The 56,230-nt window shown below is 69.9% G+C and carries 50 protein-coding genes (1 of these 50 cut by a window edge); 15 read left to right on the forward strand and 35 right to left on the reverse strand.

Annotation, left to right across the window (positions count from 1 at the left end; translation table 11 throughout):
• Positions 1 to 289 precede the first annotated feature (289 nt).
• The 11 genes from H5411_RS11570 to H5411_RS11620 all read right to left on the reverse strand — a co-directional run bounded on the left by H5411_RS11570 (position 290) and on the right by H5411_RS11620 (position 11,665).
• Entirely contained in the window at positions 290 to 1,081 is a 792-nt protein-coding gene (locus H5411_RS11570; protein WP_183123733.1) for an SDR family NAD(P)-dependent oxidoreductase, read from the reverse strand.
• A gap of 13 nt (positions 1,082 to 1,094) precedes the next feature.
• On the reverse strand, positions 1,095 to 2,219 hold the full coding sequence (locus H5411_RS11575; RefSeq protein WP_183123734.1) for an NDMA-dependent alcohol dehydrogenase: 1,125 nt from the start codon (positions 2,217 to 2,219) through the stop codon (positions 1,095 to 1,097).
• 193 nt (positions 2,220 to 2,412) lie between these two features.
• The gene (locus H5411_RS11580; protein WP_101440004.1) at positions 2,413 to 3,348 is read right to left on the reverse strand and encodes a LysR family transcriptional regulator; all 936 of its coding nucleotides are present in this window, start codon (positions 3,346 to 3,348) and stop codon (positions 2,413 to 2,415) included.
• A gap of 12 nt (positions 3,349 to 3,360) precedes the next feature.
• Positions 3,361 to 4,710 (reverse strand): phenylacetate--CoA ligase family protein, encoded by a 1,350-nt coding sequence (locus H5411_RS11585; protein ID WP_183123735.1) that lies wholly within the window; start codon positions 4,708 to 4,710, stop codon positions 3,361 to 3,363.
• Positions 4,711 to 4,741: 31 nt separating this feature from the next.
• Positions 4,742 to 5,890, reverse strand: a complete 1,149-nt coding sequence (locus H5411_RS11590; RefSeq protein ID WP_183123736.1) for a CaiB/BaiF CoA transferase family protein — start codon at positions 5,888 to 5,890, stop codon at positions 4,742 to 4,744.
• Positions 5,880 to 7,088, reverse strand: coding sequence for a CaiB/BaiF CoA transferase family protein (locus H5411_RS11595; protein WP_183123737.1), 1,209 nt, complete (start codon positions 7,086 to 7,088; stop codon positions 5,880 to 5,882). The genes H5411_RS11590 and H5411_RS11595 overlap by 11 nt, the downstream gene beginning before the upstream one ends.
• Position 7,089: 1 nt before the next feature.
• Positions 7,090 to 7,497, reverse strand: a complete 408-nt coding sequence (locus H5411_RS11600) for a Zn-ribbon domain-containing OB-fold protein (protein ID WP_183123738.1) — start codon at positions 7,495 to 7,497, stop codon at positions 7,090 to 7,092.
• Positions 7,497 to 8,723, reverse strand: a complete 1,227-nt coding sequence (locus H5411_RS11605) for a thiolase family protein (RefSeq protein ID WP_220816822.1) — start codon at positions 8,721 to 8,723, stop codon at positions 7,497 to 7,499. Before H5411_RS11605 ends, H5411_RS11600 begins: the two co-directional genes overlap by 1 nt.
• The gene (locus H5411_RS11610; RefSeq protein ID WP_183123739.1) at positions 8,720 to 9,226 is read right to left on the reverse strand and encodes a MaoC family dehydratase; all 507 of its coding nucleotides are present in this window, start codon (positions 9,224 to 9,226) and stop codon (positions 8,720 to 8,722) included. Before H5411_RS11610 ends, H5411_RS11605 begins: the two co-directional genes overlap by 4 nt.
• A gap of 24 nt (positions 9,227 to 9,250) precedes the next feature.
• Positions 9,251 to 10,420 (reverse strand): acyl-CoA dehydrogenase family protein, encoded by a 1,170-nt coding sequence (locus H5411_RS11615; protein ID WP_208637551.1) that lies wholly within the window; start codon positions 10,418 to 10,420, stop codon positions 9,251 to 9,253.
• Positions 10,421 to 10,507: 87 nt separating this feature from the next.
• Positions 10,508 to 11,665 carry a CaiB/BaiF CoA transferase family protein gene (locus tag H5411_RS11620; RefSeq protein ID WP_183123740.1) on the reverse strand — a complete coding sequence of 386 codons (1,158 nt, stop codon included), beginning with the start codon at positions 11,663 to 11,665 and terminating at the stop codon, positions 10,508 to 10,510.
• 396 nt (positions 11,666 to 12,061) lie between these two features.
• Between H5411_RS11620 and H5411_RS11625 the strand changes: the two genes are divergently transcribed.
• Entirely contained in the window at positions 12,062 to 12,976 is a 915-nt protein-coding gene (locus H5411_RS11625; protein ID WP_183123741.1) for an alpha/beta hydrolase, read from the forward strand.
• A gap of 83 nt (positions 12,977 to 13,059) precedes the next feature.
• Here H5411_RS11625 and H5411_RS11630 read toward each other — a convergent pair whose 3' ends face one another.
• From H5411_RS11630 to H5411_RS11665, 8 genes are read right to left on the reverse strand one after another with little or no spacing between them, the layout of a single operon-like run.
• Positions 13,060 to 15,000: a hydantoinase B/oxoprolinase family protein gene (locus H5411_RS11630; protein WP_183123742.1), complete on the reverse strand. Its 1,941-nt coding sequence runs from the start codon at positions 14,998 to 15,000 to the stop codon at positions 13,060 to 13,062.
• Positions 14,993 to 17,068, reverse strand: coding sequence for a hydantoinase/oxoprolinase family protein (locus H5411_RS11635; RefSeq protein ID WP_244194874.1), 2,076 nt, complete (start codon positions 17,066 to 17,068; stop codon positions 14,993 to 14,995). The genes H5411_RS11630 and H5411_RS11635 overlap by 8 nt, the downstream gene beginning before the upstream one ends.
• 11 nt (positions 17,069 to 17,079) lie before the next feature.
• On the reverse strand, positions 17,080 to 17,304 hold the full coding sequence (locus H5411_RS11640) for a hypothetical protein (RefSeq protein WP_101439995.1): 225 nt from the start codon (positions 17,302 to 17,304) through the stop codon (positions 17,080 to 17,082).
• Positions 17,305 to 17,342: 38 nt separating this feature from the next.
• Positions 17,343 to 19,079 (reverse strand): class I adenylate-forming enzyme family protein, encoded by a 1,737-nt coding sequence (locus H5411_RS11645; RefSeq protein WP_183123743.1) that lies wholly within the window; start codon positions 19,077 to 19,079, stop codon positions 17,343 to 17,345.
• Positions 19,076 to 19,942 (reverse strand): SDR family NAD(P)-dependent oxidoreductase, encoded by an 867-nt coding sequence (locus H5411_RS11650; protein WP_183123744.1) that lies wholly within the window; start codon positions 19,940 to 19,942, stop codon positions 19,076 to 19,078. Before H5411_RS11650 ends, H5411_RS11645 begins: the two co-directional genes overlap by 4 nt.
• A gap of 16 nt (positions 19,943 to 19,958) precedes the next feature.
• Entirely contained in the window at positions 19,959 to 21,440 is a 1,482-nt protein-coding gene (locus H5411_RS11655; RefSeq protein WP_183123745.1) for an aldehyde dehydrogenase family protein, read from the reverse strand.
• An 11-nt stretch (positions 21,441 to 21,451) separates the two neighbouring features.
• Positions 21,452 to 22,660, reverse strand: a complete 1,209-nt coding sequence (locus H5411_RS11660; protein ID WP_183123746.1) for a CaiB/BaiF CoA transferase family protein — start codon at positions 22,658 to 22,660, stop codon at positions 21,452 to 21,454.
• Positions 22,660 to 23,745: an NAD(P)H-dependent flavin oxidoreductase gene (locus tag H5411_RS11665; protein ID WP_220816823.1), complete on the reverse strand. Its 1,086-nt coding sequence runs from the start codon at positions 23,743 to 23,745 to the stop codon at positions 22,660 to 22,662. The genes H5411_RS11660 and H5411_RS11665 overlap by 1 nt, the downstream gene beginning before the upstream one ends.
• A 214-nt stretch (positions 23,746 to 23,959) precedes the next feature.
• On the opposite strand from H5411_RS11665, the gene H5411_RS11670 reads away from it, so the two are divergent.
• Positions 23,960 to 24,679 (forward strand): TetR/AcrR family transcriptional regulator, encoded by a 720-nt coding sequence (locus H5411_RS11670; protein ID WP_312878136.1) that lies wholly within the window; start codon positions 23,960 to 23,962, stop codon positions 24,677 to 24,679.
• Between the two features lie 98 nt (positions 24,680 to 24,777).
• Here the strand turns inward: H5411_RS11670 and H5411_RS11675 are convergent, their stop codons facing one another.
• Entirely contained in the window at positions 24,778 to 26,136 is a 1,359-nt protein-coding gene (locus H5411_RS11675; RefSeq protein ID WP_183123748.1) for an aldehyde dehydrogenase, read from the reverse strand.
• A complete protein-coding gene (locus tag H5411_RS11680) occupies positions 26,133 to 27,554 on the reverse strand; it encodes an MmgE/PrpD family protein (RefSeq protein ID WP_183123749.1) in 1,422 nt (473 codons plus the stop codon). The genes H5411_RS11675 and H5411_RS11680 overlap by 4 nt, the downstream gene beginning before the upstream one ends.
• A 236-nt stretch (positions 27,555 to 27,790) precedes the next feature.
• Here H5411_RS11680 and H5411_RS11685 point away from each other — a divergent pair, with 236 nt between their 5' ends.
• Positions 27,791 to 29,101 carry an MFS transporter gene (locus H5411_RS11685; RefSeq protein ID WP_183123750.1) on the forward strand — a complete coding sequence of 437 codons (1,311 nt, stop codon included), beginning with the start codon at positions 27,791 to 27,793 and terminating at the stop codon, positions 29,099 to 29,101.
• A gap of 39 nt (positions 29,102 to 29,140) precedes the next feature.
• Here H5411_RS11685 and H5411_RS11690 read toward each other — a convergent pair whose 3' ends face one another.
• The 10 genes from H5411_RS11690 to H5411_RS11735 form a co-directional block, all read right to left on the reverse strand.
• A complete protein-coding gene (locus tag H5411_RS11690) occupies positions 29,141 to 30,598 on the reverse strand; it encodes a helix-turn-helix domain-containing protein (RefSeq protein ID WP_183123751.1) in 1,458 nt (485 codons plus the stop codon).
• Positions 30,599 to 30,684: 86 nt separating this feature from the next.
• Positions 30,685 to 30,906 (reverse strand): hypothetical protein, encoded by a 222-nt coding sequence (locus tag H5411_RS11695; protein ID WP_183123752.1) that lies wholly within the window; start codon positions 30,904 to 30,906, stop codon positions 30,685 to 30,687.
• 11 nt (positions 30,907 to 30,917) lie between these two features.
• Complete coding sequence (locus H5411_RS11700; protein WP_183123753.1) at positions 30,918 to 31,721, reverse strand: SDR family NAD(P)-dependent oxidoreductase; 804 nt, start codon at positions 31,719 to 31,721, stop codon at positions 30,918 to 30,920.
• 13 nt (positions 31,722 to 31,734) lie between these two features.
• Positions 31,735 to 32,454, reverse strand: a complete 720-nt coding sequence (locus H5411_RS11705) for a hypothetical protein (RefSeq protein WP_183123754.1) — start codon at positions 32,452 to 32,454, stop codon at positions 31,735 to 31,737.
• Positions 32,455 to 32,482: 28 nt separating this feature from the next.
• Positions 32,483 to 34,054: a class I adenylate-forming enzyme family protein gene (locus H5411_RS11710; RefSeq protein ID WP_183123755.1), complete on the reverse strand. Its 1,572-nt coding sequence runs from the start codon at positions 34,052 to 34,054 to the stop codon at positions 32,483 to 32,485.
• 5 nt (positions 34,055 to 34,059) lie between these two features.
• Positions 34,060 to 34,320: a hypothetical protein gene (locus tag H5411_RS11715; protein WP_101439981.1), complete on the reverse strand. Its 261-nt coding sequence runs from the start codon at positions 34,318 to 34,320 to the stop codon at positions 34,060 to 34,062.
• An 8-nt stretch (positions 34,321 to 34,328) separates the two neighbouring features.
• On the reverse strand, positions 34,329 to 36,254 hold the full coding sequence (locus tag H5411_RS11720; RefSeq protein ID WP_183123756.1) for a hydantoinase B/oxoprolinase family protein: 1,926 nt from the start codon (positions 36,252 to 36,254) through the stop codon (positions 34,329 to 34,331).
• An 11-nt stretch (positions 36,255 to 36,265) separates the two neighbouring features.
• The gene (locus tag H5411_RS11725; protein ID WP_183123758.1) at positions 36,266 to 38,344 is read right to left on the reverse strand and encodes a hydantoinase/oxoprolinase family protein; all 2,079 of its coding nucleotides are present in this window, start codon (positions 38,342 to 38,344) and stop codon (positions 36,266 to 36,268) included.
• 92 nt (positions 38,345 to 38,436) lie between these two features.
• A complete protein-coding gene (locus H5411_RS47510) occupies positions 38,437 to 39,528 on the reverse strand; it encodes a helix-turn-helix transcriptional regulator (RefSeq protein ID WP_183123759.1) in 1,092 nt (363 codons plus the stop codon).
• Positions 39,529 to 39,655: 127 nt separating this feature from the next.
• Positions 39,656 to 40,741: an alpha/beta hydrolase gene (locus H5411_RS11735; protein ID WP_463672084.1), complete on the reverse strand. Its 1,086-nt coding sequence runs from the start codon at positions 40,739 to 40,741 to the stop codon at positions 39,656 to 39,658.
• Here H5411_RS11735 and H5411_RS11740 point away from each other — a divergent pair.
• Positions 40,714 to 41,589, forward strand: a complete 876-nt coding sequence (locus tag H5411_RS11740; RefSeq protein WP_101439977.1) for a helix-turn-helix domain-containing protein — start codon at positions 40,714 to 40,716, stop codon at positions 41,587 to 41,589. The two genes, H5411_RS11735 and H5411_RS11740, sit on opposite strands and share 28 nt — an antisense overlap.
• Positions 41,590 to 41,602: 13 nt before the next feature.
• On the opposite strand, the gene H5411_RS11745 is transcribed toward H5411_RS11740, so the two are convergent.
• Positions 41,603 to 42,280 carry a GntR family transcriptional regulator gene (locus H5411_RS11745; protein ID WP_101441325.1) on the reverse strand — a complete coding sequence of 226 codons (678 nt, stop codon included), beginning with the start codon at positions 42,278 to 42,280 and terminating at the stop codon, positions 41,603 to 41,605.
• A 229-nt stretch (positions 42,281 to 42,509) separates the two neighbouring features.
• Here H5411_RS11745 and H5411_RS11750 point away from each other — a divergent pair, with 229 nt between their 5' ends.
• From H5411_RS11750 to H5411_RS11795, 10 genes are read left to right on the forward strand one after another with little or no spacing between them, the layout of a single operon-like run.
• Positions 42,510 to 43,679 carry an acyl-CoA dehydrogenase family protein gene (locus tag H5411_RS11750; RefSeq protein WP_183123761.1) on the forward strand — a complete coding sequence of 390 codons (1,170 nt, stop codon included), beginning with the start codon at positions 42,510 to 42,512 and terminating at the stop codon, positions 43,677 to 43,679.
• Entirely contained in the window at positions 43,676 to 44,506 is an 831-nt protein-coding gene (locus H5411_RS11755; RefSeq protein WP_183123762.1) for an HpcH/HpaI aldolase/citrate lyase family protein, read from the forward strand. Before H5411_RS11750 ends, H5411_RS11755 begins: the two co-directional genes overlap by 4 nt.
• Positions 44,503 to 45,651: an acyl-CoA dehydrogenase family protein gene (locus H5411_RS11760; protein WP_183123764.1), complete on the forward strand. Its 1,149-nt coding sequence runs from the start codon at positions 44,503 to 44,505 to the stop codon at positions 45,649 to 45,651. The genes H5411_RS11755 and H5411_RS11760 overlap by 4 nt, the downstream gene beginning before the upstream one ends.
• Before the next feature lie 7 nt (positions 45,652 to 45,658).
• On the forward strand, positions 45,659 to 46,399 hold the full coding sequence (gene fabG / locus H5411_RS11765; protein ID WP_101439973.1) for a 3-oxoacyl-ACP reductase FabG: 741 nt from the start codon (positions 45,659 to 45,661) through the stop codon (positions 46,397 to 46,399).
• The gene (locus tag H5411_RS11770; protein ID WP_183123766.1) at positions 46,396 to 47,259 is read left to right on the forward strand and encodes an HTD2 family dehydratase; all 864 of its coding nucleotides are present in this window, start codon (positions 46,396 to 46,398) and stop codon (positions 47,257 to 47,259) included. Before fabG ends, H5411_RS11770 begins: the two co-directional genes overlap by 4 nt.
• Complete coding sequence (locus H5411_RS11775; protein ID WP_183123767.1) at positions 47,252 to 48,466, forward strand: acetyl-CoA C-acetyltransferase; 1,215 nt, start codon at positions 47,252 to 47,254, stop codon at positions 48,464 to 48,466. The genes H5411_RS11770 and H5411_RS11775 overlap by 8 nt, the downstream gene beginning before the upstream one ends.
• On the forward strand, positions 48,463 to 48,918 hold the full coding sequence (locus H5411_RS11780) for a MaoC family dehydratase (RefSeq protein ID WP_183123768.1): 456 nt from the start codon (positions 48,463 to 48,465) through the stop codon (positions 48,916 to 48,918). The genes H5411_RS11775 and H5411_RS11780 overlap by 4 nt, the downstream gene beginning before the upstream one ends.
• Entirely contained in the window at positions 48,915 to 50,603 is a 1,689-nt protein-coding gene (locus tag H5411_RS11785; RefSeq protein ID WP_101439969.1) for a CoA-transferase, read from the forward strand. Before H5411_RS11780 ends, H5411_RS11785 begins: the two co-directional genes overlap by 4 nt.
• A complete protein-coding gene (locus H5411_RS11790) occupies positions 50,600 to 51,412 on the forward strand; it encodes an enoyl-CoA hydratase/isomerase family protein (protein WP_101439968.1) in 813 nt (270 codons plus the stop codon). The genes H5411_RS11785 and H5411_RS11790 overlap by 4 nt, the downstream gene beginning before the upstream one ends.
• Positions 51,409 to 52,548 (forward strand): CoA transferase, encoded by a 1,140-nt coding sequence (locus H5411_RS11795; RefSeq protein ID WP_183123769.1) that lies wholly within the window; start codon positions 51,409 to 51,411, stop codon positions 52,546 to 52,548. Before H5411_RS11790 ends, H5411_RS11795 begins: the two co-directional genes overlap by 4 nt.
• A gap of 82 nt (positions 52,549 to 52,630) precedes the next feature.
• On the opposite strand, the gene H5411_RS11800 is transcribed toward H5411_RS11795, so the two are convergent.
• Genes H5411_RS11800 through H5411_RS11810 form a run of 3 tightly spaced genes read right to left on the reverse strand, consistent with a single transcriptional unit; the run spans position 52,631 to position 55,937 of the window.
• Positions 52,631 to 53,455, reverse strand: a complete 825-nt coding sequence (locus tag H5411_RS11800; protein WP_183123771.1) for an alpha/beta fold hydrolase — start codon at positions 53,453 to 53,455, stop codon at positions 52,631 to 52,633.
• Complete coding sequence (locus H5411_RS11805; RefSeq protein ID WP_183123773.1) at positions 53,455 to 54,366, reverse strand: VOC family protein; 912 nt, start codon at positions 54,364 to 54,366, stop codon at positions 53,455 to 53,457. Before H5411_RS11805 ends, H5411_RS11800 begins: the two co-directional genes overlap by 1 nt.
• Complete coding sequence (locus tag H5411_RS11810; RefSeq protein ID WP_183123774.1) at positions 54,363 to 55,937, reverse strand: FAD-dependent monooxygenase; 1,575 nt, start codon at positions 55,935 to 55,937, stop codon at positions 54,363 to 54,365. The genes H5411_RS11805 and H5411_RS11810 overlap by 4 nt, the downstream gene beginning before the upstream one ends.
• Before the next feature lie 133 nt (positions 55,938 to 56,070).
• On the opposite strand from H5411_RS11810, the gene H5411_RS11815 reads away from it, so the two are divergent.
• Positions 56,071 to 56,230, forward strand: partial view of a TetR/AcrR family transcriptional regulator gene (locus H5411_RS11815; RefSeq protein WP_208637549.1) — the beginning only. 476 nt of this gene lie beyond the right edge of the window; the window shows 160 of its 636 coding nt (coding positions 1-160); it begins with the start codon at positions 56,071 to 56,073; its stop codon lies off the right edge, out of view.

Here is a 56,230-nt window from a genome sequence, read left to right on the forward strand (position 1 = left end):
CGCGGCGCTCGTCGACGGGAAGAACGCGTGGTTGAACACCAGCGACGCGGCGGTTCCGTAGATCAAGAAGTCGTAGTACTCCAGAGACTGCGCCGCGATCGCGGCCGTCAGCACTTTCCCGCGGCGTTTCGTCGCCGCTTCGGCAGGCGCGATACGTCCTTGTACGCTCATGTCGTCCTCATCCCGGAGCCGGTTTCACCCGGCAGTGTGTTGAAGTGTGAAAATATAAAATATTTAATTGCTTGATCGCAAGGACCGGTCCAGGCCGCGGCTTGCTCGTGGCTTCTCCTCAGTGGACGGTGAGACCGCCGGTCGGGCTGGCGGTCAGCCCGGTGAGATACCGGGACTCCCCCGAGGCGAGGAAGGCGACGACATCGCCGATGTCCTCCGGCGCGGCGACCCCGAGCGGACTGCGCTCGACGATCTTCTCGTACTGCCGCCGGTGCCGGTCGCTCACCGCGTCCGCCGACTCGAACGCGGCGGTCCACGACGGAGAGTCGCGGACCACGGTCACGCACACGCAGTTCACCCGGATCCGGTCGCGCGCCAGCTCCTTCGCCAGCACCTTGCTCGCCATGATCAACCCGCCCGAAAAGGTCGCGATCGCGGTCTGGCCAGGGGTCGGGACCCGCCCGCCCGCTGAGGTCACGAAGACGACGCTGCCGCCGCCGCGTGACCGCAGATACGGCACCGCGGCCTGCACCACGTTCAGCTTCGCCGCGACCGCCGCGCCAATGAACGTCGTGACGCGCTCCAGGTCGAGATCCGGGAACGGCCCGCGAACCGCGGTAGTGCGCGCTTCGTCGTCGTTGCCGCCCGCGCTGGGCACGACGATGTCGATCCCGCCGAACCGCGCCGCCGCTTCCGCCGCGACGGCTCGCATGTCCAGTGCGGACCGCACGTCGCCCGCCACGAAACAGCCCTTGCCGCCCAGCTCTGCCAGCACCGCTTCGGCCTTGGCTTCGTCCCGGCCGTTCAGCACCACCGTCGCCCCGGCCGCGGCCAACCGCCGCGCGACACCCCGGCCGATCCCGCCAGTACCGCCCGTGACCAGCGCGACTTTCCCGTCCATCGTGCTCATCGCCGCATTCCGTTCAGCCACCAGCGTGGACGAGGACACCGCGGAGGTTGCGGCCGGCCTTCATGTCGTCGAACCCGGCGGCGACGTCTTCGAGCGCGTAGCGGGTGGTGATCAGTTCATCGAGCTTCAGCGCACCCTGGCGGTACAGCTCCAGCTGGGCGGGGATGTCCGCGGTGGGGGCGCTCGCGCCGAACAGCGAGCCCTGCAGGCGTTTCTGGTACAGGACGAGTTCGTGCAGGTTGAAGTCCCCGTCGCGGACGAAGGTGTCGCCCAGGCCGACCGCGACGCACGTGCCCGCATTGCGCACCGCGGCGAGGCCTTGGCCGAGGTGGCGTCCGGTCACGACGCCGACCGTCACGATCGCCGAATCGGCACCCTGGCCGTTGGTCATCGACCGGGCCAATTCGGTGGCCTCGTCCATGTCCGCGACCACGTGCGTCGCGCCCAGCTTCAGCGCGGATTCCCGTTTGAACGCCACTGGGTCGACCGCGATCACCGCGACCGCACCGGCGTGCGCGGCGCCCTGGACGGCGTTGATGCCGATCCCGCCGATGCCCATCACGATCACGACGTGCCCGGGCCGCACCGCGGCCGAGTTCACCGCAGCACCCCAGCCGGTGCCCACGCCGCAGCCGGTGAGGCACGCGACGTCGAGCGGGATGTCCGGGTCGATCTTGATCACCGAAGCGGTGGAGACGGTGGTGTGCTCGCAGAAGGTGGACAGCCCGGCCATCTGGCCGACCGGCCGCCCGTCGAGCGACAGCCGGAACGACGTCGGGTCTTCCGGCCGCGCGCCGGTACCCAGCGAGGCGCCGAGATCGCAGAGGTTCTGCACGCCGCGGGCGCAGAACCGGCACCTGCCGCAGACCGGCAGGAACGAGAACACAACGTGGTCGCCCTCAGCGAACCCGGGCGTCCCCGGCCCGACCGCCTCGACGATCCCCGCTCCCTCGTGCCCGCCGGCGAGCGGCAGGATCGGGGCGGTCTGGTCGCCGGTGGCGAAGTGGTCGTCGGAATGGCACAGGCCGCTCGCGGCCATCCGCACGCGAACCTCGCCCGGACGCGGGTCGTCGACCTCCAGCTCGACGACCTCGTACCGGCCGGGCACCTCGCGCAGCACCGCGCCGCGGGTCAGCACTCGACCACCGTGCCCCGATGTGCACCCATCGTTTCGGCCTCCTTCGGGAAGATCGCACCGGAAAACGCTCGCCGCGCTCAAGAAATGCGGAACCGGGAAACTTTCCCGCCGCGTTTTCGATGTTAGGCAGCTCACGCCCGGGGAATCAATTCGGAATCTCCGAAACGGCGCTTCGGGGAACGGAAAGCGGCGTTCAGCTCTCCACCGGGAGTTCGTCGACCGGCCGGTCCAGCAGCTGTTCGAGCAACGCCCGGCAGGCCGGACCGGGGCGACGGCCCGCGGCGGTCGCGAGGTGGAGCTTCCGCTCCGCCCACGGTTCGGCGAGTTCGACCACCGCCACCCGGTCCAGGAACTCCCGGGTCACCATGCATTCCGGTTGGGCCGCGACGCCGAGTCCGGCCTGGACCAGGCTCAGCGCGACCTCCCCGCTGCGCACGCTGAACGCCGGTTCGAACTCCTCGCCCAGCCGGCGCGCCGCGGCCCGGAACGCGCCCGCCATCGGTCCCACCGCGATCAGGGGCTCCGGCAGCAGCTCCGCGAACGTCACGCTCAGCCGGTCCGCCAGCCGGTGCCCGCGCGGCAGCGCCACCACGATCCGGTCCCGGCGGTAGGGCGTCACGTCGACCCCGGACAGGTCGAGTTCGTGCGCCGCCGCGAACACGCCGAGGTCCGCTTCGCCGCGCGCGACCTCCTGCAGGATTTCCTTGTTTTCGATTTCGTGGACGATCAACCGGACCCGCGGGTATTGCCGGTGGAATTCACCGAGTTCCCTCGCGAGAAACGGAGCGAAGATCGACCGCGCCGACGCGATCGTCAGATCTCCCTGCATTCCCTCGGTGAACGACGCGATTTCCGACCGGATGTCCTCGAGGCTGCCGAAGATCTTCCGCACGTGCCGCGCGAGCACCGCCCCGGCGGGCGTCGGCACCACGCCGCGCGGGCCGCGCTCCAGCAGTTCGATGCCCGCGATCGCCTCCAGGTCGTGGATCCGCTTCGTGGCCGTCGACGCCGAGACGTTCTCCCGGATCGCGGCCAGCCCGATCTGCTTCTCCTCGACCGCGGACAGGAACAGCCGCAGGGTCAGGAGGTCGACCTGCCGGATCAGGTGCAGCCTGTTGAACGCGCTCACGCTTTACCTCTATCACGCGGTCTGCGCGGGCACCCGTTCGACGAGATTGACTTTGACGTGGTCAGGGCGTTTCAGCGTGCCGTCCGGGACCAGCGTGACGGAGGTTTTCACGTTCAGCGCCGAGCGCACCCGCTGCTCGATCGCGGCGCGCAGTTCGGTCTGGCGGGCTTCGTCCAGTCCGGCGTGCTCGACCACCAGCGGCAGCGGCTTTTGGGTCGAATGCCCCTCGAAGTCGGCGCGGATCCGCATCTCGCCGGTGGTCGCGGGAGCGAGTTCGGCGACCAGCTGCTTGATCGCCGACGGGAAGACGTTGATGCCGCGGACGATGAGCATGTCGTCGGTGCGTCCGATACAGCGCACGGTGTATCCGGTGCGTCCGCAGGGACAGCTGGTGCCGGTGACGACGACGTGGTCGCGAGTCCGGAACCGCACCAGCGGCGATGCCTGCCGTTGCAGCGCGGTGTACACAAGTTCGCCCTGCGCGCCCTCGACCGGCGCGATCTGGTCACCGGTGTCCGGGTTGATCAGTTCGGCCACCATGAGGTCCGGGGACAGGAAGTGCATGCCGTTCCCGGCCTCGCATTCGCCCCAATACGTGCACGCGATGTCGGTCCCGCCGAGCATCTCCCGCGACGTCGCACCCCACAGCGACTCCAGCATCTCGCGCACCGCGGGCAGACCGCCACCGGGCTCTCCGCCGACACTGATCGCCCGCACCCCGAGGTCCCGGGCTTCCTGCCCGACGATCGCCGGTGCCTGTTCGGCCAGGTACGCCAGGAAATACGGCGTCCCGATCAACGCGTTCGGACGCTGGTCGGCTTGCACGCGCAGGAGTCGTTCGGCTCCGGCTTCGGCGCCGATCGGGATGTCCACGATTCCCATGTACTGCAAGATCTGCACCACCGGCAGCCCGCCGACGAACCCCTTGCTCATCCCGAACGCGTGCAGCAGGCGATCGCCCGGCCGGAACCCGTTCGCATACAGCGCCCGGGCCCCGAGTTCGCACCAGGTGGTGATGTCGCCGCGCGTCAGCCCGACGTAGGACGGACTGCCGGTGGTCCCGGACGAGGCTTGGATCTGCACGATCTCGCCCGGATCCGCCGCCACGTGCGCGCCCAGCGGCGGCACGGCGGCCAGGCTCTCCCGCAGCTCCTGCTTCTCGGTGAAGGGCAACCGAGCCAAATCCTCGACTGACTGCACCCGCGACAGGTCGATCCCGGCGAACTTCTCCCGGTAGAACACGCTGCGGGCGCCCACGTAGGCCAGCTGCTCCCGCAACCGCGCCTCCTGCACCGCCCGCGCCTCCTCCGCGGACGCGGATTCGATCGCACTCCACTGCTTCTCCGAATACGGCGCAGCCATCACGCTTTCCACTTCTCTCCAGGGGACGAGTTCAGGCCCGGGTCGGCAGCACCGAGCCGAGCAGGTCGTTGTCCGCGCCGATCGGGCGGACCGCGGGCAACGGCGGCGGCCGCCTGCCGTCGAACGACAACGGCAGCCCGACGACGCCGATCTCGCCCTCGTCAGCGGTGTCGATGATGCCGAGCGCACGCGTCTGCTCGTGGCTGACGAGTTCAGGCGTCGTCTGCACCGGCGCGCACGGGATCCCGGCCGCCTGCAGCCGTTCCTGCCATTCCGCGCGCGTACCGGTCGCGATCCGCTCGCCGATCAGCCGGTCGATCTCGGCGCGGTTCTCCAGCCGTGCGGCGTTCGTCGCGAACCGCGGGTCGTCCGCCCATTCCGGACACCCGAGAGCCGCGGACAGCCGGGCGAACAGCGCGTCGTTGGCGCAGCTGATGATCAACGCGCCGTCCGAAGCCGCGAACGCCCGGTGCGGGACGATGAACGCCACGCCCGACCCGTGCCGGCTCCCCGGGTACCCGTCGGCCTGGTACCCGGCGATGCCGACCGAGTTCCACGCGATCGCCGTCTCCAGCAGCGACGCGTCGACCGCGGCCCCGGTGTGCTTCACATGCCGCCGGTTCAGGGCCGCGAGGACGCCGATCACCGCCCACATCCCGGTTCCGAAGTCCACGATGGACACCCCGGCGCGCACCGGGCCGCCGTCGTGTTCGCCGGTGATGTCCATGATCCCGGAGAACGCCTGCATCAGCGGGTCGTAGCCGGGCAGTTCGCGCAGCGGCCCGGCCTTGCCGAACGCGCCGATCTCGCAGTGCACCAGTTCCGGTTTGGTCACCCGCAGGTTGTCCGCGTCGAGGCCGTACTTCGCCGCGGTTCCGGGACGCAGATTGTGCAGGAACACGTCAGCCCGCTCGGCGATCAGCCGGTGCAGGGTCGCCAGGTCCGAGCGGTCCTTGATGTCGAGGCTGAGGTAGCCGCGGCCGCGGTTGAGCGCGTGGAACGCGGCCCCGTCGCCCTTCCATTCGCTCGGCCCCCAGCCGCGGGAGGAATCGCCCGTCGGACGCTCCACCTTCCACACCTCGGCGCCGAGCTCGGCCAGGATCTTGCCGGCGAACGGCGCGGACGCGCTGTCGCTCAGCTCCACCACGACGATCCCCGTGAGGGGCAGTTCACGCGTCATCGCGCACTCCCGTCCCGGCCGCGCCCGCCGCGAGCAGCGCGCCGATCTCGTCCTCGCCGAATCCGAACTCCCGCAGCAGCTCCGCCGTGTGCTCGCCGAGCCGCGGCGCGGGATGCCGCAGCTCGGGAGCGCTTTCGCTCCACCGCTGCGGGAGGCCGATGGTGCGCAGCCGCCCCTCCGTGGGATGGTCCTGCTCGGCGAAGAACCCGATGTCGCTCATGTGCGGATCGCTCAGCAGCGTCTCCGGCGTGTTCATCCGGATCGCCGGGATGTCCGCCTCGGTGAGCAGCTTCAGCCAGTCGTCGGTGGACCGGGTCGCGAACACCTCGGCCAGGAAGGCGTACAGCTCGCCGATGTTCTCCGTCCGGCCGTGGATGTCGGCGAACCGCGCGTCCCGGGCCAGATCGGCCCGGCCGACCGCGGCGAAGAACCGCTGCCAATGCCGGTCGGTGTAGATGTTGACGCCCAGGTAGCCGTCGAGGGTCCGGTACGGGCGGCGGTCCGCGTTCATCATCCGCGCGTAGCCCCACTCCCCGATCGGCGGCACGAAGGTGTGCCCGTAGAGGTGGTCGCCCATCGCGAAATGCGCGAACGTCTCGAACATCGGCACCTGGACCTCCTGCCCGTGCCCGGTGCGTTCCCGGTAGTACAACGCGGCCGTGACCGCCGACGAAACCGCGATCCCGACGGTCCGGTCCGCGATCGCCGTGGCGACGTACGCCGGTTCGCCCTGTCCCCGGCTCTGCACCACCGGCATGCCGACCGCCGCCTGGATCAGATCGTCGTACGCCGGTTTCGCCGCGTAGGGGCCGTTCTGCCCGAACCCGAAGCAGCCGCAGTACACCAGCCGCGGGTTGATCTCCCGGGCGTCCGCATAGGACAGTCCGAGCCGTTCCATCGCCGCCGGGCGCAGGCTGTGCAGCAGCACGTCGGCCGTGCGCAGCATGCGGACGAGCGCGTCCCGGCCCTCCGGATGCTTCAGGTCGAGCACCAGGCTGCGCTTGTTCCGGTTGAGGTGCAGGAAGATCGCGGCCATTCCGGGGTTGCGCCGCGGGCCGACGCCGCGCGTGGTGTCCCCTTCCGGAGACTCCACCTTGGCGACGTCGGCGCCGAGGTCCGCGAGCAGCAGGGAAGCGTACGGCCCCATGAAGTTCGAGGTCAGGTCCAGGATCCGCACATCGTCGAGCGGTCCCGCCATGTCATCCCTCCTCAGCCGGGGCGAACACCGGGAGCGTCTGCTCCCCGCGGCGCACGAAGCGGACCTCGACCGGCATGCCGATCTCGATCGCGTCCGGCTCCGCCTCGATCTGCGTGAACAGCTGATAACCCTCGTCCAGTTCGACGAACCCGACGGTGTACGGCACGATCGCGGCCCACACCGGCGTCGGACCGCGCATGATCGTGCTGTACGACCACACCGTGCCGTGCCCCCGCGACTCCTCCCAGCCCAGCGACCGGGCGGAGCAGTGCGGGCAGTACGAATGCGCGGGCCACACGACTTCGCCGCACGCACCACAACGCTGGTAGGTGAGCCGTTCCTCGTCGAGCGCCGCCCAGTACGGCTCGGCGTCCAGCAGCCGGTACGGCTGCGGCCAGTCCTCGCTCATCACGGCCTCCCAGCGTCGTTGCCGGACAACACCATCACGCCCGCCGCGGCGAGCATGCCGCCCGCGCCCTGCACCAGCACCGTGCGCGGTTTCCGCTTCGGCGCGAGACCGAGCGCGGTCCCGCGCAGCTGCCGGACCGCCTCGACCAGACTGTCCATATTGCACGAGATCCCCGGCTGGCCGAAGGAAAGCCAGCCGCCGTTGGTGTCGGTCGGCAGGTCGCCGTCGACGCCGGTACGGCCTTCCCGGTACACGTCGATGCCGTGGCCCTTCTTCGCGAAACCCAGGTCTTCCATGATGATCGGCCCCATGTGCGCGAAATTCACCGACAGCTGCAGCATGTCCACATCGGACGGAGTGAGCCCGGATCGCGTGAACGCCTGACGGGCGGCCTCGACGGTCGAGGTGTGGGTCAGGTTCGGGAACTCGCCGAGTCCGGCGAACCGGCCGGACCGCATGTTCATCCGGTCGGTGAGGTACTCGTGCGTGGTCGCCGAGCCGTAGCCGCGCACCCATACCGGATCGCGGGCTTCCTTGGCGCGTTCGGGCGAGGTGACCACCAGCGCGCCGCCGGTGCCGCCGCCCCAGGTGGAGCACATCCACCGGCGCAGCGGAGTGGCGACATACGGCGAGGACAGCACCTTCTCGCGGTCGATCTCGCCGTGCTTGCGCTTGGCCGCGTGCGGATGCTGTGCGCCCCATCGCTGGTTGGCGATCGCGACATCGGCGAGGTCTTCCTCGGTCAGCCCGTATTCGTGGAAGTACCGGCTCGCGGCCTGCCCGTACAGCGACGGGATGGTCGGGCCGTACGGCACCTCGTACTGCGGATCCGAGTCGGCTTCCGAGCCCATCGCCACCGCGTCCACGAACAGCTCTGTCGCGTCGCTCTGCACGCACAGCACGTACTCAGCCGCTCCGGCCGCGATCATCTGCGACGCCACCGCGATAGTCGAGGTCAGCCCCGCGCCGTGCAGCGTGATCTCGCTGTTGAGCGTTACCGGCATCTGCAGGTGCGAGATGAAGATATTGCTCCACTGGGACCGCTTGTCCGCCCATGGCGAGCGGCCGGTGAACACGGCGTCCACCTGGTGCTTGCCGATCCCGGCGTCGGCCAGCGCCGCCATCGTCGCCTCGGTCGCCAGCTGCAGCGGGTCTTTCCGGTCGGTCTTCGACGCGTACGCGTCGCCCATCCCGACGATCGCCGCGACCGGTTCTCCGGCGGTCACTTCCGCTCCGGCTGCTTCTCCGTGGGCAGCGACGCCGCCAGCAGCGCTTCGAGGTCCTCGCGGCGTCGCAGCATCAACAGGCTCCACTCGCTGCGCTGCACCACGTACCCGTCCTGGTTGAGTGCCTTCATCAGGAACGTCGTGACGCCGTACTTGTCGTCCTTTTCCTTCTTCGCGGTCACCTCGGCGGTCACGTAGATCGTGTCGTCGATCGCGACCGGCTTGAGGTAGCACAGGTTGTCGATCCCGTAGTTCGCCTGGATCGACGGGCCGAACTGGATCAGACCGGTCATGATCGAGTACGTCAGCGAACCCTGCACCAGCCGCTTCCCGAACCGGGTCTGCTCGGCGTAGTGCTTGTTGGAGTGGATCTCGATCCAGTTGCCGGTGAGGGCGCAGTAGTTGACGACGTCGGCCTCGGTGATCGTCCGCCCGCCGGAGCGGAAGGTCTGGCCGACCTCCAGCTCGTCGTAGGGCATGTCGATGCGGTTGTTGATCCCCATTGATCTTCTCTCCTCAGAACAGGGTCAGGCGGGCAGGCGCATCGACTTCGCGATGATCGTGCGCTGGATCTGCGAGGTGCCGCCGCCGATCGTCGACTGGATGCTTTCCCGCAGGTACCGCTCCATGTCGCCCTCGGGCAGGTTCGCGTAGCCGCCGAGGATCTGCATCCCGTCGAGCGCGCACTGCTTCAGGGTTTCCGAGCCGTAGAGCTTGGCCATCGAGGTCTCGCGCGCGGCGGGCAGGCCGTCGGCCTTCATCTGCGCCGCCCGGTAGCACAGCAGCCGGGCCGCGTCGACCCGCGTCTGGTTCTCCGCCAGCATGTGCTTGAGCACCTGGAAATCGCGGATCGGCTTGCCGAACTGGGTGCGCTGGTGGGCGTAGCGGTTGGCGTTGTTCACCGCCTCCTGCGCGTTGCCGGTATACGCGGCGGCGACCGCGCAGCGCTCCAGCTCCAGGTGCTCGGTGATGATCTTCCAGCCCTGGCCGACCTCGCCGAGCAGCGCGTCCGCGGGCACCCGGACCTCGTCGAGGAAGATCTCGGTGGTGCCGGTCGCGTGCCGGGACAGCGTCGGCAGCTTGCGGATGTCCAGGCCCGGAGTGTCGTTCGGGATCAGCAGCACGGACAGGCCGTTGTGCTTGTCGTTCTTGTCCGTGCGCACCAGCATCGCGATCACGGTGTCCTTCGCCGCCGCGCCGCTGCACCACAGCTTCGAGCCGCTGACGATCCAGTCGCCGTTCTCGTCCCGGCGCGCGTGGGTCTTGGTATTGGCCGCGTCCGACCCGGCATCCGGCTCGGAAATCGAGACCGAGAACCGGATCTGCCCGTCGATGAACGGCTTGACGTACCGCGCCTTCTGCTCCGCGGTCCCGTACTTGATGATGTTCATCGCGGTGAACGTCGGCACCAGCACCGAACAGGCGAAGTCGAAACCGAACTTGCCGAGGCCCTCGGCCATCAGAGAGTAGTCGAAGATGTCCCCGCCCGAGCCGCCCTCCGACTCCGGGATCAGGATCCCGAGCCAGCCCTGCTTCGCGATCTTCTCATACGCCTCGTACGGGTACTGCCGCTCGAAATCGCACTTGCGCACGTATTCGACGGTGATTTCGTTGTCCATGAAGTCGTTGACGGTTTTCAGCCATTCCGCCTGCGCTTCGTTCAGGAAATTCGCGCACATGATTTCCGGTACTCCCATCACGGTTTCCATCAGATTAAGACCGCCGGACCGCAAAGCCAATTGACGATTCCCGAACCGTGGATTCGGGAATTCCGAATCCACGGTTCAGCCGAGCGCGCCCGAACCGCGCAGGTCCGCCGCCTCGGCCGCCGAGAAACCCCAGTCGGCCAGCACCTCGTCCGCGTGCTCCCCCGGCGCGGCAGGCGGTCGCTGGATCGCGCCCGGCGTGCGGCTGAACCGAGGCGCCGGTGCCGGTTGCACCACGCCTTCGACCTCGACGAACGTGCCGCGAGCCCGCAGGTGCGGATGCTGCGGGGCCTCTGCCATGGACAGCACGGGCGCGAGGCAGACGTCCTGCCCCTCGGCAAGCGCGCACCATTCGTCGCGCGTCTTCGTCCGAAACACCTCGGCGAAGCGTTTCTTCATCTCCGGCCAGTGCTCGCGGTCGTGCTGGCCGGGCAGCTCGTCCTCGGTGAAGCCGAGCATCCGAAGGGTGTTGCGCCAGAACCTGGTCTCGTTCGCGGCGAGGCTGATCCAGCCGCCGTCCTTCGTTTCGTAGACCTGGTACCAGGGCGCACCGGAGTCGAGCCGGTTCGTGCCGCGTTCGTCGGTCCAGTAGCCCGCCGCGCGAAAGCCGTAGAACGCGGTCATCAGCGACGCCGAACCGTCGACCATCGCCGCGTCCACCACCTGGCCGCGGCCCGAGGTGCGGCTTTCCAGCAGCGCGGACACCACGCCGAGAGCCAGGTAGAGCGAGCCGCCGCCGAAGTCGCCGACGAGGTTCAGCGGGATCACCGGCGGCCCGCCCGCCTCGCCGATCGAGTGCACGACGCCGGTCAGCGACACGTAGTTGACGTCGTGCCCCGCCGCCCGCGCCCACGGCCCGTCCTGGCCCCAGCCGGTCATCCGGCCGTACACCAGCGCCGGGTTCGCGGCCAGGCATTCGTCCGGTCCGAGGCCGAGCTTCTCCGCCACGCCGGGGCGGAATCCTTCGACCAGCGCGTCGGCCCGTTCGACCATCCGCAGGACCGCGGCGACCGCGGCCGGGTTCTTGAGGTCCAGCGGCACCCCGCGCCGGCCGCGGTTCATCAGGGTGAACCGCGGTGCGATCGGCGCGCCGCCGTCGTAACCGGGCGGGCGTTCGATCCGCACGATTTCCGCACCCAGATCGGCCAGCAGCATGCAGCCGAACGGGGTAGGCCCGACCCCGCCCAGCTCGACGATCCGTATCCCGGCCAGCGGCCCGGAATGCGTCTCTTCCATCCTCGCAACGCTACGCGCGCGGGCGGCGGAAACCTATTTCGCAAATCCGAAGCGGCGCTTCGGGAATTCCGAATCGATCGTCCCGGACGGTCTGCTCACGATACGGCAGCCCCGCTCGGGGATCCATTCCAGCATCGCGTCTTTCCGGCGCACCATTCGGAGCGGGGCGTTCAAGGACGCCGCCGAACTCCCCGTCCGCGCCGGGACCCGACAGCCGAGCCACGTCCGACCGCCGCGCCGCCTCGGACAATGTGTTCCTGGGAGAACCTTGTCCCAGGCTGGAATCGTCCCATTGTCGGGTCCCGCGACGCGCGGCATCGTCGAAGGCAGCGGCCGGAGCACCCTGGCCCGGCCGGCGGAAATCGCCTGGCAACACGGGAAAGAAGACGAGAGACGATGAAGACGAACGTGCGCTTCCCCAGCGCCGGCCTCAGCCTGGCCGGGCTGCTGTTCACCCCCGACGACCACACCGGCGCGCCGCTTCCCGCGGTCGTCGTGTCCCACCCGGGCGGCGGCGTCAAGGAGCAGACCGCCAGCATCTACGCCGAGCGCCTCGCTGGCGAGGGCTACGCGACGCTGGTGTTCGACGCCGCGTACCAGGGCGAAAGCGAGGGCGAACCGCGCGGGCTGGAAAACCCGTTCCAGCGCGGCGAAGACGTCCGGGCCGCGGTCACCTACCTGACCACCCGCGACGACATCGACCCGGCCCGCATCGGCGCGCTCGGCATCTGCGCGTCCGGCGGCTATGTGCCGTTCGCCGCGCAGACCGACCACCGGATCAAGGCCGTCGCCACCGTCAGCGCGGTGGACATCCGCAGCCTGCTCGTCGAAGGACTCGGCCGCACCCAGGGCCCGGAGGTCCTGCAGGCGATGCTGGACCAGGCTGGTGCCCTGCGCACCGCCGAGGCGCGCGGCGAAGCCCCGCTGATGCAGAACTGGGCACCGGAAAGCCCAGAGGGCTTGGAAGAAGCACCGACGCTGTACCGCGAGGCGCAGGACTACTACCGCACGCCCCGCGGCGGGCACTGCAACTCCACGAACGAATGGCCGCTGCGCAGCATCGACCAGATCGCCCAGTTCGACCCCTACGCGATGATCAAGCTGATCGCACCGCGTCCGCTGCTGATGATCATCGGTTCGGATGCCGACACCGGCTACTTCAGCCGCGAGGCGGTCGAGAAGGCCGACGAGCCCAAGGAACTCTTCGTCGTCGACGGCGCCACCCACATCAGCCTCTACGACAAGGACGAGCACGTCACGCCCGCGGTTGCGAAGCTGACCAGTTTCTTCGGCGAGCACCTCTCCGCCTGAGCAGAGAAAGTACCGGGTTCTCCAGCGAGAACCAGCCCCGGTGTGCGGACGCCCGGCAGGAGCGCCCGCACACCGGCTGCCGGTCAGCGCCGGGAGGCCCGGACCCGTTCGGTCGCGGCCAGGTCGAGCACCAGGCCTTCCGGATCGGCGTGCGGATCGCCGGTGATCACCACGCCGAAGTCGCGCTCCGCGGCGGCGAGTGTCACGTACTCGTCGCGGACGTCGCGCAGCACGTGCTGGGGGTCGCGGTCCAGGGGGTCGCCCCAGCCGCCGCCTCCGTTGGTCACGTACCGCCAGGTGGCCCCGGCTTCGGTCGCCCAGCCGGGATCGCGGCCGTAGTAGAAGTACTCGCCGTCCGGACGCGGGGCCTGGGTCTTCGGATCCAGCGTGCCCGCGACGGCGACTGCACTGGCGTACGAGGAGTCGTCCGCGGGCACCAGGGTCGACGCACCGGTCGTCTCCGCACCGTCGCGGCCGAAGATCCAGACTCCGCCGAGAGCGCCGTCGTTGCCGCCGCGCACTCCGACGCCGCTCGCGTTGCGGAACCGCAGCGCGATGGTCTGATGCTGGCCGGGCTGGGTGTACATGACGTCCTTTGCGACCGAAGCCCCGCCGCGGAACGAACCCGGACCGGCAGTGTCCGGAAGGAACTCGCGCCGCATGATGCGCAGCGGGAAGTCCGCTTCCAGCGATTCCGTCGACGGCGACATCAGGTTGAAGATGTAACTGCAGGAGAACCCGTCGCCGTCGCCCGCGGACGAACCGCCGCGCGGGCCGTGTTCGCCGCCCGCCATCGCCGAGCACATCCACGGAGTGCCGTCCGGGCCGACGCCGTACGCGTTGTGCACGTACGCCGCGCCGAAGTCGCCGCCGAGCGCGGCCTCCCCCAGCACCGAGCCCAACGCACGGCACAGCACCGTGTTGATGAGCGCGGACACTTCGTAGTAGCAGAAGACCGCGCCGTCCGGCGGCAGGGCGCTGACCATCGACCCGGCCGGGATCACCAGATCGATGTCGCGGAAGGTGCCGGAGGTGAACTCGCTTTCCGGCGAGAGCAGCATTTTCAACCCGACGCCGATCGCGGTCTTGGCGTCGAGCGCACCGGCGTTGATGCAGGTTCGGGCCTGCCGCGACGAGCCGCTGAAGTCGGCTTCCAGCCTCGGGCCACGCTTGCGCAACGTGAGCGCGACGACGTACTCCTCGCTGTCGTCGACGCCGTCGGCGTCCAGCGAACCGGTCGCGGAGTAGTCGCCGTCGGGCATTTCGGCGAACGCCAGGCGCATGCTTTCCGCCGACGCGTCGCAGGCGTACCGCAGGCTGCCGAGGTACGCCTCGATGCCGTAGCGCTCGATGATCTCCTGGATCAGGCCCTCGCCGAGCGCGCAGCAGCTCTGCATGGTGCGGAAGTCCGGCAGCATCAGCTCGGCCATCCGCACGTTGTCGAAGATCAGCGAGAAGGTCTCCTTCACCGGCTCGCCCGCGTGGTAGAGCAGCCGGGGGCTGATCGAGATGCCGTCCTCGTAGATGTTGTGCTTCGCCGCCGAGAACCCGCCGGGCGCGATGCCGCCGACGTCGAGCTGGTGCGCCCGCAGCGCGATGAAGCTCGCGATCCGTCCCTCGTGGAACACCGGGCGGATGAAGCAGACGTCGTTGTAGTGGTTGCCCATCCGGTAGACGTCGTTGCAGATCAACAGGTCGCCCGGGACCAGGTTCTCCGGCCCGAACTCCTCGACGGCGACCCGCACGCCCGCCGACATCGTGCCGAGGAAGATGGACAGCCCGTTCGTGACCGCGCTCATCGCGTAGTCCTGCTCGGGCGGCGCGCAGACGCACGCCGCGAAGTCGTAGCAGAGCGCGATGATCGGGGAGAACGCCCGGTGCAGCAGACCGGTGGTGACGTGCTGCGCGGAGTACCGGAGCCGGTTGGCCAGCACGGACGCGGTGAACCGGTCGCAGTCGTAGCGATCGAGGAACTGCTCGTCGGTGAGGTCGCGAAGCAGCGTTTCGGTCGTAGTGTCAGTCATTGCCTTCGCTCCTCTGCTGACCGGTCGCCCGGGTGATGACGAGTTCGCCGATCCGGCCCACCTCCGCGACGAGACCGGGCGGCACGAAGGTGGTCGACATCGGCTCGCGGATCACCGCCGGGCCTTCGATGACGTCGCCGCGCATCAGCTGGTCGCGTTCGTACTCGCCGGCCTTGAGGTCGGTTTCCTCGAGGTGCCGGATGGTGATGGTGCCGACCGGCTGGGGCGATTCGCCCGCGGGCCGTCGCGGCGGTTCCGGGTAATCGACCTTCGGGGTGGGCACGACCGCGGTGAGCCGATAGGTGACGCCCTGCACCGGCATCCCCTCGAAGCGGTTGCCGGAACGCTGCTCGTACCCGTCGTGGAAGTTGGCGATCATCGTCTCGACCGCCGCCGGGGTGATCTTCCCGTTCGGCACCTCGACGAACGGGGTCTCCCAGACCTGGCCCATCAGCTGCCCGTCGAACGAGCGGGTGAACGTGACGCGTTCGGCGTCCTTGCCCAGCGACCGCGTCATCGCTTCTTCCATGCTCGCGTAGACCGCGTCGATCTCGTCCGCGGCGTCCGGGGTGAGCACGGCGTAGGCGGTGCGGCTGTCGGCGTACACCTGGTCGGCGCTGACCAGCCCGAGCGCGGAGAACAACCCCGGATGCGGCGGCACGAGCACGCTCTTGACGTGCATTTGCTCCAGCAGGCCCGGCAGCATCATCGGGCCGGCCGCGCCGTAGGCGACCAGCGCGTGGTCGCGCGGGTCGACGCCGTTCTTGACCAGCACGTCGACGATGCCCTCGGCCACGTTGTTGAGCGCCATCCGGTAGGCGAACCGCACCCGCTCGGACAGCGTCGCCTGCGTGTCGAGGTTCTCGAACGCGGCCTGCGCGAGTCCGGGGTCGAGCCGCGAACGCCCGGCGGCGAACCGGTCCGGGTCGAGGATCCCCATCATCAGGAAGGTGTCGGTCGTCGTCGGCGCTTCGCCGCCGCGTCCGTAGCACGCCGGGCCGGGGTCCGCGCCCGCGCTCTCCGGGCCGACCTTCACCTCGCCGGTCGGCGTGATGCTGACGATGCTGCCGCCGCCCGCCCCGACGCTGACGATCTCGTTCGACAGCGTGTTCACGATCAGGTCGTGTTCCAGCTCGAACGTCGTGTTGACGAACGGTTTCCCGCCAGTCACCACGCTGATGTCGCTGGAGGTGCCGCCGATGTCGGTGCAGATCAGGTTCGGCTCGCCGATCAGCTCGCCCAGATGCGCGCACGCCACGGTCCCGGCCGCGGGCCCGGAGAACACGATGCGCGAGGGCCGTTCCATCGCGACCTCGACCGGGGCCAGCATGGCCGCGCAGTCGGCGAAGTTCAGGTCGCCGGTGAACCCCAGCCCGCTGAGCCCGGCGGCCAGTTCCCGGGTATACGGGCCGTAGATGCGCTTCATCAGCACGTCGACGACCGTGGTCGAGGCGCGCGGGTACTCCCGCGCCAGCGGCGAGACCTCGCTGGAGATCGAGCACGCCACGTCGCCGATCTCCTCGGCCACCAGTTCGCGCAGCCTGCGCTCGTGGCTTCCGTCCACATAGGAATTGAGCAGGCAGATCGCGACCCCTTCGACGCCGCAACGCGCCAGGATCCGCAGCTCCTCGCGGGCCTGCTGCTCGTCGAGCGGGATCACCACCGTCCCGTCCGCGCCGAAACGTTCGCGGATTCCGCGGCGCAGATAGCGGGGCACGATCGGCGCGGTCACGTCGCCGAAGCTGCGGTGCCAGCGCGGATCGGTGTTGGCCTCCGGCGGCCGCATCGCGCGGGCCATGTCGAGCAGGTCGCGATGGCCCTCGGTGGTCAGGAACGCGATCTTCGGCAGCCGCCGGGTGATGACCGCGTTGAGCCCGTGCGTGCTCGCGTGGTTGAACGCCGCCGCCGCGGCGACGTCCACTTCGGACGCGCCCTCCAGCACGGCCTTGTAGCTTTCGGTGACATTGGTGGCGACCTTGACGGTCTCGATCCGGCCGCCGGAAATCGAGACGATGTCGGTGAAGGTGCCGCCCACGTCCACGCCGATCATGTTCTTGCGCTCAGCCATGTCGACGCTCCTCAGATCCGGTCCGCGAGCAGTTCGATCGGGCCGAGTTTCGGCCCCGGGGTGCGCCGCGCGTCAGTCAGGCAGGCCGCGCACTTCACGACGTCGAACCAGCCGGCCTCGGACAGCACCGGGTACGCCTGCAGCCGGTGCTCCCCGCACTGGGCACAGGCCCCTTCGACCGTCTCCCGGACGACCGACAGCGTCGGTTCGGCCGGGCGTGGATTGGTGATCGCCATTGATCTCTCTCCTTGTTCGCCTCGATGAAGGGCTTTCGTCAGGCCGGGCCGAGGGCGCGGACGGACGCGGCCGTGCCGAGCAGGTCCCGCGCCATCGGCACGAGCTTGAACTTCTGCACTTTTCCGGTGGGGGTCTGCGGCACCTCGTCGGAGCCGAGCACGAACACGTGCCGGGGAACCTTGAACCGCGCCAGGTTCGCCCGGCACGCCTCGATCAGCTCGTCCGGGACCGGCGCGGCGCCCGGTTCCGGGACGACGAACGCGCAGCCCGCCTCGCCCCAGCGGTCGTCCGGGATCCCGACGACGAACGCCTGGCTGACGCCCGGCTGCCCGGACAGGAAGTCCTCGACCTCCTTGGGCATCACGAGTTCGCCGCCGCTTTTGAACACATCCTTCGACCGGCCGGTGATCACCAGCGAGCCATCGTCGAGGAACCGCCCGAGATCGCCCGAATAGAGCCACCCGTCGCGCAACGCGGCGGCGGTCGCGTCGGGACGGCGCCAATAGCCGAGCATGGTCGTCGGCCCGCGCGACACCAGCTCGCCCGCCTCGCCGTCGGCGACCGGCTCCCCGCTCACCGGATCGAGAATCCGGTATTCCGCGATCGGACCGCCCGCGGTGCTCGCCGCACCGCTCGGTTTCGGCCGGCCGACAGTCGACGCGGTCACCTCGAGCGGATCGTCCGGCTGGGTCATCACCGTCGCACCGCCGACCTCGGTCATCCCGTACGCCGTGGTCAGCTCGGCGACCCCCAGCTCGTCCCGGATCCGGTGCCACAGCCAGGTGGGCGCGACCGCCGCCGCGGACAGCATCCGGTCCAAAGAGGACAGATCGGTGCCGGCGCGCGCCGGGTGCTCGACCAACGCGACGCTCATCGTCGGCACCGCCAGCACGTCGTTCACGCCGTGCTGCTCGATCGCCCGGAGGTACTCCCCCGCGTCGAATCTCGGCTGCGGCAGGATCGTCCCGCCGACGAACGTGGCCGCCTGCACGCCTTGCTCGTAAGCGAACATGTGGTAGCAGGGCAGCGCGAAGACCACCCGGTTGCCGTCCGGCAGCGCGCGGCAATAGGCCGAGCCGTACACCTGGCGCAGCAATGCGTCGTGGCTCAGCTGCACGCCTTTCGGCTCGCCAGTGGTGCCCGAGGTGTACATGATGTCCGACATCTCCAGCGGCCCGCGCGTCCCGGTCCGGGCCGTGCCCGGGCTGGCCGCGCCGATCCGCTCCAGCTCCGGCACGTCGACCACGCCCTCGCGGCCCTCGCCCCGGCCTTCCGGATCGAGCGTGAGCACCCGCTCCAGATCGCCGAGCCCGCACCGGCCGGTGCGCTCCCAGCCGGGAGCGAGTTCGTCGAGCATCGCCAGGTAGTCCTGGTCGCGGTAGGAGGTCATCGTGATCAGCACCCGGCAGCACGACTGGCGCAGCACGAACCCGAGTTCCTGGGTGCGGTAGAGATAATTCAGCGGCACCGCCACCGCACCGACGCGCGCGATCGCCAGCTTCAACGGCGCGTACTCCGGGTAATTCGCCAGCAGCAGCCCGACGTGATCGCCTGGCCGGACCCCGAGTGCGGCCAGGCCTTCCGCGAACCGATACGCCCGCCGTCGCACGTCCTCGTAGGTGAAAACCTGCTCGCCCGCGATCACGTACGGCCGGGTGCCGAACCGGGAGGCCGTGTAGTCGAAGTGCTCGTCGAGAGTGCGCGAGCGCCACGGGGCGAACTCGCGTTCGAGATCCGCCCGCCGCTCCGCGATCGACGGCCGGTCCGGCGTCATCGCGGGGTCCCCGCCACTTCGACGGTGCGGTGCACCTTGGACTTCTGGCCGGTGCTCCCCCGGTTCACCCCGACCAGGCCGTTGAGCGCGGGGTTGTTGTTGACCAGGTTCCCCAGCTGCGGCCCGGCGGCGATCATGCCGCCGTCGACGGTGATCACCTCGCCGGTGATGAACTTCGCGTCGTCGCTGGCCAGGAACGACACCACGCCAGCGACGAAATCGGGTTCCCCCGCGTACGGCAGCGGCTGCACGGTGCCCAGCACCGGCTTGAGGTCCTCAGCGGTCAGCCCGATCAGCGGCGTGGTGATGATGCCGGGCGCCACCGCGTTGACCCGGATCCGGTCCGCGGCGTACTCGAAGGCGGCGATCTTGGTCAGATGCTGTACGCCCGCCTTCGCGACCGAGTACGCCTGCACCCCGGCACCGGCCGCGAAAGCGCCCACCGAACCGAAGTTCACGATCGCCCCGCCGGTCCCCTGCGCCCGCATCACCCGCCCGGCGTGCTTGACGCCCAGGAACACGCTGCGCAGCACGACGTCGAAGGTGTAGTCCCAGTCGTCGACCTCGAGTTCGGTCAGCGGGCCGAATGCGCCGCCGACGCCCGCGGCGTTGACGAGCACGTCGAGCTTGCCGAAACTCTCCACCGTCTGCGCGATCGCCGCCTCGAACTGCTCCTCGTCGCTCACGTCGGTGTGCGCGAACCGCACCCGGTCGCCCGCGTCGAACTCGGCGAGCGTGCGCTCGGCGACCTCGCGGTTCAGATCGGCGATGACCACGTCGAAACCCCGGTCCAGGAACCGCGCCACCGACGCCCGGCCCATCCCGCTCGCCCCGCCGGTCACCAGCGCCACTTCGTTGCCCATGTCCTGTCCTTCCGCCTCAGCCGACCAGAAGCTGTTTCACGTCGGTGAATTCGCGGATGCCCTCGGGTCCGCATTCCCGTCCCCAGCCGGACCGCTTCACGCCGCCGAACGGCGCGGCCATGGTCGGGCCGAAGGTGTTGATCGCCACCGATCCCGCACGGATCCGGCGGGCCACGGCGAGCGCACGGTCCGGGTCCGCCGAGAACACGCTCGCCGCCAGGCCGTACTGGGTGCCGTTGGCGATCCGGACCGCGTCGTCCTCGTCCGCATAGGACTGGACGACAGTGACCGGGCCGAATACTTCCTGCTGCACCACGTCGTCCTGCTCGCCCGCGCCCACCAGCAGCGTCGGCTCGTAGTACCAGCCCCGGTCGAACCCGTCCGGCCGCCGTCCGCCGGTCACGACGGTCGCGCCCTGTTCCCGCGCCCGGTCCACTGCCCGCCGCGTGCGGTCCAGCGCGGCGCGGGTCGCGAGCGGCCCGTGGTCGGTGTCCTTCGCGCGCGGTTCGCCGATCCGCAGCCCGCGATAGGCACCGGCCAGCGCCTCCACAATCTCGTCGTGCCGTGATCGGGGCACGACGATCCGCGACAGCGCCGCGCACACCTGGCCCGACCCGCTCATCGCCCCGGCCACCAGCGGCCGCAGCGCCCGGTCCAGCGCGACGTCGTCCAGCAGCACCGCGGGCGATTTGCCGCCCAGCTCGAAAACCGTGCGCGGCAACAGGTCCGCGCTCTGCCGCAGGATGTCCGACGCGGTCGCCGGCCCGCCGGTGAACGAGATCATCTCGAACCGCGGGTCCTGAACCAGCCGTCGGGAGACTTCGGCCCCCGCCGCCAGCACGCTGAGCACTCCGGCCGGGAAACCGGCCGCCGCAGCACACTCCGCCACCAGCCGCATCATCAGCGCCGATTCGGGCGCGGCCTTGAGCACCACCGGCGCACCGGCCAGCAACGCGGGCACGACCTTGCTGCCCACCGTCGCCAGCGGACCGTTGTACGGCAGCACCGCCAGCACGGGGCCGACCGGCTCGCGCTCGATCCGCACTTCTCCGACCGGCGTCGCCCGGGTCTCCGGAGCGAGCGCCTCCTCGGCCGCGTCCAGCGCGGTCTGCCACGCCGCCCGCGCGGCGAACCGGTGCAGCGTCTTGCTCCAGCGCACCGGGATGCCCGATTCGACCGCCCACACGAGACCGATTTCGTCGGATCGTTCTTCCAGCAGGGCGCAAAACCGCCGGCACACCTCGATCCGGCGGCCGATCGGCCACCGCGGCCACGGCCCGGCGAACGCCTCGGCGGCCGCCGCAGCCGCCGCGTCCGCGTCTGCGGCCGCCGGGGCGGCGACCTCGGCCACGATCTCCTCGGTGGCCGGGGACACCACCACCGTGCGGTCCTCGCCGGCCGAGGGCTGCCACTTCCCGCCGATCAGCAGTTCTCCGGGATGGGGCACCCGCAGATCGCCGTCCACGACGAGGTGTTCGCCGCTGTCCACCACACTCATGAGCGCTCCGTTCAGCTGTCGACGGCCTGCTGGTTGACGTCATTCCTCGGGTGCCCGGCAGGGCAGGCGGCCTGCACGACGGTCTGCGCGGCCACGAGACCAGTCACCTCTTCGGGACTGAATCCCCAGTCCCGCAATGCTTTCTCGGTGTGCTCGCCCGGCACGGCGGCCGGCCCGGCCACAGCGGCCGGGGTACGGGCGAAACGCGGTGCGGGCGCGGGCTGAAGCACGCCGTCCACTGGCACGAACGCGTCGCGGGCGATGCTGTGTTCGTGCTTTGGTGCCTCGTCGAGCGTCAGCACCGGGGCGAAACAGGTCTCCCGCGCCCGGAAGATCTCGGCCCAGTGGTCGCGGGTCTTCGTCCGGAAGACGGCGGCGAACCGGCGGCGCAGCTCCGGCCAGCCGCGCTCGTCCTGCTGCTCGGGCAATTCGTCGCCCGCGAGACCGAGCGTGTCCAGCAGGACCGCGTAGAACTTCGGTTCGTTGGCGGCGATCGCGACCCATTTGCCGTCGGCGGTCTCGTACGTGCCGTAGTACGGCGCGCCACCGTCCAAACGGTTCGATTCTCGCTCGTCCCGCCACCACCCAGTCTGGCGCAACCCGTGGAACAACGAACCCAGCAGCAGCGAACCGTCGAGCATCGCGGCGTCGAGCACCTGCCCTTGACCGGACCGAGCCGCCTCGAAGAGGCCCGCCACGATTCCGAACGCCAGCAGCATCCCGCCGCCGCCGTAGTCGCCGACCAGGTTCAGCGGCGGGACCGGCCGTCCGTCCGCCGGGCCGATCGCGTGGAGCAGCCCGCTCAGCGCGAGGTAGTTCAGGTCGTGCCCGGGTGCCTGCGCCAGCGGGCCGTCCTGGCCCCAGCCGGTCATCCGGCCGTACACCAGCCGCGGATTGCGCGCGAGGCACGCGTCCGGGCCGATCCCGAGGCGCTCGGCGACGCCCGGGCGGCTGCCTTCGATCAGCGCGTCCGCCTGCTCGACCAGCCGCAAAACGACCTCGGCGCCGCCTGGGTGTTTCAGATCGACGCCGACCGAACGGCGGCCGCGCAGGGTGGCGAACTCGTAGGACTGCTCGCCCGGGACGTGGTCGCGCACGGCGGCGGCCCGGTCGACCCGGAGCACCTCCGCACCCATGTCCGAGAGCATCATCGCGCACCACGGGCCCGGGCCGATCGAGCCGATCTCGACGACCTTCACCCCTGCCAGCGGCCCGGCCATCAGCTGAACTCGACCGTCTTCTCGACGCCGCGCAACGCTTCGACGGTCTCCTCGACCAGCCGCTCGAGGATTTCCGCCGCGCCGGGCAGGTCGGTGATCATGCCGGCACCGGCGCCCGAGGGCATGCTCATGTGGGTCTTGAGGCGGGCTTTCATCGCCGCGTACTTGAACGGCATGGTCAGCACGCGCTGCACCGGGTACGGGGACAGCTCGTCTTCGTGGCCTTCCCACACTTCCGTGAACCGGTTGCGCAGCATCCGGACGTGCAGGCCGTCGAACAGCAGCGACCGCAGCGTCGAGTCGTACTCGGCCTCCACCACCGCCTGCTTGAACACGTCCTCGGAACCGGACTCCTCGCTCGCCAGGAAGCGCGTGCCGACCCACGCGCCCTGCGCGCCCATCGTCAGGCACGCCGCGATCTGGGCGCCCTTCACCAGCCCGCCCGCGGCGACGACCGGCACCGTCGAGAACTCCAGCACCTCGGCCAGCAGCGTGATCAGCCCGACGTCGCCGGTGTGCCCGCCGCCCTCGGTGCCCTGCACGACGACCACGTCGGTGCCGTTGCGAATGGCGCTGCGGGCGTGCTTCGCCTGCCCGACGATGCTGATCACCTTCGCGCCCCTGGCGTGACAAGCTTCCACCACCCAGGTCGGCGTGCCCAGCGCGCACGCGATCACCTCGACCCCGTGGTCGAGCGAGATTTCCAACTTTTTCTTGTTGTCCGCCAGGCTGATCGCCTGGTCGGTGGTCGCGGTGACCTCGATGCCGCGCTCGTCCAGCTCCGCCTTGAGCTGCCGGAGCGGACCGGGCAGCTCCGGAACGTCCACATCGGACAGTCCCTTCGGCGCGTTCGCCGGGAACCCGAGGTCCACGCACAGCGGGCCGTCGCTGAGCTCGCGGAACAGCCGGATCTCCTCGTCGACCTGCTCCGGCGTGATGTCGATGCCGCCGATGGAGCCGAGGCCGCCCGCGTTCGAGACCGCGGCGGCGAGCCGTCCGTAGGCCACGTTGCCCATGCCTGCCTGCAGGATCGGCACGTCGATCCCCAGCTGCTCGCAAAGCGGGGTCCGCAGGGTGGGCGACATGGGCTCCTCCTCCGTGCCGCCCCGCGGCCGACGGACGCGAGGCGAGGGATGATCGATAATATTGAATATATTTTCGTCAGGCAACCGGAGCGACGCTGCGGCTTCCGGCGACGAGGGTTTTTCTAGCACCCTTTCGAAAACAGTGCAAGACCTGCCCCGTCTTGCCGAATTCTTCGAGCAACCGGTAGATTTTCCCCGTGTGGAAGGCGGCCAGGTGACGAAAGCGGACAGCGGGGACCGGGAGCGCAAGTCGGACCGGACCCGGAGGAGAATCCTGGACGCGGCAGCGGACCTGTTGAGCCGCAAGGGTTTCGACGGCACCCGCGTCTCGGAGATCGCGGCGCTGGCGCAGCTGCGGGTGCCCGCGGTCTACTACTACTTCGACTCGCGGGAGGCGATCCTCGAGGAGGTCGTCAACATCGGCGACCGGATGGCGGTGGACAACGTCCGGGCCCGGCTGGCCGCGCTCCCGCCGGAGGCGACCGCGATGGACCGGATCTGCGCGGCCTACGCCGGCCATCTCGAGATGGTGCTGAAGGAATCGGCCTACACCGCGGCCGCGATGCGCACCCTCGGCCAGCTTCCCCCGGACATCCGGGCCCGGCAACTGGAGCACCAGCGCGAGACCGGCCAGTTGTGGCGCGACCTCATCCAGGCCGGCGTCGACGACGGGGAAATCGACCCCGGCCTCGACCCCCGGGCAGCACGGATGTTCCTGCTCGGCGCGGTCAACTGGGCCACCGAATGGTGGAACCCGGAGCGCGGCAGCCTGGACGACATCCTGGCGACGGCGCAACGGCTCATCCGCAACGCGCTGTCCGGCCCCGGCGCCGCGTCTCCCCCAGGCACTGCCGCTCAGGGGGCCGCCTCTCCCTCGGGCGCTGCCGCGCAGGGGGCCGCGCTGTCGCCGGTGTTCTCCCCGCCCCAGCTCTGAGCGGGACCGCACTGCCTTTCCAGGCGGTCTGTTCGTGGCAGTTCCTCGTTGCTGTCCGGATGGGGACGCCATCCGGACAGCAACGGAGCAAGCGGACACTATGCCCGGAAGATCGTCTTGTACTCCAGGTACGCGTCCACGCTCTGCGGACCCAGCTCCCGGCCGATCCCGCTGTTCTTCACGCCTCCGAACGGCGTTTCGATCGGCAGGGTCGAGGTGTTCACCCCGACGCTGCCAGTCACGATCCGGCGGGCCACCTCGGTCGCCCGGTCCCGGTCGGGAGAGAAGACTCCCCCGCCGAGGCCGTATTCGGAGTCGTTCGCGATCGCGACCGCTTCGTCCACCGTCCGGTACGGCATCACGGTCAGCACCGGGCCGAAGATCTCCTCGCGGGCGATGCGCATGTCGTTCGTGACACCGCGGAAGATCGTCGGCGAGACGTAATACCCGCGGTCGAACGGGCGGCCGCCGCCGATCACCAGTTCGGCGCCCTCCGCTTTGCCGAGTTCGATGTACGACTCCACTCGTTCCCGTTGCGTCGCGTTCACCAGCGGGCCGAAGAACACCGTCGGATCGAGCGGATCGCCCTGCGGGATCCCGGACATCGTCGCCGCGAGCATGTCCACGACCTCGTCGTAGCGCGACTCCGGAGCCAGCACCCGGGTCAGCGCCCGGCAGGTCTGCCCGGTGTTCGGCGCGCAGGCCGAGAGCACCAGCGGACGGAAGGCGTCGAGATCGACGTCGTCGAGCAGGATGCCCGCCGACTTGCCGCCCAGTTCCAGCGTGACGTGTTTCAGCTGTTTCGCGCACTCGGCGGCGATCGCCTTGCCCGCCACGGTGGAGCCGGTGAACGCCACCTTGTGCACGCCGGGATGCGCCACCAGGGCCGCGCCGGTTTCGCGTCCGCCGGTCACGATGTTCACGACGCCCTCGGGGATTCCCGCAGCGGCGACGATTTCCGCGAAGACGAACGCGTCCAGCGACGTCTCCGGAGCCGGTTTGATCACCGCGGTGCAACCGGCCGCCAGCGCTGGGCCGAGTTTCCAGGCGATGAGCGGCTGCGGACCGTTCCACGGGGTGATGGCCCCGACCACGCCGACCGGTTCGCGCAGCACGATCGCGTCGCCGCTTGCCGTCGTGACGTGTTCCTCGACCGAAAGCTTCTCCGCCAGTGAAGCGAAGTACCGGTAGCAGACCGGCACCTGGCTCTGCATCGCGCGGGTGATGCTGATCGGCGTGCCGTTCTGCCGCGTGACCAGCTCCGAGATCTCGTCGGAACGCTTCTCGAACTCGTCCGCGAGTGCGCGCAGGTAACCGGCGCGAGTGGCGGGCGACAGGGCCGACCACGAACCCAGAGCGGCGCTGGCGGCGGACACGGCGGTGTCGACGGTCGCCGCGTCGCTGTCCATAATGGACCCGATCACTTCTTCCGTCGCCGGGTTGATCACGTCGATCATGCCGCACCTCCGGGCTTGACCTGGTTCAGCAGCGCCGAGACGTCCTCGACGTTCCGCAGATCGAAGACCGATTGGACGATCGCGTCCGGATCTGCCACTACGCCCTCCACGTTGTGCCGGAACTTGGCGACGAGTTCGTCATCAGTCATGTACGTGGCCCGGTCGGGCGACGGGCTGCCTTTCGGGTAGGCACGCTCGCCGCGGTAGGTGGTGCCGCGAGCCTGGACCTCGACCAGCGAACGGCGGGCGGCCGGGTTGTTCTTCAGCGCCTCCGTGTAGTCCGGGTGCGCCTTGAACTCGGCCTTCTTCGTCAAGTCGAGGACCGACGGGTTCAGCACCGCTTCCGGGGTCTGCCAGTCCTTGCCCGGCGCGATCCGGTGCGCGGCGAGGGCGAGGCCGTGCGTCATGCTGAACTGCGCGTCGCGCGGGTTGCGGATGGTTTCGTTCACCCACACCGGCTGCTGCACGAAGCTCTCGCCGTACGCGGTGATCGCGTCGATCTCGTCGGGGCGGAGGTCGTTCGTTTCGACGATCTCGGTCAGCGCGTCGAACAGCGCGTGCATGACCCGGCAGTGCGGGTACGGCTTGAACGACTGGAACGGCGTGAACGTCCATTGGCTGCCGAGGTCCGCGGTGATCGGCGCCGGTTCCCAGCGGGAGGTGCCGATGAAGCGCGGGAAGCCGTACTCGCGGTCGTCGAGCATCTGCCGGTCGCCGGTGTGCCCGCGTTCGGCGAGGTTGGCGGCGGTGACCGCGGACAGTGCCATCCCGCCGGCCAGCTGGTATTTGATCGTGGTGGCCGGGGCGTGCATCATCCACGCGCGCTGCGTGTTGGTCGGTACGGTCGAGCCCATGATGCCGAGCGCGTCGGCCAGAGTTTCGCTGTCGAAGCCCTTCACCACGCCGACCGCCGCCGCGGCACCGAAAAGCGTGCTGCTGTACCCGATGATGTCGGGGATGGTGACGACGCCGTCCTTGATGTCGCGCAGGTAGTCAGTCGCTTTCCCGATCCGGTACGACATCTCGTGCGCCACCGCGATCGCCTCGAGCAGCTTCGCACCGGACACCCGCAACGATTCCGCGGTGGCCAGCGCACCGGGAAGCACATACGGCGTGACATGGCCGGGCGGCAGAACCGCGTCCTGGTCGAGCGCGTTGATCAGTTCGGCATTGGCGAACGCCGCGGCGGGAACCGAAGTCTTCGTGCCGGTGCCGAGGATCGACGCCGGTCCGGTCGAGCCGCCGAGGTACCGCGCGTAGTCGACCCCGCGCTGCGCGCCTTCGTCGTCCAGCGACGCGACCGCGCAGCCCAGCGAGTCGAGCAGGATGCGCTGGGATTCGCGGACGACGTCGTCGGGGAATCCCCGGGCGTCGGCACCCGCGGCGAACGCCGCGAGCTGCTCGATGATCGTTGCCATGCCTGCTCCTCGTTGATGTCGGCTGGGCCCATCGGGCGGGCGGCGCGCGAGTCCCGGCGGGAGCGGCTCACGGCCGTCGCTCGCCCGGAACTGTAGAAAAAACATAATATCAAACCGACACCTGTGGTCAAGGCCGCCGAAGCTCCGACCGGCTGAGCTGCGGCGACACCCTTGACGGATCGCATTTTGTACATAATGCTTCGCATCCCTCCCCTTCCCTGACGAAAGAGGTGCCCATGGCGGACACCGGGGCGACAGCCGTGTCCATGCGCCGGATCGCGATCGCGAGCGGGACCGGCACGGTGATCGAGTATTACGATTTCTTCATCTTCGCGACGGCCGCGGCGCTCGTGTTCCCGAAGGCGTTCTTCCCCGCGCTGGGCCCGGCGGCCGGCACGGTGGCCTCGTTCGCGACCCTGGGAGTGGCATTCGTGGCCCGGCCGCTCGGGTCGATCCTTTTCGGACACTTCGGCGACCGGCTCGGCCGCAAGCGCACCCTCGTGATGACCCTGCTGATCATGGGTCTCTCGACGGCGCTGGTCGGGCTCGTCCCGACGGCGGGGCACATCGGCGTCGCCGCGCCGATCCTGGTGATCGTCCTGCGCGTCCTGCAGGGACTCGCACTCGGCGGCGAGTGGACCGGTGCGACGTTGCTGGCGGCGGAGAACGCGCCCAAGGCGCGCCGCGGGTTCTGGTCGATGTTCGGCTCGCTCGGCGGGTCGATCGGGTACGTGCTGGCCAGCGCCACCTACCTGCTCATCAACGCGACGATGTCCGAGCAGGCGTTCCTGTCCTACGGCTGGCGGATCCCCTTCATCGCCAGCTTCGTGCTCGTCGGCGTCGGCCTGTTCGTCCGGGTGAAGGTCGACGAAACCCCGGCGTTCGAAGGCGAAATCGCCCGCGGCGGCGCGGCGCGGGCCCCGTTCGCCGAGGCGCTGCGGCAGCAGCCGCGCGAGGTGACGTTCGCCTCCGGCCTGCTCGTGATGGTGTTCGCGTTCTACTACCTCGCGGTCAGCTATCTGATCAATTACGGAACGACGGTGCTCAAGCTGAGCCGCCCGACGGTCCTGACGATCGGCATCCTGGCCGGCGCGGTGTTCGGGGTCGCGATCGTGCTGGGCGCGGCGGTTTCCGACCGGATCGGCCGTCGCAAGGTGATCATCGCGGGCAACGCGGTCGCGATCGGCTGGGCGCTCGCGCTGTTCCCGATCCTGGACTCCGCCTCGGCGCTGACCTTCGCGATCGGTTCCTGCGTGACGACCTTCATCGCCGGATTCGCCTACGGCCCGGTGGGCGCGTTCATGCCGGAACTGTTCCGCACCCGGTACCGCTACAGCGCGACGGGCTTCTCGTACAACGTGGCCGGGGTCCTGGGCGGCGCGGTGCCGCCGGTCGTCGCGGCGGCGATCACGGCGGCGTACGGGCAGTTCGCGCTCGGGGCGTTCCTCGCGATCCTGAGCGTGATCGGACTGGTCTGCGCACTCGCGTTGCGGGAGCGGCGGCAGGTGGACCTCGCCGAGCCGGCCCCTCAGGTCACGACGAGCTGAACCGCCGCTGATGCGCCCTGCCGAACCTGGCGGGGCGCATCAGCGTATCCGCAGTGCTTTGATCCGGTTGTACAGCGTCGACCGGCTGATCCCCAATGCCTTCGCCGCCGCCAGCTTGTTGCCGCCCGCGGCCTCGATCGCCGACAGGATCACTTCCCGTTCGGCCCGGTCGAAAGGCGAGTCGAGCGCCGCTCCGCCGCGGCACGAAGGCGGGAGGTCTGCCGGGACGACGTCGCCGGCCGAACGCAGCTCCGCCGCCGAGCGCACGACCCGGCGCAGTTCGGCGAGATTGCCCGGCCACGGCTGGGCCGCCAGCAACCGCAAGGACTCCGGCGTGAACCTGGCGCGGCTTTCCTCGGCCAGCATGCGTTGTGCCAGCCGCGGAATCTCGTGGCGACGGACGCGCAACGGCACCAAGTCCCGGCGGTCGCCGCAGCTTGCCGCGATCGGTGCGTGGACGCTCGCGAGGTGCTCTCCCGGAGTGGACGTCAGCGCCAGGCGGCGTCGCGAAGTCCGGGTCCGCACTGCCACCAAGGCGGCCAGCGGCTCGGACAGCAGCTGGATGTTCTCGACGACCACCGGCGGGCCGTCGCCGTCCAGCAGACCGCTGGCCTGCGCCGCCCAGTCGTCCGCGCCCACCCGGACGATCTCGACCGCGTCCAGCACAGCCGCGGCAGGCCCGGTTGCCTGACGCGCCATGGTCGTCCGGCCCGTGCCCGGCTCGCCCACGATCAGCAACGGCCACCGCACCGGTGCCGCGACGCGGGGGCGGTCGTCCGTTTCGAGCGCGAGCTCGACGACCGTTCCTTCCGTGCCCTCGACTGCCGCCCAGCTGAGCCGCACCGCGTGCCCCGACGCCAACGTGAGCCGCGCGTCCTCGCCGCCGTCTTCGAGACACGCCTGGACCGCGGCGTGGTCGGACGGATCGAGCAGATCAAGCGCGGGCTGGGTGGCCAGCACGAGTCCGTGCCCGACGACCAGCACCCGGCGATCCCGGCGGCGCGCCGCGGCTTGGAACGCGGCGAGCAGCCGTCGCTGTGCCTCGGAAGCGTCGGCCTGCAGCCGGTTTTCGATTTCCGCGACCAGATGGCGCACCAGCGGCGGGGCCAGCCGGTCGTCCCGGTTCACCGGCACGGCGAAGTCGAGCACACCCGCGACGCGGCGGGTGCCGGGATGAACGATCGGATGCCCGAAGCAGGTGAACCCGTGGAACGCGGGCATCGCGTGCTCGGGGCCGCGCAACAGCAGACTCCGGCGGGTCTCCAGCGGCGTGCCGATCGCGTTGGTGCCGACGTCGTCCTCCCCGAGCCGCACGCCCGGCACAACCCCGAGCCCGGTGACCTCCCGGCCGAACGAGCGCTCGCCGTACCGGATGTCGACGACGCGCGCGCGGCTGTCCGCGAGCAGCATCGCGACCGGATTGCCGCGGAGATCCGCCTGCACCCGGTCGAGGACCGGACCCGCCGCGCGCGCCAGGGCGCCGGCCGGCCCGGTCATCGGACGGCCGGTGCCAGCAGTGGCAGCTCAGTCATGAAACATAATATTTCATGTGCATGTCCAGCTGGTCAACGACAACGGGCGGCTCAGTACAAGGTGTAGCCGCCGTCGACGGGGACAGCCACATCGCCGCCTGCGCCTGCTCGAACCGGTTGGCAGCCGTCGCGCAGCGCGACCGTCTTCTCGTACTCGGGATTGAGCTTCAGGTACTCCAGGTACATCGGCGGTCGCGCGGTGGACGGTCGGCCAGCTTCTTGCCGTTGTTCGGCACGCCCGCGCGGTTGAATGCGCCGTCCGAAGGTGTCCAACTCCCTGGACCTCAACCGTCGAAGACCACCGTCGAAGCGTCCACCGCGGCACCGCCACCGTCGGCCACCAGCACGTGGCCGGTGACCATCGACGCGTCTCCGGAAGCGAGGAAAGCGCAGCAGGCCGCGATTTCCTCCGGCTCCGCGACCCGGCGCAGCGGAACGTGCGCCGCGCTCAGTGCGTACGCCTCCTCCAGGCTGATGCCTTCGCGCTCGGCGAGGTAGCCCATGCTCCCTGCCGCGAGGGCGGTCCGGACAAAGCCCGGGCAGACCGCGTTCACGCGCACGCCCTTCGGTCCGTAATCCCGGGCGAGCCAGCGCGTGAGGCCGATGATCGCCGCCTTGGCCGCGGTGTACCCGGCGGCTCCGGGCGGACCGGCGATCAGGCCCGCCGTCGAGGCGAACAGGACCAGGGAGCCCGCGCTGGCCGCCAGGTGCGGGAGCACTTCTCCGGCCAGGTAGAACGATCCGTGCAGGTTCACATCGAGCGCGCGGTGGTACGAGTCGACGTGCTTCGGGCTCGCTCCCCCGCCGATCGCCGCGCCCTGCGTCGCGATCACCGTGTCCAGGCCGCCCAGCTCCTCGACCGCTCGCGCGACCAGTGCGTGGACGGCTTCGCGGTTTGTGCCGTCGGCCGGGATGGCGATCGCGCCCGTGTCGCACGCGACCTTCTCCAGGCGCTCTTCGTTGATATCGGTGACGACGAGCTTCGCGCCGTCGTCCGCCAGCCGTCGCGCGGTCGCGGAGCCGACGCCGCCCGCGGCACCGGTGATCAGCGCGAGCTCGGGCTTGGCGCGTCGGGGTGGATAGGCCATGGGAAGCTCCCAGTCATCGAGAGGCGAGGAAGAACGGGCTGACCGGCTTCAGGAACATCGCCGCGAACGGCGGGATCATGAAGTCCGGCAACACCATTTCCCCGGAGATCAGCTGCCGCTTCACCTCCGCGCGGAACCCCTCGAGGTCCCCGGCGATTTCGTAGATCGCCAGATGCCCGAGATCGGGGGTCTCGACGCCGGGCAGCGGCTTGACGTCGGAGACCTCGAACCGTTGTGCGCGGAGCATTCCCGGCGCGGACATGATCTGCGGGATGTGTTCCTCGTCGTACCATTTCGCGAACGTCGCGTCGTCGCCGGTGTGACGGCTCCACGCGAAGAACAAATGCCGGTCGTCGAGGTTTTCCGCCTCGGCGAACGCGTCGGAGAGGAACGGCTCGCTCACCGCGTCGAGGAACAATGCCTGGAACGGCCGGTTCATGAAGTCGGGCAGCACCATTTCCCCGGAGATCAGCTTGCGCTTGACCTCCTCGCGGAACGGCTGCGCCGACCCCTCCATCTCGTAGATCGCGAGATGCCCGAAATCGAGCGCGCGCACGCCCGGCAGCGGTTTGGTGTCCGCCAGCAGGAACCGTTGCGCTCCCACCATTCCCGGCACGTCCATCACCTGCGGGATGTGCTCGTCGTCGTACCATTTCGCGTAGGTGTCGTAGTCCGTGCGGTACGTGCTCCACGCGAAGAACAGGCTCCGGCTGTCGAAAGTCGGGGCTGCCATGTGTTCTCTCCTTCGGTTCCCGCGAGATTCAGACCCGGCGCTGCAGCCCGGTCCACAATTTCTCGCGCAGGATCTGCTTCTGGATCTTCCCGGTGCCGGTCTTCGGCAGTTCCTCGACGAAGACGACCTTCTTCGGCACCTTGTAGCCGCCGAGGCGTGCCCGGCAGTGCGCGAGCACCCCGCCGGCGGACACGGCGTTCCCGGGCTCGACCGAGACGAACGCGGTGATCGCCTCGCCCCACCGCTCGTCCGGAGCGCCGACCACGGCGACTTCCCGGACGCCCTGCAGTTCGGAGACGACGTTCTCGATCTCCCGCGGGTACACGTTGAACCCGCCGGTGATGATCATGTCCTTGCGCCGGTCGAGGATGAACAGGTACCCGTGCTCGTCGAGGCAGCCGACGTCTCCGGTGTGCACCCAGCCGTCCGCGAAGGTCTCTGCCGTCGCCTCCGGCTTGCGCCAGTACCCGGCACTCACGTGCGCGCCGCGGGTGCGGATCTCGCCGGTGGCTCCCGGCGGGACCGTGCGGCGGTCCGCGTCCACGATCTCGACCTCGACGTGCGCGGTGACCCGGCCCGCCGAGGCCAGCCGGGGCAACCCGCGCTCGTTGAGGGTTTCGACGTGGTCCTCCGGGAGAAGCGTCGCGATCGGCAGCTGGGCTTCGCTCGCGCCGTACAGCTGCTGCATCGCTTCGCCGAAGTACGCGCGCGCCTTGGCCGCCCGGTCCGGCTGGATGGCCGAGCCCGCGTACGGCAGGATCCGGACGTTGCCGACCCGGCCGGACGGCTCGCCGCGCCGGGCGAGTTCCTCCAGCAGCATCGTGATCATCGTCGGCACCAGCGGGAGCACGGTCACCTCACCGCTGGCGGCGGCGTTCGCGACCTCCGCCGCATCGAACTTCGGCGCGTAGACGTTCAGCCCGCCGCTCGCGGTGATGACGTCGGCGATCCCGCCGCTGAAGTGGCTGATCGGCGCGGCGTGCAGGGCAGCGTCGCCCGGGCCGAGCGGAGGCAGCACCTCTCGGGCGTTGCGCACGAGCGCGCCGACCGTCCGGTGCGGCACCCGCACGCCCTTGGGCTGCCCGGTCGAACCGGAGGTGTAGAGCAGCCACGCGTCGTCCTCGGCGTCCGGCAACGGCAGTTCGTCGTCGGTGCCGGACGCGACGAACTCCTCGAACGGAATTCCCTCAGCGTCCTCCCTGCCTTCGCCGAACACGATGATTTCCTTGACCTGCGGCGGAATCCAGGCCTTCCCGTTCTCGGCGAGCCAGGTGCCGTCGACGAGCACGAACGACGGTTCCGCGTCCGCGGCGATCTGGGCCAGTTCGGCGGGGTGCAGCCGGGGCAGCAGCCCGACCCGCACCCCGCCGCCGAGCACGAGCCCGTGATACGCCTCGGCCCATTCGCAACTGTTGGGCCCGAGCAGCACCGCGCGGGTGCCGCGTTCCGCGCCGAGCGCCCGGAACGCCTGGGCGACGCGCCGGGCGCGGCTGCCGAGTTCGCCGTAGGTCAGCTCGCGCCGGGAATCCCGGATCGCGGGCCGCTGCGCGAACTCGGCGTACGACTGCGTGTACAGCCGGGCCAGTGGGGTCGGGGACATGCGCGTCACCCCAGCCGCGACGGTGCCCAGTCGCGCGTCGGCGACCGCCACGCGGGCCAGTTGTCCTCAGGCTCCGGCCGGGTCACTGACAGGTGCGTGAAGCAGTCCTGGCACTTCACCACCATGCGCGGGCCGAGGTAGTTGGCCACCGGGTACCGCTTGATGTCCGTGCTTCCGCAGGACGGGCAGGTCGCCTCCACCGGCGTGCGCTCGACGGACACGCGCGGGGTTTCCGGCCGGGGGAAGAGAAGTCGGTCGACAGACATGGGTGCTCCTATCCCAGGATCCAGTTGACGGGCGTCGCGACCGGCACCGACCAGGTGCCCGCGTCGCGCTGGGCGGCGAGTTCGGCGCGGCGCTCGGCGGTCGCGGCTTCGTCGATCCGGCCGTCGCGCACCACGGCACCGAACGCCTTCGCGGCGAAGTCCTCGCTGTACAGCCCGTCGGCGAGGTCGCGGCCGAGCCGGTTCAGGTCCCGGGCGAGCGGGTCTCCCCAGCCGCCACCTCCGCCGATCAGGAAGCGGATCGCGTCGCCCGCCTTCAGCACCAGCCCGGAGAACTTGCCGGTCTGGTACCGCGCGCCCTTGCAGAACCCGCCGTTGTTCGGGTCCGGGCGGCCGTCGTCGTCGAACATGCCGAACAACGGTTCGGCACCACGGAGGTCGAGCGGATTCGCGTGCGCGGCGAGGTCGAAATTCTCGATGTACCAACCGAATGCGGGGGCACCCGGACCGGCTCCGGCGGCACCCGGCGCACCCACGCGCACCCGGTCGCAGGTGACCGTGACCATCGTGTCCGACTGCGCGGTGAGCGTGTACACCGAGCCGAGCCCGCCTCGGTATTCGCCAGCGCCAGCGGTGTCGAGGACCATTTCGTGCTGCGCCACGATCAACGGGCTTTCGATCTCCACGTGCTCCTGCACCGAGGTCCGGCAGTTGCCGATCGGCGTGACACAGAAGGAAATGCCGTCTTCCTTCCACGTTCCGCCCCAGCCGCCGCCGGTGAGGGCGAACGCGCCCCACGGCATGCCCTCGTGCCCGGGCCGGGTGTCGATGCCGCCGAGGCTGATCACCAGCGCGGTGCCGGTGTCGCACGCGATCGCCCGGTCGCCGACGGCCTGGCTCAGTGCGCTCGCGACGGCGTTGATGCCGCGGGCGCCGATGTCCGCGTGGTTCGAGCAGCTCGACGGAGGCAGCACGCACACCACGCTGCCCTGCGGCAGGAGTGTCTCGATAGGACGGAGGGTCCCGCTGTTGACCGGCGTGCCCGGGTCGACCATCAGCTTGACCGCTTCGATGCACCGCACCGCCTCGCACCACGCGGTGCCGCAGTTGCCGAGCGGCTGCCGGCCGGAGCCGGAGAAGTCGATCTCCATGCTGTCGCCGCGCACTTTGACTGTCACGCGCACCGGGATCGGTTCGTCCGTCACCCCGTCCTCGTCGAGGAAATCCTCCACGGTGTAGTCGCCGTCCGGGATGCCCGCGATGCCGCGGCGCATGCTTGCTTCGGTGGCCTCGATCGCGTACCGCCCGGCCTCCTTCACCTTCTCCAGCCCACCGCGGGCGACGAGCGCCCGCAGCTGCCGCTCCCCCACGACCAGGCAGCCGTGCAGCGCGCGCAGGTCGCCGAGGACGAGGTGCGGCACCCGGTTGTTCTCCAGGATGAAGTTGAACAGCGGCCGCACCGGCACGTCGTTGGCATACAGCAGCGACGGCGGAAGCTTGATCTGCTCCTCGAACGACGTCTGCGTGCCGTTGGAGAAACCGCCCGGGATCGGCCCGCCGAGGTCGACCAGATGCGAGGTCGAGTGCAGCATGAATTCGACGCGGCCGTCCACGAACACCGGCCGCAGCAGGTTCACGTCGGACTGGTGGATCGTGCCGCGCCACGGGTCGTTGACGAAGATGACGTCGCCGGGCTGCAGCGAGTCCACGTCGAACTCGTCCATCACGAAGTTCACGATGTGCGGCGAGGTGAAGGCGTGCTGCATGCAGCCTTCCCACTGCGCCGCGGTTTCCCACGCGTCGCCGCTGCGGACGTGGATGGCGGTGGTGCAGTCGAGGATGTCGCGGCAGACCGGGGAGAACGCGCTGCGCATCAGCGCCTCGTTCATCTCGCGGGCGACCTCGATCAGCCCGTAGCGCAGGATGTCGAGTTCGAACTCGGCGGTGCCGGTGGCGGGTTCCGCGGAAATCGTCATGGCGGCGCTCCTCAGCCCTGGTTCTCGATGATGTTTTCGATGATCAGGAGACGGTCGGCGTCCACGCGGGCGCGGCGACCCGGGAGCACGACCGTGGTGGCGAACTTCTCCGAGACGATCGCCGGCCCGTTGACAACCTCGCCCGCCGTGAGCCGTTCGCGGACGTGCACCGGCACGCTCGTGGTCTCCCCGGACCCGGGTACGCGCAGGTCACGGTTGCCGAGCAGGGATTCGCCGGAATCGGCGTTGGTGGACGGCACCTTGTTCGGCCTCGGGATCACCGCGGTCACTTCCAGCGTCGAAACGACGACCGGAATCTCGGCCGCGGAGAATCCGTAGGAATCCTGGTAGAACGCGTGGAAATCGGCGGCGACGCCGGGCACGCGTTCCGCGGTCATCGGACCCGGCCGCAACGGCAGCCGGTTGTCCCACGTCTGCCCGCGATACATGGCGAAGATCGCGCGGTCGAACGCCAGCCCGTCCAGGTCCACGCCCTGCGCGGCCAATTCCTCCGTCAGGCTCTGTTCCATCGCGGCGAATTCAGCTTCGACCGTCTCGGCATTGTCCGCGGTCAGCGGGACCATCAGCGACTGCGCCCGCGTGGTCCGCAGATCGCTCTGCAGCAGCCCGAGCGCGGAGAACTGGCCCGGTGTCGAGGGCACGACGACCGTGTCGAGCCCAAGGATCCGCGCGACCCGGTCGGCGAGCATCGGGCCCGCCGAACCGAACGGCAGCAACGCGAACTCGCGGACGTCGAGTCCCCGGTAGACCGAGATGGTCCGGATCTTCGCCGCGATGTCCTCGCACGCGATCTGGTAGGCGGCTTCGGCCAGTTCCAGCGCGGAAAGCCCCCACTGCTCGCCCGTCCGGGTCAGCGCGGCGCGCGCGGCCTCGACGTCGAGGGTGATCCGGCCGTTCGCGAACAGGTCGGGTTGCAGCACGCCGAGCAGCAAGCACGCGTCGGTGAGCGTCGCCTCGGTGCCGCCGCGGCCGTAACACGCCGGGCCGGGGTTCGACCCCGCCGATTTCGGGCCGACCGCGACCTGCCCGAGTGCGTTCGGCCCGATGACGCTGCCCGCGCCCGACCCGACGCTCTCCACGTCGACCAGCGGCAACGTCAGCGTCAGGCCGGTTTCCAGGGTCCACAGGTCGGTGAGCGGGGTCTGCGCGTCGACGATTGCCGCGACGTCGGTGCTCGTGCCGCCGACGTCCATGGTCAGCAGGTTCCGCTTGCCCGATTCGCGCGCCAGCTGCAGACTGCCGGTCACTCCTCCGACCGGACCGGAAACGAGCTGGAAGACCGGCGCTTTGCCGGCGTCCTGCACGGTCGCGACGCCGCCGTTGGTCGTCATGATCCAGAGCGTGCCGCCGAACTGCCGCTCCTCCAGCGCGACCGTGAGCCGCCGCAGGTAACCGACCACGGCGGGTCCGACATACGCGTCCAGCGCGACGGTCGTGGTCCGTTCGTGCTCCTTCGTGACCGGGTACAGGTCCGAGGTCTGCACGTAGGCGTGCGGAATCTCTTCGGCGAGGATCTCCGCGGCGCGCCGCTCGTGGCCGCGTTCCCGGTAGGAATTCATGAAGCACACCGCGACCGCCTGTACGCCCTGTGCGGCGAAATCGCGAGCAGCCGCGCGGACCGCGTCCTCGTCCAGCGCCAGCAGCTCCGTGCCGTCGTAGCCGATCCGCTCGGGGATGCCGATCCGGTCGCGCCGGTGCACGATCGGCCGCTCCTGGTGCGGGCGCAGCCACGTCGGGTCGTAGAACCGGTCGCCGAACTCGCGGTGCATCCGGCCGATGTCGAGCAGGTCGCGGTGCCCGCGCGTGGCCAGCAGCGCGGTCTTCGCGCCCGCCCGGCTCAGCAGCGCGTTGATGCCGACGGTGTGCCCGTGCACGATCTCCGCGATCTCGGCCGGCTCGACGCCGATCGCGGCGAGCGCCTCGAGGACACCGTGTTCCTGTTCCTTCGTGGACAGCACCTTGCCGTCCCGGATTTCCCCGGTGGCGCGGTCAAGGCCGATGATGTCGGTGAAGGTCCCGCCGACGTCGATGCCGACCAGCCAGCCTGCCGAGCCTCGTTGCTCAGTCACCTCTTGCCTCCACGGGTCGTGGTGTGTGAGGTGATTCTGTGCGCGGTGCGACCGCGGTCACATCGGCCAAGGGTCCGAGACGGAATGGGACCTTAGGACAGTCCCCCGCCCCGCAGCCAGAGGGCGATCGCCTCCGTGCGGCTCGCGACGCCGAGCTTGCGCAGGATCTGCGTGACGTGGGATTTCGCGGTGCGCTCGGTGATCGCCAGCTCGCGCGCGATGTGCCGGTTGGACCGACCGGCCGCGAGCAGTTCCATCACCTGGTTTTCCCTTGCGGTCAGCGGAATCTGCGGGCTCGGCGCGGGCGACGGCGGCGATGCGGGGAGAGCCGTCGGACGCGTCATCAGGCCGTCCGCGGTGTCGCGCAGGAACGCCAAGCCTTCCAGCATCGTGAGGCGCCCCAGGGAATGACTGAGTGCTTCGGCCATCAGCGTAAGGAGCGCACGGTCGGTTTCGTCGACGTCGCGGCCCTGGTGGTAGCGATCGCCGTGCAGCAGGCCGACCACTTGGCCGTGCACCGTCAACGGGGCGATTCCGTACGAAGTGGACTTCGTTACGCGGATCAGGTCGCGGTCGACGCGCTGGCTGTGCTGCGTATCGAAAATCAGCCGGGTTTCGGCCCGGTCGACCACGTCCGCCTCGATCAGCCCGCCGCGCAACTCGGGCGGCGACGCCTTCCCGACCGCGACGATCTCGTCGGCCCACCGCGGCTCGTGTACGACGCACATGGTGTGCAGCCGCCACACGGAATCCACTACGCGGGAGACCAGGACCCGGTCGAATCCGAGCCGGCAGCCCGCTTCCGGGACCCGGCCGAGGAATTCGTCGACGGTTTTCGCGTCGCGCACCGAGGCGAGCGAAGCGGCTACGCGGCGCAACAGCAGGTGCCGGTCGGCGAGCCGCGTTTCCGCGAGTTCGGCCTCGACCGCGCGGATCCGGCCCAGCAGCTCGGTTAGCTCGCGTCGCCGCGCCCCGGAGACGCCGGAGTCGTCGGCGATGTGCAAGGTCTCGGCCAGCACGGCGTTCCACAACCGTCCCACGGCCCCGGCCGCCTCGTCGGCCCACGGGCCGTCCAGCCGCGGCACCGGCACGTCCAGCCCCAGCGAGGCCCCGACGTCCGCGCACAAATCCCGGTAGCGCGCGCCCAGCCCGGCGGCGCCCGAGACGATGCTGTCCACGTCCATCGGCCACCTCTGGTACTTCCGAGGGCACGGCCTCACCGCCGCGCTGATGCACAATATATGCGCTGCTGAGCCGAGGGACAAACGACGCCGGAGCGGCCCGCCGGGATCGCCGGCGGGCCCTTTCCGGTCAGTTCGCCGCGGTCGCGGCGAGGTTTTCCCGGAAGAACGGCACCGCTTCGGCCAGCGCGCGGTCGACGTACTTGGGCACGTCGTAGAAGTCCATGTGCGTACCGCCTTCGACCACGACGAGCTTCTTCGGGCTGCGCACGCGGCCGTGCAGTTCCGTGGACATCCACAGCGAACCGGCGTCGCTGCCCGCCACGATCAGGACCGGCTGCGTGAGCAGTTCCTCGACCAGGTGGAACGCGTCGAAGGTGAAGATCCGCGACACGCTCTTGGTGAACAGGAACTTGTTCTTGGCGTTCGGGTGCTGGGCGCGCGGGGTGAGGTAGTAGTCGTTCGCCTCGACCAGGTCGCGCGGGGTGTTCTCGTCCGGTTCGGCGGGCACGTACGGCAGGTACGCCGCGTCGGCGCCGTTCGCCTCGGCGGTGCGCTGCTGAGCGACCGCCTGCAGCGTGGGCACCGCGGCCGCGTCGGAGTCGGTGCCGTACCAGCCGCGCCGGAACGAGGTGCCGATGTTCACCGCGCTGACCGTGGTCAGAGCCTTGATCCGGTAGTCGGTCAACGCCGCGTTCACCAGGTAGCCGCCGCCCGCGCAGACGCCGAGGCCGCCGATCCGCTCGGCGTCGACATAGCCGAGGGTCTGCAGATAGTCCACCGCCGCGCGCACGTCTTCGACCCGCGCGGCCGGGTCCTCCAGGTGATGCGGCTCGCCGCCGCTGTCGCCCTGGAAAGACGCGTCGAACGCGAGCGCGACAAAGCCCTGCTCGGCCAGCTTGCCCGCGTAGAGGCCCGCGGTCTGCTCCTTCACCCCGCCGCCGGGGTGCACGGCCACGACCGCCGGGTAGCTGCCGTTCGGGTCGAAGCCGTCCGGCAGGTACAGGTTGCCCGCCATGGAGACCGAGCCGTTGGGGAAGGTCACCTTCTGCACTGCATTCACTCCTTCAGAAGTTCCGAGGTCCTGCTGCCCACTCTGCGGCGGTCCGCGCGGGCGTGGCAGAGGCCGTCTATCGGGGGTACCGCCAGCCCCTCCTTCCCGGCGCGGAACGCGCTTACCCTCGAGGCATGGCGATCGCGAACGACCTCCGGGAATTCCTGATGACCCGGCGCGCGAAGATCACGCCCGAACAGGCCGGGCTGATCGCGGGCGGACGGCGGCGGGTCAGCGGCCTGCGCCGTGAGGAAGTCGCGCGGCTGGCCGGGGTCAGCACCGAGTACTACGTGCAGATCGAACGCGGCCGGGTGTCCGGCGTTTCCGACGAAGTCCTGCACGCCGTCGCCACCGCGCTGCAGCTGGACGACACCGAGACCGCGCATCTGTTCGACCTCGCCCGCGCCGCCGGGAAACGTGCCGGACCGGGCCGCACGGTCCGTCAGCCGGTGCCCGAAGGAGTCCAGGCCCTGCTCGATTCGATGGTCAACGCCCCCGCGATCGTCCAGAATGGACACCTCGACCTGGTCGCCGCCAACGCGCTCGGCCGCGCGTTGTACGCCCCCGTCTACGACCACACCCCGCCGAACCTCGCGCGGTTCATCTTCCTGGACGACCACGCCGAGGAAATCTTCCCCAACTGGCAGAAAGCCGCTGACGACGCGGTCGCGCTGCTGCACGTCGAAGCCGCCCGGTCGCCGTATGCGAAAGCGGTCACGAGCCTGATCGGCGACCTCGCGACCCGCAGCGAGGCATTCCGCACCCGATGGGCCGCCCACGACGTCAAAGCCCACCAGCGCGGCACGAAACTGTTCCGCCACCCGGTCGTCGGCGAACTGACTTTGCGCTTCGAAGGCCTGGCGGTCACCAGCGCGCCGGGGCTGACGATGATCGGCTACACCGCGGAGGCCGGTTCGGCGTCGGCGGAAGCGCTGCAGCTGTTGTCGAGCTGGATCACCGCACCCGGCACGGAGGTCCGTGCCGCGGAAGAAAAACGGCTGGCCGACTGACTCGCTCGCCTGGTCAGCGGTTCCAGAATCCTTGCTTCTCCAGCAAAGCCACCGCGCGCTCGCCGGCGTCCGCGAGGTGTTTCTCCACCAGCGTGCGCGCCCGGGCCGCTGAGCGCGCGGACAGGGCGTCCAGGATCAGCCGGTGGTCGTCCCGTGCCTTGTCCGGCCAGTCCTCGTGCGCCTCGTAAAACCCGTGCGACACGGTCTTGGACAGCATGCCGAGAAGGGACAGGAGCCGGCGCGAATCGGCGGCGTAGTTGATCCTCCGGTGGAACTCGAAGTTCAGCCGTTCCTGTTCGGCGCGGTCGGCCGCGCTCTCCATCCGGTCCGCCAGATCGTGCAGCGCCTGCAGGCTTTCCGGCGAAAGGTTCTTCGCCGCGCGTTCCGCGGCCAGCCCGGACACGACGCCGAACACGCGGTAGTGGTCCCGGATGTCGTCGCGCGTCATCCGGGCGACGAACGCGCCCCGGCGGGCGATGTGCTCCACCACGCCTTCGTGGTCGAGGGTGATCAGCGCTTCGCGGATGGGCAGTTTGCTGATGCCGAGTTCGTCGGCGAGCGCTTCCTGGTCGATCTTCGCGCCGGCCCGCAGCTGGCCGGAGAAGACCCGCCGCCGGATTTCCTGCGCGGCCATCGCCTTGAGGTTCGCCGGGCCGGTGCGGCGCGGTCCGGCACTCGCGGTTTCGGGCATCGCCACGACCTTCTCCCATCCCTGCGTCGGCGGCGGTATCGGATGAAGTATTACACGGCCGTGGGGCGCTCAGGCTGCCGCGGCGTCTCCGCCGAGAGGGCCCGCCGCTGCCCAAACTGCGGTCTGACCTGGAGATTTTCCCGCTCTGGAGGTCGCCCGGCAGTGTGAGGCATTCGATGATTTCTGATAAAGTATTTTCTCAGCGGGCCGTCTGGGTCATAGTGGGGGCATGGCAGCAGCGGTTACCCCCGAGGACTTCCGGCCGATCCTGGAGCTGGTGCGCGACTTCGTCCGGGCGAAGGTCGTTCCGCGCGAGCAGGAGATCATGGACGGCAACGCCATCCCGGACGATCTGCGCGCGCAGGCCGCCGAGATGGGCCTGTTCGGCTACGCGATTCCGCAGGAGTGGGGCGGGCTCGGGCTCGACCTGACCCAGGACGTCGAACTCGCGATGGAGTTCGGCTATACGTCGCTGGCGCTGCGGTCGATGTTCGGCACGAACAACGGCATCGCCGGACAGGTGCTGGTCGGCTTCGGCACCGAGGACCAGAAAAAACAGTGGCTGGAGCGCATCGCCTCGGGCGAGGTCGTCGCGTCGTTCGCGCTGACCGAGCCGGGCGCCGGGTCCAATCCCGCCGGGCTGCGCACCAAGGCCGTGCGCGACGGGGACGACTGGGTGATCGACGGGCAGAAACGGTTCATCACCAACGCGCCGATCGCGGATCTCTTCGTCGTCTTCGCGCGCACCCGTCCCGCGGACGACTCCGGGCCCGGGATCGCGGTCTTCCTCGTGCCCGCGGACACGCCTGGCCTGGAGGTCGGGCCCAAGGACAAGAAGATGGGCCAGGAAGGCGCCTGGACCGCGGACGTCACGTTCAGCAACGTCCGGGTGCCCGCCTCCGCGCTCGTCGGCGGGAACGAGGACGCCGGGTACCGCGCCGCGATGACGTCGCTCGCCCGCGGCCGGGTCCACATCGCCGCGCTGGCCGTCGGGTCCGCGCAGCGTGCGTTGGACGAGTCCGTCGCGTACGCCGCTTCGGCGACGCAGGGCGGTCAGCCGATCGGCGATTTCCAGCTGGTGCAAGCAATGCTGGCGGACCAGCAGACCGGCGTGATGGCCGGACGGGCGCTGGTTCGCGAGACCGCGGCGCGCTACGTGTCCGGCGAGGACCGCCGGATCGGGCCGTCGGCCGCGAAGCTGTACTGCACGGAGATGGCGGGCAAGGTCGCCGATCTCGCGGTGCAGATCCACGGCGGCACCGGGTACATGCGGGACGTGCCGGTCGAGCGGATCTACCGCGACATCCGGCTGCTGCGGCTTTACGAGGGCACCAGCGAAATCCAGCGCCTGATCATCGGCGGCGGGCTGGTCCGCCAAGCGAAGAAGGCGCAAAAATGACGAGCCGCGCGGCTACGCGGGCACGGGAAGCGGCGACCCTCCTGTTCGTCCCGGGCGACCGGCCGGAACGCTTCGGCAAGGCGATGGCCGCCGGGCCGAGCCTGGTGGTGCTCGATCTGGAGGACGCCGTCGCGCCGGACCGCAAGGAGTACGCGCGGGAACAGGTCGTCGCGTGGCTCGAGGAGAACCCCGAGTGCGCGGTGCGGGTAAACGCCGCCGGCACCGCCTGGCACGACGAAGACCTCGCCGTGCTCAGGCGGCGCCGGTGCACCGTGATGCTGCCGAAGGCCGAACCGGCGACCACACGCGCGGCGGGCGAACAACTCGGCGTGCTGCCGGTCGTGATCGCGCTGGTCGAAACCGCGCGGGGCGTCCTGGACGCGCGGGAGACCGCGACCGTCCCGAACGTGCAGCGCCTCGCGTTCGGCAGCTTCGATCTCGCCGCGGAACTGGGTGCCGACCCGGCCGACCGGGACGCGTTCGTCGCCGCGCGGGGCGCGCTCGTGCTCGCCTCCGCCGCGGCCGGGCTGCCCGGTCCGATCGACGGCGTCACCGCGGATCTGGACAACGAGGCACACCTCACCGACGAAGTCCACTACGCACGGCGGCTCGGGTTCGCCGGAAAGCTGTGCGTGCACCCGAAACAGGTACCCGTCGCCGCGGCGGCGCTGCGGCCGTCACGCGAGGAAGTCCGCTGGGCGCAGTCGATTCTCGACGCCGCCGACGCGGGCGGCGCGGTCGCGGTGGGCGGGCAGATGGTCGACAAGCCGGTGCTGGAGCGCGCCCAGCGCGTCCTCCGGCAGGCACGAGAAGGGAACGGGCGATGACGCTCACCGACGACGAACAGCAGATGGTCGCCCTGGTCGCGGAATTCGTGGACGACCGGGTCCGGCCCCGGGTCCGCGAATTCGAAGCCGACGACGTCTATCCGGCCGAGTTCATCGACGAGATGAAGAAACTCGGCTTCTTCGGCCTGCTCGCGCCCGCTGAGTACGGCGGCGTGGACGTCAGCACCGCGTGTTTCGCCCGGGTCACCGAGGAAGTGGCGCGCGGCTGGATGAGCCTGGCGGGCGCGATCGGCGGGCACTCCGTGATCACCTATCTGATCAAAACCTTCGGCACTCCCGAGCAGCGCGAGAAGTACCTGCCCGCGATGGCCGAGGGCCGCATCCGCGCGACCATGGCGCTGACCGAGCCCGGCGGCGGCAGCGACCTGCAGGCCATGCGCACCCAAGCCGTGCCGACCGACGACGGCTACACGATCACCGGATCCAAGACCTGGATCTCCAACGCCGCCCACTCCGGCCTGATCGGCCTGCTGTGCATCACCGACCGCGACGCGAAACCCGCGCACCGCGGCATGAGCGTCATCCTCGTCGAGCCCGGCGACGGCCTCACGATCTCCAAGAAGCTGCCGAAGCTGGGTTACCGCGGCGTCGAGGCCTGCGAGCTGGTGTTCGACGGGCGCGAGGTGCCGAAGGACGCGGTCCTCGGCGGCGAACCGAACCAGGGCTGGTCGCACATGATGCGCGGGCTGGAAGTCGGCCGGATCCAGGTTGCGTCGCGCGCGCTCGGCGTCGGGCAGGCCGCGCTGAACGACGCCGTCCGCTACGCCCAGGAACGCGAATCCTTCGGGAAGCCGATCTGGAAGCACCAGTCCGTCGGCAACCTGCTGGCCGACATGGCCACGAAGATGCGCGCGGCCCGTCTGCTCACCTTGGACGCCGCGGAGAAGCTCGACGCGGGCGTGCGCGCGGACATGGAAGCCGGGATGGCCAAGCTGTTCGCTTCCGAGACCGCGATGCAGGTCGCCCTCGACGCCATCCGCGTCCACGGCGGCTACGGCTACTCCAAGGAATACGACGTCGAACGCTACTTCCGCGACGCGCCGCTGATGATCGTCGGCGAAGGCACCAACGAAATCCAGCGCAACGTCATCGCCGCCCAGCTCGTCGCCCGCAACAAGATCTGAGGACCCCATGGCTCTGCTGACCGACCGGACCGCCGTCATCACCGGTGCCGCGCAAGGCATCGGGCTCGCCATCGCCGAGCTGTTCGTCGCCGAGGGCGCCCGCGTGGTGATCGGCGACGTCAACGCCGAGGCCGCGGAGAAAGCCGCCGAAGGACTCGGCGGCGGCGCCGTGGCCCGCGGCGTCCGCTGCGACGTGACCAAGGCGTCCGATGTGGACGCTCTGCTCGCCGCGGCGGACGAGGCGTTCTCCCCCGTCGACGTGTTCGTCAACAACGCCGGCATCACCCGCGACGCGACCATGCGGACGATGACCGAGGACGAGTTCGACCAGGTCATTTCCGTGCACCTCAAGGGAACCTGGAACGGCACGCGCAAGGCCGCGGCGATCATGCGCGAACGCAAGAGCGGCGCGATCGTGAACCTGTCGTCGCTCTCGGGCAAGGTCGGCATGGTCGGCCAGACGAACTACTCCGCGGCCAAGGCCGGGATCGTCGGCCTGACCAAGGCCGCGGCGAAGGAGATGGCGCACCACGGCGTCCGGGTCAACGCGATCCAGCCCGGGCTCATCCGCACCGCGATGACCGAGGCCATGCCGCAGAAGGCGTGGGACCAGAAGATGGCCGAGATCCCGATGCGCCGCGCTGGAGAGGTCAGCGAAATCGCTTCGGTGGCGCTGTTCCTCGCGTCCGACCTGTCGTCGTACATGACCGGCACGGTGCTCGAGGTGACCGGCGGACGGTTCATGTGACCGGCTGGGAACCGCACGCCGTCACGACCGCGGAGCTGGTGGACCCGGCCCCGGTCGCGGCGCTGGCCGCGCTCTTCGACAACGGGCTGCCCGCGCCGCGGCCGGGCGACGGCCTGCCGCCGCTGTGGCACTGGGTCGCGCTCCCCCGCTGGCCGGTCTCCTCGGAACTCGGCTCCGACGGGCATCCGGCGCGCGGGACGTTCTTGCCGCCGATCGACCTGCCGCGGCGGATGTTCGCCGGCGGCGAGGTGACCGTGCACCGGCCGCCGAAGATCGGCGAGACGGTGACCCGTCGTTCCATAGTGGACTCGGTGACGGAGAAATCCGGCCGCTCCGGGCAGCTGGTGATCGTCGTCGTGCGGTCCGTTCTGTCCGGTGTGGACGGTGCACCGCTCGTCGAGGAACGGCAGGACCTCATCTACCGCGAAGCGGGCGCGACCACCTCCGAAGCACCGGTCCAGCCCGCCGAGCTGGCAGGCGCTCCCTTCCGTCGCCGCGAGGACGGCTGGGACTTCGCCACCGATCCCACCCTGCTGATGCGCTTCTCCGCGGCCACCGCGAACGCGCACCGCATCCACTACGACTGGCCGTATGCGACCCGCGTCGAGGGCTACCCCGGCCTGGTCGTGCACGGGCCGCTGATGTCGCTGGCCCTGGCCGAGGTGCTGCGCCTGGACTCCCCCGGCGCGCGGGTGACCCGGCTGGCGCACCGCAACCTGGCCCCGCTGTTCTGCGGCCAGCCCGCACGGCTGCACACCGAGCCCCGTCCCGGCGGCGCGACCCTGACCCTCGTCGGGGACGCCGGGCCGCGCACCAGCCTCGAAGCCGACTATCACGAGGAAGGCACTCCCCATGCGTGACGCCGTCATCTGCGAACCTGTCCGCACCCCGATCGGCCGCTTCGGCGGTTCGCTCAAGAGCGTGCCCGCCGCCGACCTCGGCACGGTCGCGTTGAAGGGCCTGCTGGAGCGCACCGGTCTGCCCGCCGACGCGATCGACGACGTCATCCTCGGCCACTGCTACCCCAGCGCCGAAGCCCCCGCCATCGGCCGCGTCGTCGCGCTCGACGCCGGGCTGCCGGTCACCGTGCCCGGCATGCAGGTCGACCGCCGCTGCGGTTCCGGGCTGCAGTCGGTGCTGCTGGCCGCGCTGCAGGTGCAGGCGGGAGCGAGCGAGCTGATCGTCGCGGGCGGTGCGGAAAGCATGTCCAACACCGTCTTCTACGCCAACGACATGCGCTGGGGCGCCACCGGCGCGGGCGTGATGCTGCACGATTCGCTGACCCGCGGCCGCCAGACCCCCGGCGGCAAGCACTACCCGGTGCCGGGCGGCATGCTGGAGACCGCGGAGAACCTGCGGCGGCAGTACGGCATCAGCCGCGAGGAGCAGGACCGGCTCGCCGCGACGTCGCACCAGCGCGCGGTCGCCGCGCAGCAGTCCGGCGTGTTCGCCGAGGAGATCATCCCGGTGCCGGTGGAGACGCGGAAGGGCACGGTCGTCGTGGACACCGACGAGCACCCGCGCCCGGACACGACCGTCGAGACCCTCGCGAAGCTGAAGCCGGTGCTGGGCAAGCAGGATCCGGAGGCGACGGTCACCGCGGGCAACGCGAGCGGCCAGAACGACGCCGCCGCGGTGTGCGTCGTGACCACCCGCGAACGCGCCGCCGAGCTGGGCCTTCGCCCGCTCGTGCGGCTGGTCTCGCACGGCGTGGCCGGGGTCGAGCCGAAGGTGATGGGCATCGGTCCGGTGCCCGCCTCCGCGGTCGCGCTGGAGCGCGCCGGGCTGAAGATCTCCGACATCGACCTGATCGAACTCAACGAGGCGTTCGCGGCGCAGGCGCTGGCCTGCACCCGCGAATGGGGCTTCGGCGAGTCCGATTTCGACCGGCTCAACGTGCACGGTTCCGGGATCTCGCTGGGCCATCCGGTCGGCGCGACCGGCACCCGGATCCTCGCCACCATGGCGCGGGAAATGCAGCGCCGCGAGGCCCGGTACGGGCTCGAGACGATGTGCATCGGCGGCGGGCAGGGCCTGGCCGCGGTGTTCGAGCGGGTGTCGGAATGAGCCGGGTCTTCGCTTCGGCCGACGAGGTCCGGGCGGCGATCGGCGAGGAGATCGGGCCGACCGAATGGTTCGCCGTCGACCAGGCGCGGATCGACGCGTTCGCCGAAGCCACCGGAGACCGCCAGTGGATCCACACCGATCCCAAGCGGGCCGCGAAAGGCCCGTTCGGATCGACCATCGCGCACGGTTTCCTCACCCTGTCGCTGATCCCGTACTTCAGCGCGCAGCTGGTCCGGCTCGACTTCGGGTCCGCACGGATCAACTACGGGCTGGGCAAGGTCCGTTTTCCGGCCCCGGTTCCGGTCGGGTCCCGGCTGCGCGCCCGTGCGACGTTCGCCGAGGTGAAGGACGGCGCCGCCGGGGTCACCGTCACCACGCGGTACACGGTGGAACTCGAAGGCGCGGAGAAACCGGCGTGTGTCGCCGAAACTTTGGTGGTCGTGGCCGGATGACCGAGTTCTGCCGTCTGGACGAGGCGGTCTCCCGTTACGTCCGCGAGGGAGACGCGCTGCACGTCATCCTGGGGCACAGCCGCTGGAGCGCGCTCGTCCGCGAAATCGCGCGGCAGCATTGGCAGCGGCCGTCGCGGTTCACGCTGATCATGGCCAGCCTGTCGTCGCTCGGGGCGGTGCTGTTCCGTTCCGGGTGCCTGGAGAAGGTCGTGACTGTCTACTCGGGAGACTCGTTTCCCGTGTTCACGCCGAATCCGGTGTTCCAGCGGTCCTATGCGGACGGTTCAGTCGAGGTCGAGAACTGGTCGTTCCTGAGCTACATCCAGGGTCTGCGCGCCGCTGCGACCGGCGTGCCCGCGGTGGTCACCGGCTCGGTGCGCGATTCTTCGATGGCCGACAACCCTGGCTACGCGGAGGTCGACACGCCGTTCGGCCGCGTCGGCCTGGTCGCTCCGCTCACGCCGGATGTCGCGATCCTGCACGCCGCGGTCGCCGACCGGCAGGGCAATCTGGCCGTCGCGCCGCCGATGTTCGAGGGCTCGATCGGCGCGTTCGCCGCGCGGCGCGGAGTGCTGGCGACCGTCGAGAGAGTCGTGGACGACCTGCGTCCGTGGTCTTCGTTCGTCCGCGTTCCGGCGCACCGGGTGCTGGCCGTGGTCGAGGCTCCGTTCGGCGCGCATCCCGGCGGCGTCTTCCCCGGCACCGAGGGCGCGCAACTGCCGGTGGACGGTTATGCCGAGGACGTCGAGTTCTGGATCGCGGCGCGGGAAGCCAGCCGTTCGGCGGATTTTGACGACTGGATCCGCGAGTGGATCCTCCTCGACCACGACGCTTACCTGGCCAAACTCGGCGAAGCGCGGCTTACCGCGTTGAGCCGCACGCTGGGCCAGCCGACGCCGCCGACCGGCCGCGGCGAGCACACCGGGCCGGTGACCCGTCCGGAACGCGCGGCGACCTGGCTCGCCGCGCTGGTCCGGTCGCGGATCGCCGAAACCGGAGCCGACGGGGTGCTGGCCGGAGCCGGGCTGGCGAACCTCGCCGCCTGGGTGGCCGTCGAACAGGCGAAGGCCGACGGGCACGACGTCGCGCTGGCGGCTGAACTCGGCCTCTGGGACTACACACCGACGCCCGGTGACCCGTTCATCTTCAGCTTCGCGAACTTCCCGTCATCCTCGATGCTGCTCGACACTGAGCAGGCACTGGGGAATCTGGTGAACGGCCCGGCGACGCGGTCGATCGCCTGCGTCGGAGCGGCGGAAATCGACCGGCAGGGCAACATCAACACGACCCGCATCGAGGGCGGTCCGTACCTCGTCGGTTCGGGCGGCGGGAACGACGTCGTGACCGGGGCCGACGAGACGTACGTCGTCGGCACCATGAGCCCGCGGCGGTTCATCGAGAAATGCAGCTACGTCACCAGTCCCGGCGCGAGGGTCCGGGCGGTGGTCACCGATCTCGGCATTCTGAGCCGACGCGACGGCGAGCTGGTGCTCGCCGCGATCGCGCCCGGACCGGAGCCGCTGGCCGAACGCGTCGAGCACGTCCGATCGCAGTGCGGCTGGGACCTCACCGTCGCGGACGACCTGCGCGAACTGCCCGAGGTGACCTCGGAGGACGTCCAGCAGCTGCGGAAATACGACCGTGAGGGCTTGTTCCTCGGCGACGGCAGGAAAGGAGCGGCATGAGTCGCTACGCACAATTCGAGAACCTGCGGGTGGACGGACCGGACGAGGACGGCGTCGTCGAACTGGTCCTGGACGCCCCGAACCTCAACGCGGTCAGCGAAGCCGCGCACGCCGAACTCGCCGACATCTGGCGCGAATTCGACCGCGACCCCGCGGTGAAAGCCGTCCTGCTGCGCGGCGAAGGCAAGGGGTTCTCCGCGGGCGGGTCGTTCGACCTCGTCGAGAAGCTGTCCACCGACTTCGAGGCCCGTTCCCGCACCATGCGCGAGGCTCGCGATCTCGTCTACAACGTCATCGACTGCTCCAAGCCGATCGTCTCGGCGATCCACGGCCCCGCGGTCGGCGCCGGACTCGTCGCCGGAGTGCTCGCGGACGTCTCGGTGGTCACTGCGAACGCGAAGATCATCGACGGGCACACCCGGCTCGGCGTCGCGGCGGGCGACCACGCGGCGGTGTGCTGGCCGCTGCTGTGCGGGATGGCGAAAGCCAAGTACTACCTGATGACCTGCCGCCCGCTGAACGGTGCCGAGGCGGAGCGGATCGGCCTGGTGTCGCTGTGCGTCGAGGAGGAGGCCGACCTGCTGCCCACCGCCCGGGAAATCGCGCACGAACTCGCGAACGGTGCACCCACCGCGATCCGGTGGACCAAGCAAAGCCTCAACCTCTGGTACCGGCAGCTCGCGGGCGCGATCTTCGATTCCTCGCTGGCACTGGAGTTCTACGGCTTCGGCGGCCCGGAGGTGCACGAGGGGCTCGCGTCGCACCGCGAACGCCGCAAGCCGGACTTTTCCCGGGTGCACGACGCATGAACCCCGCACTGCTGGCCGGACTGCGGGTGGTCGAGCTGTCCGCTTACGTCGCGACGCCGCTGTGCGGGCTCACGCTCGCCCAGCTCGGCGCGGACGTCGTCCGGGTCGAACCGCTGGGCGGTGCCGCCGACCGCACGCGCTGGCCGTTGTCCGACTCCGGGACCAGCCTCTACTGGTCCGGGCTGAACAAGGGAAAACGGGCGATCGCCGTCGATCTGGAGTCCGAAGCGGATCGTCGCCGGGTGGCCGACCTGATCGTCGACGGCGACCCCTGCGTGGTCGTGACGAACACTTCGCGGCACGCGGACCTCGGGTACGAGGCTCTGAGCGCGCGACGGCCGGACCTCATCCACGTCCTGCTGGACGGCCGTGCCGACGGCGGCGCGGCGGTCGACTACACCGTGCAGGCCGCGACCGGCTTCCCGCTGCTGACCGGCACCGGTACGGAACCGGTGAACCACGTGGTGCCCGCCTGGGACGTCTGCGCCGGGCTGTACCTGGCCGTCGGCCTGCTGGCCGCCGAACGGCACCGCCAGGTCACCGGGGAGGGCCGGTCGATCCGGGTCGCGCTGGAGGACGTCGCGCTCGCCACCGCCGGGAACCTCGGCTATCTCGCCGAAGCGCAGCTGACCGATCACTCGCGCACCAAGTCCGGCAACGAGATCTACGGTACCTACGGCGACGATTTCGAGACGGCAGACGGGGTCCGGGTGATGCTCGTGCTGCTCACCGAACGGCACTGGCAGAAGATGCTTGCCGCGACCGGACTCGCCGACGCCTTCGCCGGGCTGAGCGAAACGCTGGGGATCTCGTTCGCCACCGAGTCCGACCGGTACCGGCACCGCGACGTGATCTCGCCGCTGCTGGCGCGGTGGTTCAGGCAGACGCCGTACGCGGAGGTGGCGGAAACGCTTACCCGGCACCGGATCCTGTGGGAACGCTACCGCAGCTTCGCCGAACTCGGCCGCGACGGCGGTGCCGCGCTGCGCGAACTGGCGCTGTTCGGGAAGGTCGACCAACCCGGTGCGGGGGCGCATTGGGCCCCGAAATCGCCGGTACAGGTGGACGGGACCCGGCTCGATCCGCGGCCTGCGCCGGGGGTCGGACAGCACAACGACGAGGTATTGGGCCGATAGGTAGCCCTTCTTCCGGCTTGAGAGTGGGCTTCTCAAGCCGCGGGGCCGTCTCCTTCACCGAGACGGCCCCGCGGTCCGGCGATCAGTGGTGCAGAACGAAATCCGTCACCAGCCGGTTGAACTCGTCCGCATGTTCCAGCTGCGCCCAGTGCCCGCACCGGTTGATCAGCACCGCCCGCGAGTCCGGGATGTTCGCGGCCAGGAACAGTGTCGATTCGAACGACACCACCCGGTCATCACGGCCGTGGATCAGCAGGGCCGGTGCGGTGATCCCGGAAACCGCCGCCAGGTCCAGCCAGATCGGGATCGGCGCTTTCGGGGCGGCCGCCGCGATCGCGCGCAGGTGCTCCGGGCGCGCGAGCGCCGCGTCCGAGCGTTCCTGGCACAGTTCCGGCGTCGCGAACCGGGCCTTGTCGTAGACCATGATCTCGACCAAGCGGCGCATGCCCTCGGGCGTCGCGTCGGAGTAGGTCTCGAACATGATCTTCAGGCCCTCGGTCGGCCCGCCGCCGGCACCGAACAGAAACGGCTTCATCTGGATCGGCGGCCCCATCGTCACGAGGTGCGACACGCGTTCCGGGCGCTCGACGGCGAGCCGCAGCGACGTGTGGCCGCCCATCGAGTTGCCGACGAAGGCGGCCTTGTCGATGCCCAAGGCGTCCAGCAGCTGGGTCGCGGCCTCGACGTGGTCGAGCGTGGCGAAGTCCGCTGCGTCGGAGTCGCCCCAGCCTGGCATGTCGGGGGCGATCACCCGGAAATTCCGGGCCAGCGCTTCGATGTTCGGCGAGTAGTTGCTCCAGCCGGTCGCACCGGGGCCGCCGCCGTGCAGGAGGACGAGAGGATGGCCTTCGCCGACCTCGTGGTAGTGGATTTTCCAGTCGCGGGTCCGCACGTAACGCGAGGTCATCAGAGCGCACCTCCGGCGAGCTGTTCCGCGACGGCCTCCGGCGCACGGTGGCCCCACCAGTGCAGCTGGTCGAGCGTCCGCACCTGCCACGTCTCGTCGTCGATCAGCAGCCCGCCCCAGCCGTACTCGACGGAGAAGCCCGACGGCGTCCGGACGTAGAAGCTGAACATGTGGTCGTTCGGGTGCATCCCGAGCGTCATCTCGAACGGCTGCTTCGCGTCGAGGCACCGGTCGTAGGCGAGGCCGACGTCGCGGATATCGGAGACCTCGACCATGAAGTGGTGCGTCCGCTTCGGGTGCGGCATGTCGCCGAACGCGACCGAGTGGTGCCGCGGGTTGCAGTGCAGGAAGGCCAGGTCCGCGACGATCCCCGGAGCGACCTCCTCGACGATGATGTCGCTGAGCTTGAAGCCGAGCGGTCCCTCGTAGAAGGCCAGGTACGTTTCCCGCGGGACGCCTTTGGCCAGCAGCACCTGGTGGCCCGCGCCGCCGGTTCCGGTGACGAACTCGCCGAGCAGCAGGTCGCTGCGGAACGGGGTTTCGGCGTCGGCAAGGCCGGTGACCAGTTCGAGCACGTTGCCCAGTGGATCGGTCACGAGCACGATCCGGTCGACCTTCCGCGCGGCGGCCAGTCCGGGGTCGCCTTCAACCGCCTCGACCCCCGCCTTCCGCAGCCGCGCGACCAGGGCGTCCAACGCCGCCGGAGACGAAACCTCGTAGCCGGTGCGGACAAGATCGTCGGCGGGGCCTTCGGCGAGGATCCAGCGGTGCGCCTTCTCGTCGGTGCGCAGGGTGAGGCCGTCGGCGGACTTCTCGCCCAGTTGCATGCCGAGCAGGGACACGGCGAAGCGCTCCCATTCGGCGAGGTCGCTCACCTCGTACACGACGTAGGCGAGTTCTTTCACGGTCATCGAGATTCCTTTCCACGCTGGAAAACTGGGGTGGCGAGGCCGGTTTTGTCAGCCGCCGCGACGAATTTGTCCGGGCGCACGGCGATCGCCTGGACGCCGTATCGGTCGAGCCAGGGCAGCACCGCGTCCTCTATGTCCACGAGGTCGGTCGCGGCGCGGGTGTACGCGGTCCGCGGCCGGACGGCGACGTAGGACGCACCGAGGGCGTCCCAGCCGGACTTTTCCTCGGGCGTGAGCAGCGTCGCCGGGTCGACGTCGTTGCCGAGCAGGAAGAATCCGTTGGGCAGCAACGCATCCAGCCGGTCGATCCGGCCGACGGCGTCGCAGGCGAGCGGCTGCGGGAGGTATCGGCCGACGACCGACGCGTCCCCGGTCTCGCCGCGCAGCCAGCCGGCGACGAGGGTCGGCGGCGCGTTGAGCGGCGGTTCCCACGGCGTGACCAGGTTCGGCGGGACGGCGTTCATCGCCTCGATCTCCGCCGGAGTCGCCTCCTGCTTGATCACCCGGCCGAGCGCGACGGCCATTCCGGTGTAGAACTCGGCGGACGGCCGGCGTTCGGCCTCGTAGGTGTCGAGCCAGTCCTCGCCCAGTTCCCCGCGGACGATTCCGGCGATCTTCCAGCCCAGGTTGTACGCGTCGCGGATGCCGGTCTGCATGCCCGCGCCCGCCCACGGCGGCATCAGGTGTGCGGCGTCGCCGGCCAGGAAAACCCGCCCCCGCCAGTAGGTTTCGGCCATCCGCACGTGGTGACGGTAGAAGGCGTACTGGTGGATTTCGACGTCGTCCTCTGTCACTCCCAGCGCGTGCAGCAGCGGCCATACCTCGGCGTGGGTGGGGAAGTCCGCCTCGGTTTCGGTGGCGTTGAGCGGGATTTCCCACCGGTGGTTGCCCGCGGAGAGCGCGATGTCGACGACCGGGCGTTCGCGGTCGGTCCAGAAGGTGAGGAAATCGCGGTCCGGCCACCAGCGCTTGACCCGGCAGTCGATGACGATCCACAGCGTGTCGCCGGTGTCGCCGTGCATCGGGATACCGAGCATCTTGCGCACCGGGGACGACCCGCCGTCGGCCGCGATCGCGTACCGGGTGCGCGTGGCGGTCTCCTCCCCCGTCTCGCGGTCGCGCGCGGTGACGGTCACGCCGCTGGCGTCCTGCTCGACAGCGACGACCTCGGCGCCGTAACGGACCGCCAGGCTGGAGTGCTCCTCGCCGCAGCGACGCAGCTCAGCCTCGAGAGCCGGCTGATAGATGTTGTAGAACCGCGGCTTGCTCCCGCGGGTGCCGAGTGTGCTCGGCGGGTGTTCGACGCGCATCACCTCGCGGCCGTCGTAGGTCACCCAGCGCAGGGCCCGCTGCGGTTCGACGACCCGTTCGACCCGGTCGTCGACGCCGAGGTCCTGCAGGATCCGCATGGTCCAGTCGTTGATCGTGACCGCTCTCGCCCGGGCGTAGACGTCCTGGTCTCGCTCGAACGCGGCCACCCGCGCGCCCTTCGCGGCCAGGGTCAGCGCCCCGGCGAGGCCCGTCGGGCCGTATCCGACGACGGCGACGTCGGCGTCGTAGTGCTCACTCATGTCCCAGGCTCCACAGTTTTGGACCGGTCGTTCGGTTCATTAGTGGCTACGGTCACACCTGGACCAGAGTTCGTCAAGACGCGGCGGGCACGATTCCGGTGTGCAGAAAACCGGCGGCCCTATGCTGCTCGGCGTGGACACAGCGCGGGCCGGGAACCGGCGGGGACGGCGTTCCCGGGAGGAAATCCTCGACACGGCGTCGCGGATCATGGCCGAACGCGGCTACTCCGCTACGACGATGTCGGTGCTCAGCACCGAGACCGGCCTGCCGAAGAGCGCGATCTACCACCACT

The organism is Amycolatopsis echigonensis (assembly GCF_014174495.1).
Classification (GTDB): Bacteria; Actinomycetota; Actinomycetes; order Mycobacteriales; family Pseudonocardiaceae; genus Amycolatopsis; species Amycolatopsis echigonensis.

Excerpts from the sequence above, each read along its gene's own strand:
- H5411_RS11570 (WP_183123733.1), bottom strand. The coding sequence starts at position 1,081 with ATGAGCACGATGGACGGGAAAGTCGCGCTGGTCACGGGCGGTACTGGC.
- H5411_RS11585 (WP_183123735.1), bottom strand. The coding sequence starts at position 4,710 with ATGGCTGCGCCGTATTCGGAGAAGCAGTGGAGTGCGATCGAATCCGCG.
- H5411_RS11590 (WP_183123736.1), bottom strand. The coding sequence starts at position 5,890 with ATGACGCGTGAACTGCCCCTCACGGGGATCGTCGTGGTGGAGCTGAGC.
- H5411_RS11595 (WP_183123737.1), bottom strand. The coding sequence starts at position 7,088 with ATGGCGGGACCGCTCGACGATGTGCGGATCCTGGACCTGACCTCGAAC.
- H5411_RS11600 (WP_183123738.1), bottom strand. The coding sequence starts at position 7,497 with ATGAGCGAGGACTGGCCGCAGCCGTACCGGCTGCTGGACGCCGAGCCG.
- H5411_RS11610 (WP_183123739.1), bottom strand. The coding sequence starts at position 9,226 with ATGGGGATCAACAACCGCATCGACATGCCCTACGACGAGCTGGAGGTC.
- H5411_RS11615 (WP_208637551.1), bottom strand. The coding sequence starts at position 10,420 with ATGGGAGTACCGGAAATCATGTGCGCGAATTTCCTGAACGAAGCGCAG.
- H5411_RS11620 (WP_183123740.1), bottom strand. The coding sequence starts at position 11,665 with ATGGAAGAGACGCATTCCGGGCCGCTGGCCGGGATACGGATCGTCGAG.
- H5411_RS11625 (WP_183123741.1), top strand. The coding sequence starts at position 12,062 with ATGAAGACGAACGTGCGCTTCCCCAGCGCCGGCCTCAGCCTGGCCGGG.
- H5411_RS11630 (WP_183123742.1), bottom strand. The coding sequence starts at position 15,000 with ATGACTGACACTACGACCGAAACGCTGCTTCGCGACCTCACCGACGAG.
- H5411_RS11635 (WP_244194874.1), bottom strand. The coding sequence starts at position 17,068 with ATGGCTGAGCGCAAGAACATGATCGGCGTGGACGTGGGCGGCACCTTC.
- H5411_RS11640 (WP_101439995.1), bottom strand. The coding sequence starts at position 17,304 with ATGGCGATCACCAATCCACGCCCGGCCGAACCGACGCTGTCGGTCGTC.
- H5411_RS11645 (WP_183123743.1), bottom strand. The coding sequence starts at position 19,079 with ATGACGCCGGACCGGCCGTCGATCGCGGAGCGGCGGGCGGATCTCGAA.
- H5411_RS11650 (WP_183123744.1), bottom strand. The coding sequence starts at position 19,942 with ATGGGCAACGAAGTGGCGCTGGTGACCGGCGGGGCGAGCGGGATGGGC.
- H5411_RS11655 (WP_183123745.1), bottom strand. The coding sequence starts at position 21,440 with ATGAGTGTGGTGGACAGCGGCGAACACCTCGTCGTGGACGGCGATCTG.
- H5411_RS11660 (WP_183123746.1), bottom strand. The coding sequence starts at position 22,660 with ATGGCCGGGCCGCTGGCAGGGGTGAAGGTCGTCGAGATCGGCTCGATC.
- H5411_RS11665 (WP_220816823.1), bottom strand. The coding sequence starts at position 23,745 with ATGTCGCCCACCCTGCGGACCCCGCTTTGCGAGCAGCTGGGGATCGAC.
- H5411_RS11675 (WP_183123748.1), bottom strand. The coding sequence starts at position 26,136 with ATGATCGACGTGATCAACCCGGCGACGGAAGAAGTGATCGGGTCCATT.
- H5411_RS11680 (WP_183123749.1), bottom strand. The coding sequence starts at position 27,554 with ATGGCAACGATCATCGAGCAGCTCGCGGCGTTCGCCGCGGGTGCCGAC.
- H5411_RS11685 (WP_183123750.1), top strand. The coding sequence starts at position 27,791 with ATGGCGGACACCGGGGCGACAGCCGTGTCCATGCGCCGGATCGCGATC.
- H5411_RS11690 (WP_183123751.1), bottom strand. The coding sequence starts at position 30,598 with ATGACCGGGCCGGCCGGCGCCCTGGCGCGCGCGGCGGGTCCGGTCCTC.
- H5411_RS11700 (WP_183123753.1), bottom strand. The coding sequence starts at position 31,721 with ATGGCCTATCCACCCCGACGCGCCAAGCCCGAGCTCGCGCTGATCACC.
- H5411_RS11705 (WP_183123754.1), bottom strand. The coding sequence starts at position 32,454 with ATGGCAGCCCCGACTTTCGACAGCCGGAGCCTGTTCTTCGCGTGGAGC.
- H5411_RS11710 (WP_183123755.1), bottom strand. The coding sequence starts at position 34,054 with ATGTCCCCGACCCCACTGGCCCGGCTGTACACGCAGTCGTACGCCGAG.
- H5411_RS11715 (WP_101439981.1), bottom strand. The coding sequence starts at position 34,320 with ATGTCTGTCGACCGACTTCTCTTCCCCCGGCCGGAAACCCCGCGCGTG.
- H5411_RS11720 (WP_183123756.1), bottom strand. The coding sequence starts at position 36,254 with ATGACGATTTCCGCGGAACCCGCCACCGGCACCGCCGAGTTCGAACTC.
- H5411_RS47510 (WP_183123759.1), bottom strand. The coding sequence starts at position 39,528 with ATGGACGTGGACAGCATCGTCTCGGGCGCCGCCGGGCTGGGCGCGCGC.
- H5411_RS11740 (WP_101439977.1), top strand. The coding sequence starts at position 40,714 with ATGGCGATCGCGAACGACCTCCGGGAATTCCTGATGACCCGGCGCGCG.
- H5411_RS11745 (WP_101441325.1), bottom strand. The coding sequence starts at position 42,280 with ATGCCCGAAACCGCGAGTGCCGGACCGCGCCGCACCGGCCCGGCGAAC.
- H5411_RS11750 (WP_183123761.1), top strand. The coding sequence starts at position 42,510 with ATGGCAGCAGCGGTTACCCCCGAGGACTTCCGGCCGATCCTGGAGCTG.
- H5411_RS11755 (WP_183123762.1), top strand. The coding sequence starts at position 43,676 with ATGACGAGCCGCGCGGCTACGCGGGCACGGGAAGCGGCGACCCTCCTG.
- H5411_RS11760 (WP_183123764.1), top strand. The coding sequence starts at position 44,503 with ATGACGCTCACCGACGACGAACAGCAGATGGTCGCCCTGGTCGCGGAA.
- fabG (WP_101439973.1), top strand. The coding sequence starts at position 45,659 with ATGGCTCTGCTGACCGACCGGACCGCCGTCATCACCGGTGCCGCGCAA.
- H5411_RS11775 (WP_183123767.1), top strand. The coding sequence starts at position 47,252 with ATGCGTGACGCCGTCATCTGCGAACCTGTCCGCACCCCGATCGGCCGC.
- H5411_RS11780 (WP_183123768.1), top strand. The coding sequence starts at position 48,463 with ATGAGCCGGGTCTTCGCTTCGGCCGACGAGGTCCGGGCGGCGATCGGC.
- H5411_RS11785 (WP_101439969.1), top strand. The coding sequence starts at position 48,915 with ATGACCGAGTTCTGCCGTCTGGACGAGGCGGTCTCCCGTTACGTCCGC.
- H5411_RS11790 (WP_101439968.1), top strand. The coding sequence starts at position 50,600 with ATGAGTCGCTACGCACAATTCGAGAACCTGCGGGTGGACGGACCGGAC.
- H5411_RS11795 (WP_183123769.1), top strand. The coding sequence starts at position 51,409 with ATGAACCCCGCACTGCTGGCCGGACTGCGGGTGGTCGAGCTGTCCGCT.
- H5411_RS11800 (WP_183123771.1), bottom strand. The coding sequence starts at position 53,455 with ATGACCTCGCGTTACGTGCGGACCCGCGACTGGAAAATCCACTACCAC.
- H5411_RS11805 (WP_183123773.1), bottom strand. The coding sequence starts at position 54,366 with ATGACCGTGAAAGAACTCGCCTACGTCGTGTACGAGGTGAGCGACCTC.
- H5411_RS11810 (WP_183123774.1), bottom strand. The coding sequence starts at position 55,937 with ATGAGTGAGCACTACGACGCCGACGTCGCCGTCGTCGGATACGGCCCG.